Source organism: Streptomyces sp. NPDC006012 (assembly GCF_042871185.1).
In the GTDB taxonomy this organism is placed as follows: domain Bacteria; phylum Actinomycetota; class Actinomycetes; order Streptomycetales; family Streptomycetaceae; genus Streptomyces.
In genome coordinates this window covers 1-54,245 of sequence record NZ_JBIAIE010000006.1, presented here as the reverse complement: position 1 = coordinate 54,245, position 54,245 = coordinate 1, and the positions used below count along the sequence as shown (strand labels likewise).

Here is a 54,245-nt window from a genome sequence, read left to right as displayed (position 1 = left end):
AGCAGGTCGGCGACGGCCGCGTCCGCGATGCCGGTCAGTTCCCCGTGCAGCGCCCCGCCTTCGAGACGTACCCGCCGCACGGGAGCGCCCGGCGCGGTGTGCAGGGCGACCGCGAGCGCACCGGTCGTCGTCGCGGCCGCGCATGCGGCCAGCAGGTCGTCGGCGCCGCAGGCCAGCAGTGCTTCGGTGGCCACCACGGCACTGGTCAGGAAGGGCACGGGGGCGACGGCGCGGCCCAACTCCTCCAGGACGACGGCCGCTTCCCGGTGGGTGGCGCCCTGGCCGTCCAGTTCCCCGGGCACCAGCAGGCCCGCGATGCCCATTCCGCCCGCAAGGGACTTCCACAGCCTCACGTCGTGCGGGGTGTCCGACTCACTCCGGGCGATGACGCCCGCCACGTCGCAGTGGTCGGTGAGCAGATCGCGGACGGCGGCGCGCAACGCCTCTTCCTCCGGCGAGTGGAGCAGGTCGGGCTCGGTGTTCATCGGGCCAGGTCCTTCCAGGCGACGTCCTTGTCGGTGCGCGGCTCGACGGGCAGGCCGAGGACCCGCTCGGCGACGATGTTCAGCAGGATCTCGCTGGTCCCGCCCTCGATGCTGTTGCCCCTGGACCGCAGATAGCGGTAGCCGGCCTCGCGGCCCGTGAAGTCGACGAGTTCGGGCCGGCGCATGCTCCAGTAGTCGTACAACAGCCCCTCCTCACCGAGGAGTTCCACCTCAAGTCCGCTGATCTCCTGGTTGAGGCGGGCGAACGCCAGCTTCATGCCGGAGCCCTCGGGGCCGGGCTGGCCCGCGGCGAGCTGCTGGCGCAGGCGTTCGGCGGTCAGGCGGGCCACCTCGGACTCGACCCAGAGTCCGAGCAGGCGCTGATGCAGGTCGTGGGTGCGCAGTTCGGGACGTTCCCGCCAGGTCGCGGCGACCTTGCCGATCATGCCGCCCTCCCGGGGCAGCCGCATGCCGCCGATGGAGACGCGTTCGTTCATGAGCGTGGTCTGCGCGACCCGCCAGCCGTCGCCGGCCTCGCCGACGCGGCAGGAGTCGGGGATGCGCACGCCGGTGAGGAAGACCTCGTTGAACTCGGCCTCGCCGGTGATCTGGCGCAGCGGCCGTACCTCCACGCCGGGGTCGGTCATGTCGCAGACGAAGTAGGTGATGCCCTGGTGCTTGGGCACGTCCGGGTCGGTACGGGCGATGAGGATGGCCCAGCGCGCGAGGTGGGCGCTGGACGTCCACACCTTCTGCCCGTCGACCACCCAGGTGTCCCCCTCGCGGCGGGCCCGGGTGGCGAGCGCGGCCAGGTCGGAGCCGGCTCCGGGCTCGCTGAACAGCTGGCACCAGACCTCCTCGCCCGTCCACAGGGGGCGCAGATAGCGCCGCCGCTGCTCGTCGGTGCCGTGGCGCAGGATCGTGGGGGCCGCCATGCCGAGGCCGATGCCGATCCGTCGCGGGTCGTTGTCGGGGGCGCCCGCGGCAGCCAGTTCGGCGTCCACGACGGCCTGCAGGGAGCGCGGGGCGCCGAGGCCGCCGAGGTTCTCCGGGTAGTGCACCCAGGCCAGCCCCGCGTCGAAGCGGGCCCTGAGGAAGTCGAGGCGGGCGGTTTTCGCGGGTGGATGTGCGGCCAGCAGTTCGCGGGTGCGGCGGCGCAGTCGTGCGGCGTCGGTCATGCGGCGGCTCCGTTCCGCGGTGTCGGTACGACGGCGATCCGGCCGGTGGTCACCCCGTCGGCGACGCGCTGCACGGCCGCCGCGGCCTCCTCCTGCGGCACCCGCGCACTCACCAGCGGACGGATCACACCCCGCGCGGCCAGACCGGTGAGCTGTTCGTGGCAGTGCCGGACCAGCTCGGGGTTCTTGGTGTTGTACAGCCCCCAGTGCAGTCCGAGGACCGAGTAGTTCTTCACCAGGGCGTGGTTGAGCGCGGGACTCGGAACGGTGCCGCTCGCGAAACCGACCACGACGATACGGCCCTCGAAGGCGACGGTCTTGGCTGACTGGGTGTACGCGTCCCCGCCGACCGGGTCGTAGACCACGTCGGCACCCCGGCCGCCGGTGGCCTGCTTCACCGCGGCGACGACGTCCTCGGCGCGCCGGTCGACGACCACGTCGCAGCCCAGTTCCCGGGCGACGGCGGCCTTGTCGGCGCCGCCCACCACGCCGATGACCGTGGCCCCGGCCGCCTTGCCGAGTTGTACGGCGGCGCTGCCGACGCCGCCCGCGGCGGCGTGCACGAGCAGGGTCTCGCCGGCCTGGAGGCGGGCCCGGCGGTGCAGGCCGAACCAGCCGGTCTGGTAGCCGATGTGCAGCACGGCGGCCTCGGCGTCGTCCAGCGCGTCGGGCGCGGGCAGCAGAGCGGCGGCGTCGGCGAGGGCGTACTCGGCGAAGCCGCCGTACGGAAGCGCGGGGGTGGCGATCACCCGGCGGCCGTCCGCGGTCTCGCCACAGATCTCCACGCCCGGGGTGAACGGCAGCGGCGGTCGGATCTGGTACTGGCCGCGGCACAGCAGCGCGTCCGGGAAGTTGACGCCCGCGGCGCGCACCCGCAGCAGGACCTGGCCCGCGCCGGGCGTGGGCCGCTCCGTCTCCGTCAGCCGCATCGCCTCCCTCGGTTCACCGATCTCGTGCACCTGCCATGCCTGCATGCGGGCCTCCACGGGGCTGCGTCACCGGAACCGGGGTCGATCACATACTAAGCAGTCGCTTGCCCGGCTGGAAGCGGTCGCCGCAAGCCGCCCGGAACCAGCCGCCATCAGCACTGCGGGAAGCACAGCCCGGCAGCCGTACCGAGAGCACGCTCCGGCAGCCGTACGGGAAGCGCGTCGCCCGTCGCACGGCGCCTGCGCCGCGCCGCCCTGCGCGAGGCACGCCCCGTCAGCCGCCCTCGCCGCTCCGGGCCGACCGTGTCCGCACATGCATGCGCTCGCCCTGCGGTCCGAACAGGCTCAGGAACTCCACCGGCCCCTCCCCCGTCGACCCGAACCAGTGCGGGACCCGGGTGTCGAACTCTGCCGCCTCCCCCGGCCCGAGCACCACGTCGTGCCCGCCGAGCACCAGCCGCAGCCGCCCGGACAGCACGTACAGCCACTCGAAGCCCTCGTGGGTCCGCGGGTCAGGCTCCTGGCGGCGCTGCGGTTCGAGCACCTTGAACGCCTGCAGTCCGCCCGGCTGGCGGGTGAGCGGCCAGTGCGTGCGCCCGAACCGCACGATCGGCTTCGTGGCCCGCACCCGCGGATCGTCGATGGGCGGGGCGCCCACCAGCTCGTCCAGCGGCACCCGGTGCGCCCGCGCGATCGGCAGCAGCAGTTCCAGGGACGGTTTGCGCAGACCTGACTCCAGCCGGGAGAGCGTGCTCACCGAGATGCCGGTGGTCTCCGCGAGCCCGGCCAGCGTGGCGCCCCGCTCCTTGCGGATCCGCCGCAGCCGCGGGCCGACCTCGGCGAGCACCTCGCCGGTGTCACCGCGCACGTCCGCGTCGCCGTTCACGTCACCCTTTTGCTTCGCCTCACCCATACACCCATTGCAGTTTCGGCAAATCAATTTGTCAACGCGGCAGGATCCGGGCGACCGTCGCCGTGGAGGTGGTCACCATGACCGAGAAGGCCGGGGCGTACGAAGCGATCATCGTGGGAGGCGGGACGGCCGGGCTGTCCGCCGCACTGGTGCTGGGGCGTTCCCGGCGCCGGACGCTGGTCGTCGACGCGGGCGAGCCGCGCAACGCGCCCGCCGCACACATGCAGGGCTATCTGACCCGCGACGGCATGCCGCCCGCCGAGTTCCTCGCCGCCGGCCGGGCGGAGATCGAGCGGTACGGCGTGGAACTGGTCCGGGACCGCGCGGTGGACGTCACCCGCGCCGCGGGGTTCGCCGTCACGCTGGCCGGCGGACGGACGGTGCGCGCCCCGCACCTGGTGGTCGCGACCGGACTGCGCGACGACCTTCCGCCGGTCGACGGCCTCGCCGAACGCTTCGGCCGGGACGTGCTGCACTGCCCGTACTGCCACGGCTGGGAGGTGCGCGACCGGGCGTTCGGCGTGCTCGCCACCACCCCGATGAGTGTCCACCAGGCGCTGATGGTGACCCAGTGGTCCAAGGACGTGACCCTCTTCCTGCACCGGGTCGCCGAGGCCGAACTCGCGGACGACGATCTGCGCAGGCTGGCGGCGGGCGGGGTGCGGGTGGTCCCCGGCGAGGTGGCGGGACTGACGGTCACGGACGACCGGCTGACGGGGGTGCGGCTCGCCGCCTCCGCGGGCGGCACGGTCCACGAACGCGAGGTGCTGTTCGTGGCGCCGCGTGCGGTGCCGCAGACCGATCTGCTGGTGCGGCTCGGAGCCGAGATGCGCCAGACGCCCTTCGGCACCTTCCCGGTGACCGACGAGCGGGGCCTGACGAGCGTGCCGGGCCTGTGGGCTGCGGGCAACGCGAGCGGCTTCGCGGAGCAGGTGGTGAACGCGGCCAGCCGCGGCTACCGGGCGGGCGCGGCGATCAACGGGGACCTGGTCTTCGCGGCGCTCGACGCGGCCGTGGGGGTGTAGTCCCGCCACCCCCGGTGCACCATGGGCTGCATGCTGCTGGCCCGGCTCGCCGACGTGTCCCGGGACGTCGCCGCCACCGCGGCCCGGTCCCGGAAGACCGCCCTGCTCGCCGGGCTGTTCCGGGACGCGGAGCCGGACGACGTACCGATCGTCATCCCCTATCTGGCCGGACGGCTGCCGCAGGGCCGGCTCGGCGTCGGCTGGGCGGTGCTCGGCCGGCCCGTGCCCCCGGCCGCGGAACCCTCCCTCACCGTGCGCGAGGTGGATGCCCGGCTCACCGAGCTGGGCAAGCTCTCCGGTCCGGGCTCGCAGGCGCGGCGGGCCCGGCTGGTCGGTGCCCTGTTCGGCGCGGCCACCGAGGACGAGCAGCGCTTCCTGCTCGGACTGCTCACCGGCGAAGTGCGGCAGGGCGCCTTGGACGCCGTCGCCGTGGAGGGCCTGGCACAGGCGACCGGGGCGGACCCGGCCCGGGTCCGGCGGGCCGTGATGCTCGCCGGGTCGCTCCCGGCGGTCGCCGCGGCGCTGCTCGGGGACGGTCCCGGTGCACTGAACCGGTTCCGGCTCACCGTCGGCCGCCCGGTACAGCCGATGCTGGCCCGGACCGCCTCCTCGGTCGCGGACGCGGTCGCGCACCTGGGTGCCTGCGCGGTCGAGGAGAAACTGGACGGCATCCGCGTCCAGCTCCACCGGGACGGCGACTCGGTGCGCATCCACACCCGCACGCTGGACGACATCACCGACCGGCTGCCCGAAGTGACGGCCGCCGCCCTGGAGCTGACGGGCGAGCGGTTCATCCTGGACGGCGAGGTGATCTCGTTCGACGCGGCCGGCCGGCCGCGGTCGTTCCAGGAGACGGCCGGCCGGGTCGGCTCCCGGATGGACGTGGCGCGGGCGGCCCGGGAGGTCCCCGTCTCCCCGGTGTTCTTCGACGCCCTCATGGCCGGCGACCACGACCTGCTCGACCTGCCGTTCGCCGACCGGCACGCCGAGCTGGCCCGGCTGGTACCCGCGCCGATGCGGGTGCGCCGGACCCTGGTGTCCGGCCCCGGGGACATCGGGGAGGCGGAACGCTTCCTCGCCGAGACCCTGGCACGCGGCCACGAGGGTGTCGTGGTCAAGGCCCTGGACGCGCCCTACAGCGCGGGCCGGCGCGGGGCGTCCTGGCTGAAGGTCAAGCCCGTGCACACCCTGGACCTGGTGGTCCTGGCCGCCGAGTGGGGCCATGGCCGCCGCGCCGGCAAGCTCTCCAACCTCCATCTGGGCGCCCGCGACCCGGACGGCGGCTTCGCCATGCTCGGCAAGACCTTCAAGGGGATGACCGACGCGATGCTCGGCCGGCAGACCGAGCGGCTGCGCGCGCTGGCCGTCGAGGACGACGGCCGACTGGTCACCGTACGGCCCGAACTCGTCGTCGAGATCGCCTACGACGGCCTCCAGCGCTCCTCCCGCTATCCGGCCGGCATCACCCTGCGCTTCGCCCGGGTGGTCCGCTACCGCGAGGACAAGGGGCCGGAGCAGGCCGACACCGTCGAGTCGCTGCTCGCCGCGCATCCGGAGTTCCGGGCATGACCGGCCGAAGGAGCGCGGGACTGCTCCTGTTCCGGCACGCCGGGGCCGGCCTGGAGGTGCTGCTCGGCCACATGGGCGGCCCGTTCTTCGCCAAGAAGGACGCCGGCGCGTGGACCGTGCCGAAGGGCGAGTACGACGCGGACGAGAGCGCCTGGGACGCGGCCCGGCGCGAGTTCCGGGAGGAGCTGGGTCTGCCGCCGCCCGACGGGGAGGCCGTACCGCTCGGCGAGGTCAGACAGAACGGCGGCAAGGTCGTCACGGCGTGGGCGGTGGAGGCGGACCTGGATCCGGCGGCCGTCGTGCCCGGCACCTTCCGGATGGAGTGGCCGCCGCGGTCGGGCCGGATCCAGGACTTCCCGGAACTGGACCGGGTGGAGTGGTTCGGGCTCGACCGGGCCGGACAGCTGATCGTCCGGGCCCAGGCCGCGTTCCTCGACCGGCTGGCGGAACACACGACGAGCCGCTGAGCCCGGTCAGCGGCGCCCGGCAGGACCCCGCGCCACCGGACCGGCACCGCACGGCCGACCTGTGGCGCAGCGATCCGCGGCTGTCCGCGGTGACGCCGGCCGGACGGCGGGAGGGCGTGGCCGCCACCGGGCAGCGCCGTTGCGCGGTGCGCCGGCCCGGCGGCCGATACCGCTTGCGCCCCTCACACGTTGCGGACCCCAGCGCCGCGCGGGAAGGTCGAAACACAGCCCGCTCCGAGGGAGGTCGGCCATGCCCATCGCGACGGTGAACCCGGCGAACGGCGAGACGATCAAGACGTACGAGGCCATGGGCGAGGAGGAGATCGAGCGCCGGCTCCAGCTCGCCGCGGCCACCTTCCGCACCTACCGGTCGAGTCGGTTCACGGACCGCGGGCGCCTGCTGCTCCAAGCGGCCAACCTCCTGGACGAGGACCGGGAGGACATCGCGCGCACCATGACCACCGAGATGGGCAAGCCGGTCAAGCAGGCCCGCGCGGAGGCCGCGAAGTGCGCCAAGGCGATGCGCTGGTACGCCGAGCACGCCGAAAGCCTGCTGGCCGACGAGGTGCCCGCCGACGCCGATGTGCGGGACTCCGGCGCGTCACGGGTACGGGTGCGCTACCGGCCGCTCGGTCCGGTGCTCGCGGTCATGCCGTGGAACTTCCCGCTGTGGCAGGTGATGCGGTTCGCGGCCCCGGCCCTGATGGCGGGCAACGTCGGGCTGCTCAAGCACGCCTCCAGCGTCCCGCAGACCGCCCTCTACCTGGAGGACCTGTTCCACCGGGCCGGCTTCACCCCGGGCTGCTTCCAGACCCTGCTCATCGGGTCGGGGGCGGTCGAGGACGTGCTGCGCGACGAGCGGGTCAGGGCCGCGACACTGACCGGCAGCGAACCCGCGGGCCGGGCCGTCGCCTCCGCCGCCGGGAACATGGTCAAGAAGACGGTGCTGGAGCTGGGCGGCAGCGATCCCTACGTGGTCATGCCGTCGGCCGACCTGGACCGGGCCGCGCAGGTCGCGGTGACCGCCCGGGTGCAGAACAACGGGCAGTCGTGCATCGCCGCCAAACGGTTCATCGTGCACACGGACGTCTACGACGCCTTCGCCGAGCGGTTCGTCGCCGGGATGCGGGGGCTGACGGTCGGCGACCCGATGGCGGAGGCGACGGACGTCGGCCCGCTCTCCACCGAGCAGGGACGGGCCGATCTGGAGGAGCTGGTCGACGACGCCCGGCGCGGCGGGGCCGAGGTGCTGTGCGGCGGCCACCGGCCGGAGGGGCCCGGCTGGTACTACCTGCCGACGGTGCTCGCCGGGATCACCCGCGGGATGCGCATCCACCGCGAGGAGGCGTTCGGGCCGGTGGCCACGCTCTACCGGGCCGCCGACCTCGACGAGGCCGTGCTGATCGCGAACGACACACCGTTCGGACTGAGTTCGAACGTATGGACGCAAAATGAGGCCGAGATCGACCGGTTCGTACGGGATCTGGAGGCGGGCAGCGTGTACGTGAACGGGATGACCGCGTCCCACCCGGCGTTCCCGTTCGGCGGCGTGAAGCGATCCGGGTACGGGCGTGAGCTGTCCGGGCACGGGATCCGCGAGTTCTGCAACATCACCACGGTTTGGCAGGGTGCGTGACGCTTCCAGGGCTACGATCCGATCTGTGAACCGCGAAGTGACCCTGCCTCTGATCGTCGACGACCGCGGTAACTTGCAGGTGGCCGCGTCCGACGTCAGCAAGCTGCTCCGCACGGTGGGCGGACGGTGGCTGCGCCTCGTCGAAGCCGGACAGGAAGGGCTCGACGAGGACACGGTCGCCGCGCTGACGATCGAACTGGCGAAGCTGGCCGACCGCATCGACGTGGCGTGCATCGCGCACAGCAGCGGAGCGCCCTGAGCACGTGAGAAGCATGCGTCCAACCCCTGCGACACCGCCCCAAAGGGGGGGCGCGGGGAACCGCGCGACCGGCCACGACGCACCCGCACAGGGACGACACGGCCTCACGCCACCGAGCCGAGCAGCGCGGCCACACGCTGCCGTGGACCTCAACAGCCTGGCCGCAACGCGTAGTTGACATCAGTACGAGCGCGGCCCCACCGGCCACGACGAGCGACACTCACGACGAGCAGCACCGGCACGACGAGCGGGACGGGCACGATGCGCGGGACCAGCACACGACAGGTGCAACGGCAGCAAAGGCCGGGCAGCCGATTCACGGCATTCGGCTGCACGTTGGGCCAGATGCAGGAAGGCACGCCGTTCCGCGACGGCCACCCACCCCCGTTCCAGGGCCGGCAGGCCGACCGCACCCGGCTCCTCTCCCCCTCGGTGATCAACGTCGCGAGCGGATTCGCCCCGCGGGTCCGGGGCGGGCGGGCAGGCGCCGAGGCCAGCAATCCCTTGGCCGTCCGCCGCATCGCCTCCCCCGTCCGGGTGTTGGGAACCGAGGCCCGTTCTCCACCCGCCGTCCCCGATTCGGAGTAACCCAGAGAGAGATCGTCGCCCCGAAGGGTGAACCTGAATGCACCACCTTCTGATCGGTGGGCGAATGCCCCCGGACGGCGAAAGCAGGGACGGCTCATGGCGACTTTGTGCAGACCCTCGGTGTCCGTACCAGAGAACGTGATCACGATGGAGGAGACACTGGAGCTCGCGCGCGAGCGTCACGCGGACCATCCGCAGCTGCCGCTGGCCCTCCGGCTGATCGAGAACACGGGCGTACGCACCCGGCACATCGTGCAGCCCATCGAGGAGACCCTGAAGCACCCCGGCTTCGAGGACCGCAACAAGCTCTACGAGGCGGAGGCGAAGGCCCGGGTGCCCGCGGTGATCCAGCGGGCCCTCGACGACGCCGAGCTGCTGACCTCTGACATCGATGTCATCGTCTACGTGTCGTGCACGGGCTTCATGATGCCGTCGCTGACCGCATGGCTGATCAACGAGATGGACTTCCCGAGCACCACCCGGCAGCTGCCGATAGCGCAACTGGGCTGCGCGGCCGGCGGTGCGGCCATCAACCGGGCCCACGACTTCTGCACGGCCTACCCCGAGGCCAACGTGCTGATCGTGGCCTGCGAGTTCTGCTCGCTGTGCTACCAGCCCACCGACCTGGGCGTCGGCTCGCTGCTCTCCAACGGCCTGTTCGGCGACGGCATCGCCGCGGCCGTGGTGCGCGGGCAGGGCGGCACCGGTGTGCAGCTGGAGCGCAACGGCTCCTACCTGATCCCGAAGACCGAGGACTGGATCGCGTACGACATCCGGGCCACGGGCTTCCACTTCCTGCTGGACAAGAGGGTGCCCGCCACGATGGAGCCGCTCGCCCCGGCGCTCCACGACCTCGCGAACACCCACGGCTGGAACGCGTCCGACCTGGACTTCTACGTCATCCATGCGGGCGGGCCGCGGATCCTCGACGACCTCAGCAAGTACCTGAAGGTCGAGCCGCACGCGTTCCGGTTCAGCCGGGCCACGCTCACGGAGTACGGCAACATCGCCAGCGCCGTGGTGCTGGACGCGCTGCGCCGGCTGTTCGACGAGGGCGGCGCCGAGGACGGGGCCCGCGGGCTGCTCGCCGGCTTCGGTCCGGGTATCACCGCCGAGATGACGGTGGGCAGCTGGGTGCAGAGGGACTGAGGGACGACATGGCCGAAGAGACGCTCACCGACGCTCTGCCGACGGTCCGGAACTGGCCGGCGGCCGAGCTGACCGGAGTCGACTTCGATCCGGTCCTGCGCGAGTTGATGCAGGAGGGTCCGGTCGCCCGGATCCACCTGCCCAACGGCGAGGGCTGGGCCTGGCTGATCACCCGGTACGAGGACGTACGGGCGGTGGCCGGCGATCCCCGGTTCGGCCGTACGGCGGTCATGGACCAGCAGGTCACCCGGCTGGCCCCGCACTTCGTCCCGCCCCGTGGCGCGGTCGGTTTCCTGGATCCGCCCGACCACACCCGGCTGCGCCGCACGGTCGCGCCCGCGTTCACCGCGAAGGGCGTGGCACGGGTCCGCGACAAGGCCCGGGCCCTGCTGGACGAGCTGGTCGACGAGCTGCTGCGCGGTGACCGGCCGGCCGATCTGGCCGCGACGGTGCTCGGTCCCTTCCCGATCGCGGTGATCTGCGAGCTGATGGGCGTCCCCGTCGCGGACCGGCAGGACATGCACGCCTGGACACGGGCGATCCTGTCGGCCGCGCACGGCGAACAGGCCGGCGAGCAGGCCAAGGAGGAGATGAGCGCGTACTTCGCCGATCTCGTCGGAGTGCGCCTGGACAGCTCGGCCGAGGACGTCGCCTCACTGCTCGGTGCCGCCGTGGGCCGGGGCGAGGTGACGCTGGAGGAGGCGGTCGGTCTCGCCGTTCTCCTGCAGATCGGCGGCGAGGCGGTCACCAGCAACAGCGGGCAGATGTTCTACCTGCTGCTGACCCGCCCCGACCTCGTCGAACGGCTCCGCGCGGAGCCGGCGGCCAGACCCCGGGCCATCGACGAGCTGCTGCGCTACGTCCCGCACCGCAACGCGGTCGGACTGTCCCGGATCGCCCTGGCGGACGTGGAGGTCGGGGGCGTACGGATCCGTGCAGGCGACCCGGTCTACGTGTCGTATCTGGCCGCCAACCGCGATCCGGACGTCTTCCCCGACCCCGATGCGGTCGACTTCGACCGCAGTCCGAACCCCCATGTGGCGTTCGGTTCCGGCCCGCACTACTGCCCCGGCGGCCTGCTGGCCCGGCTGGAGTCGGAGCTGCTGGTGGACGTGCTGCTGGACCGGGTGCCGAGCCTGCGGCTCGCGGTGGAGCCGGACCGGGTTCCGTTCCGGAAAGGCGCGCTGATCCGTGGCCCCGAGGCACTGCCCGTGACCTGGTGAGGGTGCGATGACCGCGACGGAGGGGCTGCTGGTACCGCCGGGACAGGGACGTATCGTCCAGGCGCCGGCCCAGCGTGTGACGTTCAAGGTGACCGGCACGCACTCACGGACGGCCTCCACCTTCGAGGTGGAGGTCCCGCCCGGCTTCGATGTCGGCGCCCACGTGCACACGCGCAGCGAGGAGTTGTTCTACGTGCTGGAGGGCGAGTTGGACGTACTGGCCTTCGAACCGCGGGTCCGTACGCCCGACAACTGGCACCACTGGGAGTCGAGCTCGGGCAACAGGGTGGTGCGGGCGACGCCCGGCACCGTCATCGTCGTACCGCCCGGCTGCCCGCACGCCTTCGCCAATCCGACCGACAGCCCGGCCAAGATGTTCTTCCAGGCATCTCCGCCGCCCGATCACGAGCGGTACTTCGAGGAGTTGCTGGAGATCCTGGGCGGCGGGGGTCCGCCGGACCACGCCGCCATCGAGGCGCTGCGCAGGCGCTACGACATCGAGCAGCTGACGCCGCTGCGGCACAACTGACCACCGGTGTCGGCCCACGTCGGGCGCCCGCACCGGCTCCGCCACCCGTCGGGTGGCGGAGACGGTGCGGGCGCCCGACGCAGTGGGCCAAAAGGGGTGCTCAGCGGATCGGCAGGCCCGAGAGGGTGCGGGCGATCACCAGGCGCTGGATCTCACTTGTTCCTTCGAAAATGGTGTAAATAGCGCTGTCCCTGTGCATCCGCTCCACCGGGTACTCCCGGGTGTAACCGTTGCCGCCGAGGATCTGGATCGCCTGGGCGGTCACCTTCTTCGCGGTCTCGCTGGCGAACAGCTTGGACATCGAGCCCTCGGCCGCGGTGAACGGCTTGCCGTTGATCGCCATCCAGGAGGCCCGCCACACCAGCAGCCGCGCCGCGTCGATCTGGGTGCGCATGTCCGCGAGCTGGAAGGCGACGCCCTGGTTGTCGATGATCGGCCGGCCGAACTGCTCACGGGTCCTGGCGTAGTCGAGGGCGACCTCGTACGCGGCCCGGGCGGTGCCCACGGCCATCGCGCCGACCGCCGGCCTGGACGCCTCGAACGTGGCCATCGCCGCGTTCTTCATCCGCTCGCCGCCGCTGCGGGCCCGCTCCCGGGCCCGGGCCAGCCGCTGGTCCAGCTTCTCCTTGCCGCCGAGCAGGCACGAGCCGGGCACCCGGACGCCGTCCAGGACGACCTCGGCGGTGTGCGAGGCGCGGATGCCGTGCTTCTTGAACTTCTGGCCCTGGGTGAGCCCCCGGGTCCCCGGCGGGACGATGAACGAGGCGTGCCCCTTGGAGCCCAGCTCCGGGTCGACCTGCGCGACGACGACATGGACGCTCGCGATGCCGCCGTTGGTCGCCCAGGTCTTCGTGCCGTTGATCACCCACTCGTCCTTGGCCTCGTCGTACCCGGCGCGCGTGCGCAGGGAGGCCACGTCGGAGCCGGCATCGGGCTCGGAGGAACAGAAGGCCGCGACCTTGACGTCCGTCGCGTCGCCGTACATCTGCGGGATCCAGGTGCCGATCTGCTCCTCGGTGCCGTTGGCGAGGACGCCCACGGCGGCGAGACCGGTGCCGACGATGGACAGGGCGATGCCCGCGTCGCCCCAGAACAGCTCCTCCATGGCCATCGGAATGCCGAGCCCGGTGGGGTCGAAGTACTGCTGCGCGTAGAAGTCGAGGGAGTAGATGCCGACCTTGGCGGCCTCCTGGATGACCGGCCAGGGAGTCTCCTCACGCTCGTCCCATTCGGCGGCCGCGGGACGGATCACATCGGCGGCGAAGCCGTGCAGCCACTCCTTGACCTCCTTCTGTTCGTCGTTGAGCTCCATGGTGAACTCGGCCATGTCCCCTCCAGCTGCGGCACGTGCGTGTTACTTGCGGTAACCCGAGTGTGTTACCGACCGGTAGGAGAAGTCAACTCCCGATGCCCCGTCGCCCTCCCGTTCGATGTCAGGGGCACCGACAGTGTTAGTTTGCGCAGGCGTCACCGGAACACCACGGGTGGGGAGATCACATGGACACCACACAGCGGACCGAGCAGCAGCGGTCCGCCGACCGCCGACGGCGCGAGCTGCTGGAGGCCGCGGACCGGGTGGTGCTGCGTGACGGGCCGCAGGCATCGATGAACGCCATCGCCGCGGAGGCGGGCATCACCAAGCCGATCCTGTACCGGCACTTCGGCGACAAGGGCGGCCTCTACGCGGCCCTGGCCAAGCGGCACACGGATGCACTCCTCGATTCGCTGCGGGCCGCGCTGGACGCCCCGGCGGAGCGGCGCCGGCGGGTCGAGGCCACCCTGGACACCTATCTCGCCGCGATCGAGGCCCGCCCTCAGGTGTACCGCTTCCTCATGCATCCGGCGGAGGGTTCCCAGAGCGATGCGGGCTTCGACGTCGGCAAGCACAGCGCTCCCCTGCTGCGGCGGATGGGCGAGGAACTGGCCCAGGTCATCGAGGAGCGGCTGGACCTGGGCCCGAGCAGCCAGCAGCTGGCCCGGGTGTGGGGCCACGGAATCGTCGGCATGATGCACGCGGCAGGCGACTGGTGGCTCGGCGAGCGGCCCTGTTCCCGTGCGGAACTGGTGAAGAGTCTCGCCGATCTGCTGTGGGGCCGGCTGGCCGGCGCCGGGGACCGGGCGGGCGGTCCGGGGTTCTGACCTCCGTACGAGGGGCGTCCCTGGTGAACGGTCTCCGGACTCCGGACGCCCGCCCCTGCGGCGGGCCGCCGTACCGGCGCCGTGGGCCTCGGCACACCGGCGCCACCACGTTCGGCTCACCGATGCCAGGGGGCCCGGTTCATCTGCCGGAGCAGACGCGTGCGACGCCAGCCCTTGACCCGGTCCGCGTAGACCTTGCCCGCCACGTGGTCCCACTCGTGCTGCAAACACCGGGCGAAGAATCCGGTGCCGTGCACGGTCACCGGCTCACCGGTCAGCGAGAAGCCCTCGACGACCGCGTGGTCGTACCGCTCGGTCGCCGCCTCCAGGCCCGGCAGCGACAGACAGCCCTCCGGACCCCGCACCACCACACCGCCCGACTCCACCAGCCGCGGGTTGACCACATGTCCCAGGTGGCGTACGTCCTCGTCGTCAGGACAGTCGTAGACGAACACGCTGAGCGGCGCGCCGACCTGGTTCGCGGTCAGCCCCACTCCCTCTGCCGCGTACATCGTGGCGAACAGGTCCTCCACCAGTTCCGCCAGTCCGGCGCCGAAGTCGGTCACCTCAGCGCAGGGGGTGTGCAACGCCGGGGCGCCGTGCAGAGTGAGAGGGCGGACCCGGCCGCGGGCACCCCGAATGGAACCGTTTCGCATGGCCGCAAGGGTACGGTTCCCTGGGCCCACACCCCGCCGCGCAGGCGTGGGCCGGGATTCGGGTGTGCGAACGGATCTCGATAGGCTGACGTCCACCACGTTGCCGGACGGCTCAAGCACGGCGCGTACGCAAGGAGGATCGAGAACTGATGGCAGGCAACTCGGACCCGCTCACGCCGCGGGCCAAGCTGGCCGTGACCGCGGGCAAGGCGGTCGCTGCGGCGTCGCGCGCCGCCGGGCGCGGCAGCGGATCGGTGATCGGTGGCCGGGTCGCGCTGAAACTCGACCCCGACCTCCTCGCCCGGCTCGCCCAGAACCTGGACGTCATCCTGGTGTCCGCCACCAACGGCAAAACCACCACCACCCGGCTCATCGCCGAAGCGCTGCGCGCCGCGGGCCCGGTCGTCTCCAACGCGCTCGGCGCCAACATGCCGGCCGGCATCACGTCGGCCCTCGCGGGCCGTTCGGACGCGCGCTTCGGCGTGATCGAGGTCGACGAGAAGTACCTGGCGGGCGTGGCCCGGGACACCGACCCCAGGTGCATCGCGCTGCTCAACCTCTCCCGCGACCAGCTCGACCGCGCCGCCGAGACCCGCATGCTCGCCGAGAACTGGCGCGAGGGCCTGTCCGGCGCCAAGGCCGTCGTCGTCGCCAACTGCGACGACCCGCTGGTGGTGTGGGCCGCTTCCTCCTCGCCCAATGTGATCTGGGTCGCGGCCGGCCAGATGTGGAAGGACGACGCCTGGTCCTGCCCGTCCTGCGGTGGCGTGATGCAGCGCCCCGGCGACGACTGGTACTGCGGCCAGTGCGGATTCCGCCGTCCGGCGCCGAGCTGGACGCTGCACGGCGACCATGTCCTCGACCCGCACGGCTCGGCCTGGCCGATCCACCTCCAGCTGCCGGGCCGCGCCAACAAGGCCAACGCCGCCAGCTCCGCGGCCGTCGCCGCGGTCTTCGGCGTGCCGCCGCAGGTCGCCCTGGAGCGCATGTACCAGGTGCAGGCGGTGGCCGGACGCTACGACGTGGTCCAGTTCCTCGAACGCGACCTGCGTCTGCTGCTGGCGAAGAACCCGGCGGGCTGGCTGGAGACCTTCTCCCTGATCGACCCGCCGCCCACCCCGGTGATCCTCTCCGTGAACGCGCGCGGCGCCGACGGCACCGACACCTCCTGGCTCTGGGACGTCGACTACACGCGTCTGACCGGCCACCCGATCTTCGTCATCGGCGACCGGAAACTCGACCTCGCGGTGCGTCTGGAGGTGGCGGGCCAGCAGTTCCAGGTCTGCGAGAACGTCGACCAGGCCGTCCAGCAGGCACCGCCGGGCCGTATCGAGGTCATCGCGAACTACACCGCGTTCCAGGACCTGCGCCGCCGGGTCGGGAACTGACGGCACACCTGACACGAAGGACGATCACTTCATGAGCGACAACAGCCTGCGTCTGGTGTGGATCTACCCGGACCTGCTGAGCACCTACGGCGACCAGGGCAACGCGCTCGTCGTGGAGCGGCGGGCCCGGCAGCGCCGCCTCGATGTGGCCCGGCTCGACGTGCGCAGCGACCAGCCGATCCCGACCTCCGGCGACATCTACCTGATCGGCGGCGGCGAGGACCGGCCGCAGCGGCTCGCGGCGGAGCGACTGCGCCGTGACGGGGGCCTGCACAAGGCGGTGGAGAACGGCGCGATCGTCTTCTCGGTGTGCGCGGGCTACCAGATCCTCGGCCACGAGTTCATCAACGACCTCGGCCAGCGCGAGCCCGGCCTCGGGCTGCTCGACGTGGTCTCGGTGCGCGGCGAGGGCGAGCGGTGCGTCGGTGATGTCCTCGGGGACATCGACCCGCGTCTGGGACTGCCGCCGCTGACCGGCTTCGAGAACCACCAGGGCGTCACCCACCTCGGCCCCGCGGCCCGCCCCCTCGCCCAGGTCCGGCTGGGCCGCGGCAACGGCACCGGGGACGGCACGGAGGGCGCGTACAACGACACCGTCTTCGGTACGTACATGCACGGGCCCGTCCTCGCCCGCAACCCGCTGATCGCGGATCTGCTGCTGAAGCTGGCGCTGGACGTGAACGCGCTGCCGCCGGTCGACGACCGGTGGTACGAGGCGCTGCGCGACGAGCGGATCAGCGCTGCGCAACAACCTTCGTAGCGCTCCGCCGGGGCGCTCCGCTGGGTTTGGCGGATGTGCCGGGGGCGTAATGGGGGGGTGGCGGTTGAGCCGGGGGCTACGGGGATAGGCGGCTGCGGGTGCGTTGTGGCTGGTCGCGCAGTTCCCCGCGCCCCTCAAAGGGGGTTTGCGCTCAGCGGTTGCTGCAAAAGAAGGTGGCATCACGAGGGCAGGGGGCAACTGCGGGTGCGTTGTGGCTGGTCGCGCAGTTCCCCGCGCCCCTCAAAGGCGGTTTGCGTCCGGTGGTGATCCTGCTGGTTTGTTCGGGATCACGTGGCGCGGGGCGAGGGCCCAGAAGTCGTAGCAGGTGCAGGTGCCCTCGGGTCCTCGGGCGATCCGGTCCGAGTTCCAGCAGTGGAGCATCGGGCCGACGTCCGTCCAGCACGCCGTCGCGGGTCGGCAGGATCGCCGACCCGCGATGGATGGCGGCATCACGGAGGGTGGTGGGATTCCTACTTGCGGGGGATGCTGTCCGACTGTTCCGTCCGGGGCGGTGTCGAGGCGTGGGTGTCCTCTGCGGCCTCCGTGGTGAGGTAGTCGGGTACGGGTGTCGGGTCGATGAGGCGGTTGAGGCGGCTCGGGACGTTGAAGCCGATCAGCAGGATCACCACGAGGGTCAGCGCGAAGGTGAGCACGGCAAGTGACTGTCCCAGGGACATGTTCAAGGCCAGCCGGGCACCGAGCACGGGTGCCACGGCACCGCCCAGCGCCCCCACGTTGTAGGTGAAGCCAAGGGACGCCGCTCGGGTCTCGGTCGGGAAGTGTCCCGCGATGAACTTGGGCAGCAGGCCGGAGATCCCCTGCATGCAGGCGAGCATGAAGAAGAGGAGCACCCCGAGGCCGACGAGGCTGCCGCGGACCGCGAAGACCGGGAAGACGAAGGCGATCCCGACCAGCAGGGTGAAGCTGTACGCCTTGCGGGTGCCGAACCGGTCACCGAGGAAGCCGGCGATGATGCAGCCCGCCATGGTGCCGAACCCGGCCCAGTAGAGCGCGTCGCTGACCTGCGCCGGGGTGTAGCCCAGCTCGGTCTTGAGGTAGGTGGGCAGCAGGGCCTGCACCGGCCAGCTGTACAGGAACGCGCAGAACACGGTCACGCACAGCGCGACGAACAGGAGCCAGCGCTTGCGGCCGCCGAGCTGGACGGCGAAGGCGATCAGACAGGCCGCGGCCAGGACGGACAGGACGGGCACGGCGCCCGCGCCGACCGGCGTGAACACCGCGAACAGCGATCCCGTGGCGAGGACCACCAGGACGGAGTTGGCCCAGGCCCTGCGCCGGTCCGCGAACAGCGGCCGGAAGGGGTTCGGCGCCGCGCCGGCCGACCCCACCCGCTTCTCCCAGTCACCGGCCTCCGGCAGCGCGCGGCGCACCCACAGCGCGACGACCACGGGCAGCAGCCCGATGTAGAACAGCCAGCGCCAGCCGTACGCCGGCACCACGCGCGCGTACACCTCGGCCGCGGCGACACCGCCCAGCGAGAAGCCGGAGATCAGGAACCCCGAGGCGCGATTGCGCAGCCGCGCCGGCCAGCTCTCCAGGACGTAGGTGGCGCTGGCGCTGTACTCGCCCGCCATGCCCATGCCGACCAGCAGACGGGCGGTGAACAGACTCGTGTAGCCCCAGGCGAAGCCGCAGGCGAGGGTGCCGACCGAGTACAGCAGGATGCTGACGATCATCGCGGACCTGCGGCCGAAGCGGTCGCCGAACGCGCCGAGCACGGCTCCGCCGAGCCACCGCGTGATGAAGGCGCCCGAGACCAGGCTCGCGGACTCGACGGTCGACAGGCCGAACTCGTCGGCGATCTCGGTCAGTACGAGGGTGATCAGTACGAAGTCGAAGCCGTCCAGGGCGTAGCCGATCCAGGCGGCGAAGAAGGACTTCCACTTCTCCCGGTCGAGTTCCCGGTACCAGGGCAGGGGCGTCGGGGCGGACTGTACGGATGACATGACGGATCCAATGCGGGTGGAGGAGATGCGCGTCAGGCTGGGTGGGGGGACGGGCGGACCGCGGCGGGGCTACAGCAGTCCGGCCGTGACGAGGTGGGCGCGGACGCGGGCCACCGCTTCGGCGCCGAGCGGAATCTGCGGCGCGACGGTGGCCGCACAGTCGATGAGGCCGCGCAGCCGGGCCGCGGCCTTGAAGCCGCCGAGCGCGGAGGAGCTGCCGCCCATCTCGGCCGGGTCGCCCACGTCGGTGAGGTCGAACAGCGCGGCCAGCCGGTCCTGTTCGGCCCGGGCGGCGGCCCAGTCCCCGGCCCGCGCGGCCGCGTAGAGGCGTACGTAACCTTCCACGTCGACGTTGCCGAGTCCGGGAACGACTCCGTCGACGCCCATCAGCAGTGCGCCGTCGACGGTGAGTTCGGAGCCGGTCAGAACGCTGAAATCGGCAGTCCGGGCCCGTAGTCGGACCAGCAGGCGGCGCAGTGAGCCCTCGTCGCCGCTGGAGTCCTTCAGCCCGGCCAGCGTGCCGTCGGCGGCCAGGTCGAGGACGACGGTGCGGGGCAGCTTGGTGTGCACGGCGACCGGGATGTCGTACGCGAACAGCGGCAGGTCGGCACCGGTGCGGATCCGCCGGAAGTGGTCGGCGATCTCGGCGGGATGCGTGCGGGTGTAGAACGGCGCGGTGGCCACGAGGACGTCGGCGCCCGCCTTGGCGGCGTCAGCGGCCCGGTCGAGGACCCGGGGCGTGGTGGTGTCGATGATTCCGGCCAGTACCGGCACCCGGCCGGCCGTGGTGTCCACGGCCGTCTCCACCACCGTCCGGCGCTGGGCGTCCGTGAGGTAGGCGGCCTCACCGCTCGATCCGAGGACGAACAGGCCGTGCACCCCTGCTGCGACCAGATGCTCGGTGAGCCGGCGCAGTGAGGGGACGTCCACCTCTCCTTCCGGGGTGAGAGGTGTGATGACGGGCGGGACGACGCCGCGCAGGGGGGTGGGGAATGGCATGCTCGTGCTCCAGGTCGTGCTGTCGCCGGTCACGGGACTGCGGGCCGGCCGGGCGCGCCCACCTCCATGGCAGGAGGTAGGACGTTGGACGTAGGATGTCCTGCGACAGACGAAAGTCAGCCACGGTGAAATCCGAAAGTCAAGGGTCGAGAAAGGACAGACGATGCGATCGGTCGCCTCCGACGCAGCGGACCGGATCAAGGAACTGATCGTGGAACGCGGGCTGCGCCCCGGGGATCCGCTGCCCACCGAGACCGAGCTGATGAAGGTCTTCGGTGTGAGCAGGAACTCCCTGCGAGAGGCGCTCAAGTCGCTCCAGGCCGTGCACATCGTCGAGATCCGGCGCGGCTACGGCACCTATGTCGGGGCGATGTCGCTCGACCCGCTGATCGAGGCCCTGGCCTTCCGCACCGTGGTCCGGCACAGCCTCGGCACGGACAGCCTGCTCGAACTGCTGCAACTGCGCGAGGCCCTGGAGGTGGGCCTCATGCACCAGGTCGCGGGCCGGCTGCCCGACGAGGACCTGCGCACGCTGGACGAACTGGTCGACCGTATGCACACCGAGGTCCGGGAGTCGGGTGCGATAGCCGCCGAAACCGACCGCGCGTTCCACCGCACCCTTTACCGCTCGCTCGACAACGTGCTGCTCAGCGAGCTCCTCGACGCGTTCTGGTCCGCCTTCCACCGGGTGCGCGCGCAGAGTATCGGCGCGGCCGCGGACGGCGAGGAACTGGCCCGGATGCACGGCCGGATCCTCACGGCCGTGCGCGCGGCCGACTCGACGGCCGCGGAGACGGCGATGCACCGGCATTTCGACGACATCCGGGGCCGCCTGGCGCACCAGTGAGCCGTGCCCTCCGGTTTTCCGCACCTGACCGACCCGTTGCGGACCCGTTCCGAACCCGCTCCGAACCCGTCCCGCGGCTCCGCCGAGGTTTTCCAAAAGCCCTCTTGACGGCAGCCCCGCTCACATGTGCGGGCACGTCCAGCAGGCGGACGGACGCTTCGGGACGACCCCCTCCCGCCGGTAGGGTGAGGCAGGGCGCGTTTCGACACACGCCCAGGATCGAGCCGGACAACGCGGTCCGGCCCCAGGCCCACATCAAGAAGGTAATCCGGGCTATGCGCATTGGTGTCCTCACGTCCGGCGGCGACTGCCCCGGCCTGAATGCCGTCATCCGGTCCGTCGTGCACCGTGCGGTCGTCGACCACGGCGACGAGGTCATCGGTTTCCGGGACGGCTGGAAGGGCCTCCTGGAGTGCGACTACCTCAAGCTCGATCTCGACGCCGTCGGCGGCATCCTGGCCCGCGGCGGCACCATTCTCGGCTCCTCCCGGGTACAGCCCTCCCACCTGCGGGACGGCGTGGAGCTGGCCCGCGGCCACGTCACCGAACTCGGCCTCGACGCGATCATCCCGATCGGCGGCGAGGGCACGCTGAAGGCGGCCCGGCTGCTCTCCGACAACGGCCTGCCCATCGTGGGCGTACCGAAGACCATCGACAACGACATCGCCGTCACGGACGTCACCTTCGGCTTCGACACGGCCGTGGGCGTCGCGACCGACGCCCTCGACCGGCTCAAGACCACCGCCGAGTCCCATCAGCGCGTCCTCGTCGTCGAGGTCATGGGCCGGCACACCGGCTGGATCGCGCTGCACTCCGGCATGGCGGCCGGCGCCCACGCCATCGTCGTACCGGAACGCCCCTTCGACATCGACGAGTTGGCCCGGCGGGTCGGCGAACGCTTCGCGGCGGGCAAGCGGTTCGCGATCGTGGTCGCCGCGGAGGGCGCCAAGCCCAGGGCGGGCACCATGGACTTCGACGAGGGCGGCACGGACGTCTACGGTCATGAGCGGTTCGCCGGGATCGCCCGGCAACTCTCCATCGAACTGGAGCAGCGGCTCGGCAAGGAGGCCCGTCCGGTCATCCTCGGGCATGTGCAGCGGGGCGGGACGCCCACGGCGTACGACCGGGTGCTGGCGACGCGGTTCGGGTGGCACGCGGTGGAGGCCGTGCACCGCGGGGAGTTCGGGGTGATGACGGCGCTGCGCGGCACCGACATCCTGACCGTGCCGCTGGCGGAGGCCGTGGAGACGCTGAAGACGGTGCCCGTGGAGCGGTACGAGGAAGCGGAGTGCGTTCTCTGACGAGAGTTCCCTGACAGGAGATCCCAGGCAGGTGTTCCCTGACGGGCGTTTCCTCGCGAGTGTTCCCTGGCGGGAGTCTCCTGACGGAACGCGCCCTGGGGTGTCGTCCATGGCCGGGTTCGGGTGCGAGTGCGGGTTCGGGTGCGGTGTGGCCCGTCTCACAGTTCTGTGTGTTCCCCGGGGAGCACGTGGCCCTGCCCCCCGGTCTCAGGGGCCGTCGGGGGCCGCTCTAGTCTGTGTGCGGACAGACAGGCACAACCCCCACGAATCAGGAGCCGGCGGATGGAGCACAGCGGGCACGGCATGACGATGGATCTGCCGCCGTTCACGCTGGGGCGGGGACTCCAGTGGTCCACCGACCCGTTCTTCCTCGTCGCCTGCCTGCTGGGAGTGGCCCTCTATGCCTGGGGGGTGGTGCGGCTGCGGCGGCGCGGTGACGCCTGGCCGGTGGGGCGGGCCCTCTCGTTCGTCGTCGGTGTGCTGACCATCGCGCTGATGATGTGCACCAGGCTGAACGACTACGGCATGGTCATGTTCAGCGTGCACATGGTGCAGCACATGGTGATCAGCATGCTGTCGCCGATCCTCATCCTGCTGGGAGCGCCGGTCACCCTGGCGCTGCGCGCGCTGCCGGTCGCACGCCGCGGCCACAAGGGTCCGCGCGAACTGCTGCTGGCTCTGCTGCACAGCCGCTACATGCGGATCATCACGCACCCCGCGTTCACCATCCCGCTGTTCATCGCGAGCCTGTACGGGCTGTACTTCACCCCGCTGTTCGACTTCCTGATGGGGTCGAAGACCGGGCACACCGTGATGATGGTGCACTTCCTCGCGGTGGGCGTGGTGTTCTTCTGGCCCATCATCGGCGTCGACCCCGGCCCGCACCGGCCCGGGTACCTGATGCGGATGCTGGAACTGTTCGCGGGGATGCCCTTCCACGCGTTCTTCGGCATCGCGCTGATGATGGCGTCCTCGCCGATGATCGGCACCTTCAGCCATCCGCCCGCCTCGCTCGGGATCGACGCGCTCTCCGACCAGACCGCCGCGGGCGGCATCGCCTGGGCATTCAGCGAGATCCCGTCGGTGCTGGTACTGGTCGCCCTGCTGTTCCAGTGGTACGGGTCCGAGCAGCGGCAGGCACGGCGCACGGACCGGGCCGCCGACCGGGACGGTGACAAGGAGCTGGCGGCGTACAACGCCTACCTGGCCTCTCTGCACGCACGCAAGAGCTGAGGCCGCGGAGCCGTCGTGGTCCGCTTCCGGCCGGTCCCGGACGGACGGATTCGTTCCGGTGCCGAACGGGGCACCATGGAGGGAACGGACCATGAGGAGGGTGTCACGATGCCCGTTTCCAGGCACGGTTCCACGAAGACGATGGGGGTGCTCACCATCGGCGGACTCGTCGTGGTGACGGCCTACTCGGTGGTGCTCGGCAGCAACGGATGGCTGTGGTTCGGCTGGGTCGTCCTGGGTCTGCTCACCCTGGCGATGATCGTCACTCAGAGCGGCTGAGCGGCTGAGCGGCCGGCCACCCGGGTGTCCGGGCGAGCCGGCCGCCCCCTTCCGGGCCGGGTGGCGGGTTCACACCCCGGTGGCGGGCCGGGCCGCCGAGTGCACCCCCGGCCAGTACTTCGGCACCCTGGCCGTGATCTTCATGCCGGCCCCGACCGCGGTCTCCATGACGAGGCCGTGGTCGTCGCCGTAGACCTGGCGGAGCCTGTCGTCGACGTTGGACAGCCCGATGCCGCCGGAGGGTCCGATCTCGCCGGCGAGGATCCGGTGCAGTTCGCGGGGGTCCATGCCCACGCCGTCGTCCTCGATGACGACCAGCGCCTCGGCGCCCGCGTCCTGGGCGGTGATCTGGATGTGGCAGGCGTCCGCCTTGCCCTCAAGACCGTGTTTGACGGCGTTCTCGACCAGGGGCTGCAGGCACAGGAACGGCAGGGCGACCGGCAGCACCTCGGGCGCGATCTGCAGGGTGACCGAGAGCCGGTCGCCGAACCGGGCCCGGACCAGCGCCAGGTACTGGTCGATCGCGTGCAGTTCGTCGGCGAGGGTGGTGAAGTCGCCGTGCCTGCGGAACGAGTACCGGGTGAAGTCGGCGAACTCCAGCAGCAGTTCCCGGGCCCGCTCGGGGTCGGTGCGCACGAACGAGGCGATCACCGCCAGCGAGTTGAAGATGAAGTGCGGGGAGATCTGGGCGCGCAGGACCTTGATCTCGGCCTCGATGAGCCGGGTGCGGGACCGGTCGAGGTCGGCCAGCTCCAGTTGGACGCTGACCCAGCGGGCCACCTCGCCCGCGGCCCTGACCAGCACGGCCGACTCCCGCGGGGCGCAGGCGACCAGCGCGCCGTGCACCCGGTCGTCGACGGTGAGCGGGGTCACCACGGCCCAGCGGACCGGGCAGTCGGGGCTCTCGCAGGACAGCCGGAACGCCTCGCCGCGTCCGGTCTCCAGCGGTCCGGCCAGCCGTTCCATGATCTCCCCGCGATGGTGGCCGCCCACGCCGTCCCAGACCAGGACCTGCTGCGGGTCGGTCAGGCACAGGGCGTCGGTGCCGAGCAGGGTGCGCAGCCTGCGGGCCGACTTGCGCGCGGTCTCCTCCGTGAGGCCGGCGCGCAGCGGGGGCGCCGCGAGCGACGCGGTGTGCAGGGTCTGGAAGGTGGCGTGCTCGACCGGGGTGCCGAGTCCGCCCTGCCGGTCCGGCCGTGCGGTGCGCCGCCCCAGCCAGAAACCGGCCGCGAGCAGCGGCAGGACGGCGACGCACAGGCCCGCCAGGAAACCGGTCATCGCCGCACCCCCGGGCGCGGCGAGGTGACGGCCGTGCGCCGCCGGCCTGGCGGGGCGGCACCCGCACGGGGCACGGAAGACGGCGCTGCCGTCGCATGCGGGTCCTCCCGGTACGGGCGAGGGCAGGCACCCGGGGACGTCCGGCGGCACCTCACGGCCCCTCCAGCGGAGCGCCCAGTTCCTCCGGCAGGTGGAACCTCGCCAGGACGGCCGGCGTACCGGGCGGCACCCGGGCCGCGGTGGCCAGGGACACCAGCACCATGGTGAGGAAGCCGAGCGGTACCGACCACAGTGCCGGCCAGGTGAGCAGGGCGTGCACGGTGCCGGTGCCGGGCAGGCCCGCCATGGTCACGGCCACCGCGGCGAACGCGCAGCCGCCGCCCGCCAGCATGCCCGCGGCGGCCCCCGGCGGGGTCAGCCGCCGCCACCAGATGCCGAGGACGAGCAGCGGGCAGAAGGACGAGGCCGAGACCGCGAAGGCCAGCCCCACCGCATCGGCCACCGGCAGCCCGCCCACCAGTGCGCTCGCCGCCAGCGGCACCGCCATGGCGAGCACCGTGCCGAGCCTGAAGTGCCGTACCCCGCGGGACGGCAGCACGTCCTGGGTCAGCACGCCCGCCACGGCCATGGTCAGCCCCGAGGTGGTGGACAGGAACGCGGCGAAGGCCCCGCCGGCCACCAGCGCGCCGAACAGGTCGCCGCCCGGCCCGCCGATCATCCGGCCCGGCAGCAGCAGGACGGCGGCGTCGGCGTCACCGGTGATGCTGAGTTCCGGGGCGTACAGCCGGCCCAGTGCGCCGTACACGGGTGGCAGCAGGTAGAAGACGCCGATCAGGGCGAGGACGGCGACGGTGGTGCGGCGGGCGGCGATGCCGTGCGGGCTGGTGTAGAAGCGGACGACGACGTGCGGCAGGCCCATGGTGCCGAGGAAGGTGGCGAGGATGAGCCCGTACGTGGCGTACAGCGGACGGTCCTCGCGGCCCGTGGCGAGCGAGGCGGACATGCCGTCGCCCGCGCCCCGGACGGCGACCGGCACCGCGTCGCCGGGCCCGAAGTCCAGCCGGGTGCCCTGTTCGAGGCGGTGGGTGCCGGCCGGCAGGCCGGTCCGCGCGCCGTCGAGCCGGCGGCCGTCGACCGTGCCGGTCACGGTGACCGTCAGCGGTGTGTCGAGCCGCAGGTCGACGGTGTCCTGGACGCGCACGGAACGCTGCTCGCGGAAGGTGGCCGGTTCGTCGAAGGCGTGCCGGGGGGCTCCGTCGCCCTGCCAGGCGAGGACCAGGAACAGGGCGGGGACGAAAAGGGCGGTGAGTTTCAGCCAGTACTGGAACGCCTGGACGAAGGTGACGCTGCGCATGCCGCCCGTCGCGACCGTCGCCACCACGACCACCGCCACGATGATCCCGCCGAGCGGTTCGGGCGCACCGGTGAGCACCGTCAGAGTGAGCCCGGCGCCCTGCAACTGCGGCAGCAGATACAGCCAGCCGACCCCGACGACGAAGGCCCCGGCCAGCCGGCGTACGGCGTGCGAGGCGAGCCGGGCCTCGGCGAAGTCGGGCAGGGTGTAGGCGCCGGAACGGCGCAGCGGGGCGGCGACGAACAGGAGCAGCACCAGATAGCCCGCCGTGTAGCCCACCGGGTACCAGAGCATGTCCGGGCCCTGCAGCAGGACCAGGCCCGCGATGCCGAGGAAGGAGGCGGCGGACAGGTATTCGCCGCTGATGGCGGCGGCGTTGAGGTGCGGTCCGACGGTGCGCGAGGCGACGTAGAAGTCGGAGGTGGTGCGCGAGACGCGCAGGCCGAAGGCGCCGACCAGGACGGTGGCCACGACGACGAGGGCGACGGCGGCGACGGCGTAGCTGGAGTTCACGGCGGCCTTGCGATCCTCGTCTCAGCGGTCCTCGACCAGACGCACCAGGTCGCGCTCGTTGCGCTCGGCGCGGCGCACGTACCAGCGGGCGAGCAGGACGAACGGAGCGTACAGGCCGAAGCCGAGCACCAGCCATTCGAGGCGCCGGGTCTGCGGGGCCGCCGCGAAAACCAGGGGCAGCGGGCCGACCAGCAGCACGAGGACGGCGAACACGGCGAGGGCGGCGCGCAGTTGGGTGCGCATCAGCGTGCGCACGTAGGTGTGGCCCAGGGTGGTCTGCTCGTCGATCTCGGTGCGCGGCCGGTGGTGACCGGAGGTCCGCCGGGTGCGGCGGGGCGGTCCGGTGACGACGACGCGTCGCTCGGCGGGTTCCATGGTGGCCTTCCCTATCCGGTGGTCCGGCGCATCAGCAGATCCCGCAACTCGCGCGTGTGGCGCCGGCTGACCTGGAGTTCCTCGTCGCCGATCAGGACGCTCACGGTGCCCGCGCCCAGTCGGAGTTCGCCGATGTGGCGCAGCGCGACGAGGTGGCGGCGGTGGATGCGGACGAAGCCGCGGGAGCGCCAGCGGTCCTCCAGGGTGGACAGCGGGATGCGGACGAGGTGGCTGCCGCGGTCGGTGTGCAGCCGGGCGTAGTCCCCCTGGGCCTCGACGTGGGTGATGTCGTCGACGGCGACGAACCGGGTCACGCCGCCGCGTTCGACGGGCATGTGGTCCGGGTCGGGTTCGTGCACCGGGATCCGGGGGGCGGCGGCGCTGCCGCGCAGTTCCGCGACCCGGCGCACGGCCTCCGCCAGCCGTTCCTTGCGGACCGGTTTGAGTACGTAGTCGACGGCCTTGAGGTCGAAGGCGCGCACCGCGAAGTCCTCGTGCGCGGTGACGAACACGACCAGCGGCGGATGCGCGAACCCGGTCAGCAGCCGGGCCGTCTCCAGGCCGTCGAGGCCGGGCATCTGGATGTCGAGGAAGACGACGTCGACGGCGTCGGGTCCCTCCGGGCCCGATTCCAGTGCGCGGGTGATGCGGCGCAGTGCCCCGGTGGCGTCTCCAGCGCCCTCGACGCTGCCGATGCGCGGATCGGCCTGCAGCAGGTAGAGGAGTTCCTCCAGCGAGGGGCGTTCGTCGTCGACGGCGAGGGCTCGCAGCATGAACGTGGAGTGTAGGTGGAATCCGAACGGGTGGACATGTCCCGGGCGTGGACGTTCCCGCTGGATACAGTGCCGACATGAACAGCAGGACCGCTCCGTTCGACGAACTCGACCGGAAGATCGTCACCGCGCTCATGGCGAACGCCAGGAGCAGCTTCGCCGAGATCGGCTCGGCGGTCGGACTGTCGGCCACCGCGGTCAAGCGGCGCGTGGACCGGCTGCGTGAGACGGACGTGATCACCGGGTTCACGGCCACGGTGAAGCCGTCGGCGCTGGGCTGGCGCACGGAGGCGTACGTCGAGGTGTACTGCGAGGGTGCCGCCCCGCCGCGGCGGCTGGCCGAGGTGGTGCGCGACCATCCGGAGATCACGGCCGCGATGACGGTGACGGGCGGCGCGGACGCGTTGCTGCACGTGCGGGCGCGGGACGTCGGGCACTTCGAGGAGGTGCTGGAGCGGATCCGGGTGGAGCCGTTCATCCGGAAGACGATCAGTGTGATGGTGCTGTCCCATCTGCTGCCGGAAAGTCCGGAGGCCGCCGCGACGCAGGCAGCACCGGAGTAAACCTCGACACACGCAGCACTGCTGCGTTGTGGCCGCCCATAACGCACCATTCCTGCGCACACGCGCAGCTCTCGTTTCTTGTCCACCATCTCCGTCACTTCCTACCTTGGTGCCACCGTCAGTCGACACCGCAGGAAAGCGGAGGAACACCTCTGTGCCCGACAGCCGTGTGCCGCGCCCCCGGCGCTTCCTCGTCTGTGAACCCAGACACTTCGCCGTGCAGTACGCGATCAACCCCTGGATGCATCCCGACACCCGGGTCGACGTCGACCTGGCCCGGGAGCAGTGGCAGTCGTTGATCAGCGCCTATCTCGCCCACGGGCACACGGTCGAGACCGTGGCCCCCGTCCCCGGTCTGCCCGACATGGTGTTCGCCGCGAACGCCGCGGTCGTCGTCGGCGGACGGGTCTTCGGTTCCCTCTTCCTCGCCCCGCAGCGCCGTCCCGAGTCGACCCACTACGACCTGTGGTTCAAGACGGCGGGCCACGACGTGCACCACCCGCGGTCGGTGTGCGAGGGCGAGGGCGACCTGGTCCCGGCCGGCTCCCACGTGCTCGCCGGCACCGGCTTCCGCACGACCCGTGACGCGCACCAGGAGGCGCAGGAGTTCTTCGGCGTGCCGGTGATCAGCCTGACGCTGGTGGACCCGTACCTGTACCACCTGGACACGGCGCTGTTCGTCCTGGACGACCACACCATCGCCTACTTTCCGGAGGCGTTCTCCCCCGGCAGCCGCGAGGTGCTCGCGCGGCTGTACCCGGACGCGGTGCTCGCCACCCGCGAGGACGCGATGGCCTTCGGCCTGAACTCCGTCTCCGACGGGCGCCACGTCTTCATCGCGCCGCGGGCCGAGGCCCTCGCCGCGCGCCTCGCCGACCGCGGCTATGTCCCCGTCCCCGTCGACCTGTCGGAGTTCCACAAGGCCGGCGGCGGCATCAAGTGCTGCACCCAGGAGATCCGCTCATGACCGCACCCGCACGTACGCGTACCTCCGCCGACCTGATCCGGGCGGAGGAGCCGGTCCTCGCGCACAACTACCATCCGCTGCCCGTGGTCGTCGCCCGTGCCGAGGGCACCTGGGTGGAGGACGTCGAGGGCCGCCGGTATCTCGACATGCTGGCCGGCTACTCGGCCCTCAACTTCGGCCACCGCCATCCCGAGCTGATCGAGACCGCGCACCGCCAGCTGGACCGGCTGACCCTCACCTCGCGCGCCTTCCACCACGACCTGCTCGCCGAATTCGCCGAGCGGCTGGCCCGGTTGACCGGGCTCGACATGGTGCTGCCGATGAACACCGGCGCCGAAGCGGTGGAGAGCGCCATCAAGGTCGCGCGGAAATGGGCGTACGAGGTCAAGGGCGTACCTGCCGACCGGGCCACGATCGTGGTCGCGGCGGAGAACTTCCACGGCCGGACCACCACGATCGTCGGCTTCTCCACGGACGAGTCGGCGCGGGCCGGCTTCGGCCCCTTCACCCCCGGCTTCCGGATCGTCCCGTACAACGATCTCGCGGCGCTGGAGGCGGCGATCGACGAGACGACGGCGGCGGTGCTGATCGAGCCGATCCAGGGGGAGGCCGGGGTCGTCGTCCCGGACGACGGCTATCTCGCCGGGGTGCGTGCGCTGACCCGGCGTGCGGGCTGCCTCTTCATCGCGGACGAGATCCAGTCGGGCCTGGGCCGCACCGGCCGTACCCTCGCCGTCGAGCACGAGTCCGTCGAGCCCGACGTGGTCCTCCTCGGCAAGGCGCTGGGCGGCGGCATCGTGCCGGTCTCCGCGGTGGTGGCCCGGCGTGCCGTGCTGGGTGTGCTGCGGCCGGGCGAGCACGGTTCCACGTTCGGCGGGAATCCGCTGGCGGCGGCGGTCGGCACGGCGGTGGTCGGGCTGCTGGAGACGGGCGAGTTCCAGCGCCGGGCGACGGAGCTGGGCGTGGTCCTGCGGGACGGGCTGACCGCCCTGGTCGGCCGGGGCGTGGTCGGTTTCCGTGCGCGCGGGCTGTGGGCGGGCGTGGACATCGACCCAGCCATCGGCACCGGCCGTGATATCGGCGAGCGGCTGCTGCGGGAAGGGGTCCTGGTCAAGGACACCCACGGGTCCACGATCCGGCTGGCGCCCCCGCTGACGATCACCGCGGAGGAACTGCGCTCCGCGCTGGCGGCGGTGGAGAGGGTACTGGTCTGAGGCGCGTCCGCCCCCTCCCGGCGGCATCCGGCCGGGAGGGGGCGGCCTGCGGTCAGCTCTGGCCGAGCAGCTTCCGCATCTCCCCGATCTCGGCGTTCTGGGCGCTCACGACGGAACCGGCCAGGCTCTTGGCCGGACCGTAGGCGCCCTTGTCCTGCTCGGTCGTGGCCATTTCGACGGCGCCCCTGTGGTGTTCGACCATCATGGTCAGGAACTTCGTGTCGAAGTCCTTCCCGGTGGCCTTCTCCAGCGCGGTCATGTCCTTGTCGTCCATCATCCCGGTCATGCCCGGGTTCCCGCTCATGCCCGAGTCCCCGTGGTCCATGCCCGCCATGGGCACGTCCTCACCCCAGGTCCTGAGCCAGCCGGTCATCGTGGTGATCTCCGGGCCCTGTGCCTTCTCGATGCGGGTGGCGAGGTCCTTGACCTGCGCCGAGGCGGCACGGCCGGCGGCGAGCCGGGCCATCTCGACGGCCTGCTGGTGGTGCGGGATCATGCCCTGCGCGAAAGCGACGTCCTGGGCGTTGTGGGTGCCGGCGGTGTCGGCCGCGCTCGTGGACGACGGTGTGCCGCCGTGCCCCGCGTGGCCGCTGCCGCCGTCGCCGTCGCTGCTGCCGCAGGCGGCGAGGACGAGCGCGGCGCCGGCCGTGGCCAGGACGAGGGCGGCACGCCGCACCGGGGTACGGACGGCCCCGCGGGACCCGGTGGCGGTGCGGACGGTCGTGGCCGGCTCGGAGGTACCGGGCCTGGTCGTGGTGCTGCGGATGGTCATGCGTGAACTCCTGCTGTACGAAATGATCCGTGATGGCCATGGGCATGCTGAACACCGCGCGGCCGGAAGGGTCCGGGTGCGGTGGTCGCGGCCTCTAGATCCGCAGGAGTTGGAGTTCCGCCAGGGACGGTGGGGCGCGGGCGCCGTCGGGCGCCGTGGCCGGGCACGAGCCGGGCCGGTCGGCGCGCACGGCGGCGGCCACCGGTCGCGCGACGAGCCCGGGCAGAACCGGCCCCCAGCTCACGGCGCCGGAGGCGCAGGTCGGGTCGGCGTGCTGCACGTGCTGTCCGCCGCAGTGCCCCTCGCCGGGGCAGTCGGGGCCGACGGCGACCACCGCCGTCCGGTGCGGGACGGAGCCGTGCTCCGGGCCGCCCATGGCACCGCCGGGCCCCAGCGCGTGCATGCCGAACAGCCCGGCCAGCAGCCCGAGCACGAGCAACGCCCGCCACCGCCGTGGAGGCGGGGACGGGTGCCGGTCGGTTCGGGTCATCGGGTCCATCGTAGGGGCTGCGCGGTCACGGACCACCGGCGGTACGCCTTCCGGCCGTGTCCCTCCGCGTCCCTCCGCGTCCTTCCGTGTCCTTCCGTGTCCTTCCGTGTCCTTCCGTGTCCTTCCGTGTCCCGCTCGGCACGCGGAGCAGCGTCCACCGGCCCGACCCGGGGTCCACACGCGCCGATTTCCTTGACCGTGCCGTCGACCTGGGAAAGGCTCGCTCTTGAAGCGGACCTGGCAAAGTTAAGGGGCAAGCCGTGTTCTACTACCTGCTCAAGTACGTGCTGCTGGGGCCGCTGCTCAGGCTGGTCTTCCGGCCCCGCACGGAAGGGCTGGAGCATGTGCCGGCGTCCGGGGCCGCCATCGTCGCGGGCAATCACCTCTCCTTCTCCGACCACTTCCTGATGCCCGCGATCCTCAAGCGGCGCATCACCTTCCTCGCCAAGGCGGAGTACTTCACCGGTCCCGGCATCAAGGGCCGGCTGACCGCGTTCTTCTTCCGCAACGCCGGTCAGATCCCGGTCGACCGCTCCGGCAAGGACGCCGGTCAGGCGGCGATCCGCGAGGGCCTCGGCGTGCTGGGCAAGGGCGAACTGCTCGGCATCTATCCGGAGGGCACCCGCTCGCACGACGGCCGCCTGTACAAGGGCAAGGTCGGTGTCGCCGTGATGGCGCTGAAGGCGGGCGTCCCGGTCGTCCCGTGCGCGATGATCGGCACCTTCGAGGCCCAGCCGCCGGGCAAGGTCATCCCGAACGTCCATCCCGTCGTCATCCGCTTCGGCAAGCCCCTCGACTTCTCCCGGTACGCCGGCCTGGAGGACGAGAAGACCGTCCTGCGCGCCGTCACCGACGAGATCATGTACGCGATCCTGACGCTGTCCGAGCAGGAGTACGTCGACCGGTACGCCGCCGCCGTCAAGGCGGAGGAGGCGGCGGCGCAGGGGGTGAAGGAGCGGAGGTTCCCGCGGGCGCCGCTGAGCTGACGCGGGCGTTCCGGAGCCGGCCCGTGCCGGGCTCCGCCGACGGTGGAACGGGCGGTGTCCGGCGGGGACGGGCCCGTGGCGTCGCCCCATGGGACGTGCTGTGGTGATCGGGGCGACGGAGCCGAAGGCGCCCCGGTGCTCGCGCGCGCAGCCCGACCCGTTCGACTACGCGGCCGAAAAGGCCTGGCTGCGCGAGCGGCGCGGCAAGGGCGGCCGGGAGGACGTCTCCCGGCCGCCCCTCACTTCGTTCCGTACGCCGTTACGGCTTCGGCGTGGCGTGCGGGGCGCAGGTCACGTCCGCATCGTCCAGCTCGCCGGTGAGCAGGTAGCTGTCGACCCGGCTGTTGATGCACGGGTTGACCAGCCCGGTCACGCCGTGCGAACCGGCGTCCCGCTCGGTGATCAGGCGGGAGCCCCTGAACCGCTTGTGCAGTTCGACGGCGCCCGCGTAGGGGGTGGCGGCGTCCCGGGTGGACTGCACGATGAGCACCGGGGGCAGGCCCCTGCCGGTCCGCACGTCGACGGGGGTCCGCTGCTTGGCCGGCCAGGTGGCGCAGGGCAGGTTCATCCAGGCGTTGGACCAGGTCAGGAACGGGTAGTCCTGGTGCAGCCGGGTGTTGTCCCGGTCCCACCGCCGCCAGCTGGTGGGCCACTTCGCGTCGGTGCACTCGACGGCCGTGTAGACCGCGTTGCCGTTCTCCGAGGCGATGTTCCCGGCGGTGTCGGACAGGTCCGGGGCGGCCGCGTCCACCAGCGCCTGGGTGTCGCCTGCGACGTACTTGCTGAACACCGTGGCGACCGGCACCCACGAGGAGTCGTAGTACGGGGCGCTCTGGAAGAAGGAGATCAGTTCGGCCGGGCCGACGACCCCGCCGATGGGGTGTTCCTTGGCGGTGGCGCGCAGGCTGAGCCACTTGGCCTGGACGGCGTCGCGGGTGGTGCCGAGGTGGAAGGCGGCGTCGTTCGCGGCGACCCAGTCCTGCCAGTCCTTCCAGCGGCCCTCGAAGGCGACGTCCTGGTTGAGGTTGGCCTCGTACCAGATGTTGTCCCGGTCCGGGTCGACCACGCTGTCGACGACCATGCGCCGGACGTGCCCGGGGAACAGCGTGCCGTAGACGGCGCCCAGGTAGGTGCCGTAGGAGACACCGAGGTAGTTGATCTTCTTCTCGCCGAGCGCGGCCCGGATGACGTCCAGGTCGCGGGCGGTGTTCGGCGTGGTCATGTGCGACAGCATGGTGCCGCTGCGTTCGTGGCAGCCGTCCGCGTACTCGCGGGCCAGCTTGCGCTGGGCGAACTTGTCGGCCTCGGAGTCCGGCACCGGGTCGGCCTTGGGCGCCTTGACGAACTCCTGCGGGTCGATGCAGGAGATGGGCGTGGAGTGGCCGACACCGCGCGGGTCGAAGCCCACGAAGTCGTACGCCTTGGCCGTGTTCGCCCACACGGGGTTCTTGTTGGTGACCCGGGTCGGGAAGCGCAGCCCGGAGCCGCCGGGACCGCCGGGGTTGTAGACGAGCGCGCCCTGGCGCTCCTGTGCGGTGCCCGTGTTGCCGATGCGGTCGACGGCGAGCTTGATCTGCTTGCCGTCGGGCTTCGCGTAGTCGAGCGGCACGGTGACCCAGCCGCACTGGATGGGCTTGGCGAGCCCCCAGTCGGCCGGGCAGTCCTGCCAGTCGACGCCGGCCCTCGCCGCCCGTTCGGCGGCTGTCGCGGCGCCCTGGGCCTCGCGGCTCTGGCCATGCCCGGAAGTGGCGCTGGCGGCGGGCGCCGAGACGGCGCCGGCTATCAGGGTCGCGGTGACGAGTGCGGTGGCCGAACCGAGTGCGAGTACCCGGTTCTTCCGTCTGTTGTCCCTCAAGTGGGCCCTCCCCCTGCATAGTTGTGAACGTCAGGGGGATCCTCGTGCCTGTGCCGAGGCTGAGAACAGGGGTGGTTGACCTTCTTTGCCAATCCGATAACCGGATGATCATGTCCCGGTAGGCGGATCCCGGTCGAGCAGCGCCAGCGCCTCGTCCAGCGTCCGCCGCAGCCGCAGTCCGTCGGCGGCCACGGCGCTCACCAGGACGGCGGGCCCGGCGAGCGGAGTGATGGCCGCGCACTCCCCCAGCATCCGGGCGGCCGGCCTTTGGCCTGTGAACTCGGGTCGTACCAGGACGAGTTGACCCACGGCCCGGTGGCCGGCGAGCACGGCGGGACCGTCCCAGCCGCCCGCCGCGCCGGGCCCGCAGGCCAGCTCCTGGTCGAGCACGGGGCGCCCGGCGATCCGCACCGTCAGCCGGCTGCCGAGCCGGCCGGGTTCCTCGCCCGCCCGGCCGAGCACCTGCTCCTCGCGCAGCACGAGCCGGGCTCCGGCGTCGAGGTCGACCCGGGTGGTGACCGACAGCTCGCTGCCGGCGGCGGAGATCAACGGCTCCGGCAGCCAGCACAGTTCGCCCCCGGCGGCGACGGTGAGCCGTACGTCGTAGCGTGCCTCGCCCTTCGCCTGGCCGGGCAGCGCGATGGTCGCTGCGGCCGACCCGACGTGCAGCCGGGCCCCGGCCGCCACCCGCGCCTCGACGGCGAAGCGGTCGCCGCCGAGCGGCCCGCCCATCGCTCCGACGAGCACGACCCGGGCCTGAGCGCCGCTCGCCCGGGTGCGCCGCGGCGCCAAGGGGCCCTCGCCCGACAGCACGGGCAGCGCCGTACCGCCCCGGCCGTCCGGCCGCGCGACGATCCGCGCGACCGCCCGCACCCCGGTCGCGGTCACGCCGTCCACGCGGCGAGCCGTTCGCGCACCCAGGCGGCCACCTCCGACACGCCCGTCCCACCACGCAGCGACTGGAAGACGACGGGCAGCCCGGCCCGCTGCGCCTTCGCGTCGGCGGCCATCCGCGCGAGGTCGGAGCCGACGTACGGCGCGAGGTCGGTCTTGTTGACCACGAGCAGGTCGGCGGTGGTGACGCCGGGGCCGCCCTTGCGCGGGATGTCGTCCCCGCCGGCCACGTCGATGACGAAGACCTGCGCGTCGACGAGGCCCTTGGAGAAGGTCGCGGTGAGGTTGTCCCCGCCCGACTCGACGAGGACCAGGTCCAGCGGCCCGACTTTCTCCTCCAGGTCCTCGACCGCTTCGAGGTTGGCGGAGATGTCGTCCCTGATCGCGGTGTGCGGACAGGCCCCCGTCTCCACGGCCGTGATCCGCTCGGGCGGCAGCACGGCCTCGCGCAGCAGGAACTCGGCGTCCTCCCGCGTGTAGATGTCGTTGGTGACGACGGCGAGCGACAGTTCCTCCCGCAGCGTCCGGCACAGGGCGGCGACCGTGGCGGTCTTGCCCGACCCGACGGGACCGCCGAGCCCGATCCGCAGCGCCCGCCGCGATCCGTCCGCGCGCCGGGCGTCGGCGCTGACGGCCGCGGGGCCGTGGTGAGCGTGGTCGAGATGCATGGCGGCTCTCCTTCAAGGCACTCTTCACGAGGGCGGTTTCGGCGGTTCTGTTTACTTGGCCGGTTCTTCTGGCGAGTTCTTTTCATTCGGTTCGTCCGGGTCGTTCGAGGGGGTGCCGCGGGTCGGTCAGGAAGCGAACAGCCGGACGGCCCGGGCGGCGTGCGCCTGGGCGCCGATCTCCAGCAGCGGCGCCGAGGCCGCGGGCAGCGCGTCCACCCCCTCGTCGAGGGCACGCCCTGCCGCCGCCACCGCACGTCCCACGACGCCGTCCAGCTCCGGCGCCAGCCGGGCCAGCACCCCGGTCGCGTCGAACGGATCCAGACTCAGCAGCCGTACGGTGGCCGTCGCCGGCCCGCTCACGCTCTCGTACGCCGCGCAGTGTGCCGCGTCCGCGGCCTCCAGACCGGCCGCCCGCGCCACCAGGCCCAGCACCACGGGCTGATGCGCACCTTTCGGGAACTCCCGCCCGAGGGCATCCAGTTCGGGACACGGCCAGGTCGCCCGGCCGGCCCGCAGCAACTGCCGGCCGAGTCTGCGCGCGGCGTCGCGCAGCGCGGGCGAGGGGGTGCGGGCGTCCGCCGCCTCGTCCAGCACGGCGGGGCCGATGCCGAGCACGGCCGCCGCGGCGAGCGAGGCCGACACCAGACCTGCCGTGTGCAGCCGCCCCCGGCAGAAGTCCGCCAGGTCCGCGGCACCGGTGATCCGCCCGGCCGTGACGGCGGCCTCCGCCCCGCCGGAGTGCGCATGGCCTCCGGCGGGAAAGCGGCCGTCGGCCAGGACGAGGAGTGCTGCCCGGGACATCAGAACAGGAAGTAGCGCTGGGCCATGGGCAGTTCGGCGGCCGGGGTGGCCTCGACCAGTTCACCGTCGATGTGCACGGTGAAGCTGTCGGGGTCGATCCGGACCTCGGGGCGCGCGTCGTTCTCCGCCATGTCCGCCTTGGTCACGCCGCGCGTCGACTCGATGGCGACGAAGCGCTTGCCCAGCCGCAGCCGTTCGGGCAGCCCGTCCTCGACGGCCGCCGGGGCGACGAAGTTGACCGAGTTCGCGGCGGGCGCCCGGCCGATCGCCCCGTACATGGGGCGCGGGAGGATCGGCTGCGGGGTGGGGATGGAGGCGTTTGAATCGCCCATCTGTGCGTACGCGATCTGGCCGCCCTTGATGACCAGCAGCGGTTTCACGCCGAAGAACGCGGGCTCCCAGAGCACCAGGTCGGCGAGCTTGCCGCCGGCCACGGATCCCACGTCCCGGGCGAGGCCCTGCGCGAGTGCCGGGTTGATCGTGTACTTGGCGACATAGCGCCGTACCCGCCGGTTGTCGGCGCGGCCGTCGCCGGGCAGCGCGCCCCGGCGCCGCTTCATCACGTGGGCCGTCTGCCAGGTCCGCAGGACGACCTCCCCGATCCGGCCCATTGCCTGGGAGTCCGAGGAGATGATCGAGATGGCGCCCAGGTCGTGCAGGATGTCCTCGGCACCGATCGTCGACGGCCTGATCCGGGACTCGGCGAACGCCAGGTCCTCAGGGACCGCGGGGTTGAGGTGGTGGCACACCATCAGCATGTCGAGGTGTTCCTCGGCGGTGTTGACGGTGAACGGCCGGGTCGGATTGGTCGAGCTGGGCAGCACGTGCGGCTCGGACACCACGGTCATGATGTCCGGCGCGTGCCCGCCGCCGGCCCCCTCGGTGTGGTACGCGTGGATGCCGCGCCCGCCGATCGCGGCGAGCGTGTCGCCGACGAAGCCGGCCTCATTGAGGGTGTCCGTGTGGATGGCGACCTGGATGCCGGTCAGGTCGGCGACGGTCAGCGAGGCGTCGATGACGGCCGGGGTGGCTCCCCAGTCCTCGTGCAGCTTCAGGCCCAGCGCACCGCCGCGGATCTGCGAGAGCATCGCCTCGTGCGAGACGGTGTTGCCCTTGCCGAGGAAACCCACGTTGACCGGGTAGTGCTCCATCGCCTCGAACATCCGGGCGAGGTGCCAGGGGCCCGGCGTCACCGTGGTCGCCTTGGAGCCCTCGGCCGGTCCGGTGCCGCCGCCGACCAGCGTGGTGATGCCGGCGGCCAGTGCCTCGTCCGCCTGCTGCGGACTGATGAAGTGCACGTGCGCGTCGATCGCGCCGGCGGTCAGGATCCGCCCGTTGCCCGCGATCACCTCGGTCTCCGGGCCGATGACCAGTTCGGGGTGCACCCCGTCCATCGTGTCGGGGTTGCCGGCCTTGCCGATCCCGGTGATCCGGCCGTCCCTGATACCGATGTCGGCCTTGACGATCCCCCAGTGGTCGACGACGACCGCACCGGTGATCACAGTGTCGGGGGTGCCGTCCGCGCGCGTGGCCCGCGACTGGCCCATGGATTCGCGGATGACCTTGCCGCCGCCGAAGACCGCCTCGTCGCCGGCGCGGCCGGGGCCGCCCGAGCGGTCCTCCTCGATCTCGATCAGCAGGTCGGTGTCGGCGAGCCGGATCCGGTCGCCGGTGGTCGGGCCGAACAGGTCGGCGTAGGCGGCGCGGGAGATCTCAGGCATCGAGGGCGCCTCCTGTCTCCCCGCGCAGACCCGGCACGATGCGGGCGCCGGCGATCGGGACGAGTTCGACCTCGACGGGGAGGCCGGGTTCGAAGCGCACAGCGGTGCCGGCGGCGACGTTCAGCCGCCTGCCGTGTGCGGCGGCGCGGTCGAACTCCAGGCCGGGGTTGGCCTCGGCGAAGTGGTAGTGGGAGCCGACCTGGACGGGCCGGTCGGCGGCGTTGAGCACGGTGAGCCGGGTGACCTCGCGGCCCTCGTTGCAGACGACAGGGTCCTCGGCGAACAGGATCTCTCCGGGAATCACAGCCGCCCCCGTCAGACGATCGGCTCGTGGACGGTGACGAGCTTGGTGCCGTCCGGGAAGGTGGCCTCGACCTGGACGTCGTGGATCATCTCGGGGACGCCCGTCATGACGTCGTCCCTGGTGAGGAGCGTGCGGCCGGAGGCCATGAGTTCGGCGACGGTACGTCCGTCCCGCGCGCCTTCGAGGATGTGCGACGTGATGATCGCGACCGCCTCGGGGTGATTGAGCTTCAAACCCCGGGCCCGCCGCTTCTCGGCGACGTCGGCCGCCACATGGATCAGCAGCCGCTCTTGCTCGTGCGGGGTCAGTTGCATGTCCCACCTCACAGTCCTCGCTCCGGACCGTGCGGGGTCCGAGTGCCGCAGCCGCCACGGCAGGGACAGATGTAACACATGATCAAATGGGGAGATCTCGCTCAATCAGCGCACGGAAACCTGTGGTGGCGTGGATCTGCAGGGTCAGTTCGCCGGAGTTTCAGCGGCGTTGGCCAGACCTTGATCACTTCATGACCGTTTCCTGGGCTCCGCCATACCGTGAGCGCGCCCACCGGGCCGCCGGAGCCCCTGGGCCACCCTTCGCCGCTCACCGCCGGCGGAGTACGGCGCCGCGGCCGAACACGGTCACCGCCCGGCCCGGATGCGGACGCCGTCCGTCGACGGCGGTGCCGGCGTCACCGGACGGCCGCATTGCGCGCGTCGCCGGACGGCCGTGGTGTGCGCGCCGCCGACCCGCATGCGGATCATGAGTCGTGGGACCCGCGGTGCTCGGCCGCGATGCCGAAGCGCCGCCGTTCACGGGGTGCACCTTCGGCTTCGCGGACGCTGGAGACGGAGCTGACCACCTGCTCGTCGGCGGGCTCGGGGAGTTCTTCGAGCCGCTCCAGGTCGGCGGCGGAGACGAGGGCGACGAGGGGCTTGCCGTGGCGCGTGACGACGACGCGTTCACCGCCGTAGACGACCCGGTTGATCAGGTCGGCGAGTTCAGCCCTGGCTTGCGTCACCGGAATCTCGTAGGCCATGCCCCCAGTTTACGGGGCTCCCCCGGGCATCTTCCTGGGCCGCGCACGCCTGCGTGCGCGGCGTTCCCACCCGCCCACTCCGTACGTCCTGTACATTTTTTACAGAGAGTCTTCGCCGGAAGCGGCCACGCCGCGAGGAGGGGTACGTCATGATCCGACCGTCCGCCCGCCACGTCCTGCCCGAGTTCACCGAGCGCACCGGAAACGGCCTGCGCACGCTCGATCCGTACTCGAAACTCCTCCAGGAACGGATCGTCCTGCTGGGCACGCCGATCGACGACGCCGCGGCGAACGACGTGACGGCGCAGCTCATGCACCTCGAACACGACGCGCCGGACCGGGACATCTCGCTGTACGTCAATTCCCCCGGCGGCTCGTTCAGCGCGATGACGGCGATCTACGACACCATGCAGTACCTCACCTGCGACGTGGAGACCGTCTGCCTGGGGCAGGCCGGCGCCTCGGCGGCCGTGCTGCTCGCGGCCGGCGCACCCGGCAAGCGGCTCGCCCTGCCGGGCGCGCGGCTGCTGCTCCAGCAGCCGTCGCTGCCCCAGCCGGCGCACGGGCAGCCCAGCGACCTCCTCATCGAGGCCGGGGAACTGACCCGCGTCCGCGCCCTCCAGGAGCAGCTGCTGACCCGCCACACCGGACGCACCCCGGAGCAGGTCCACGCGGACCTGGAACGGGATCTGGTCCTGGACGCCCGAGGCGCGGTGCAGTACGGACTGGTGGACCGCATCGTCCACAGCCGCGGGGCCGCGCGCACGCCGGACGCCGGGTGAGCCGCGGGTGCTGCCGCCGGAGCTGCCGCCGCTGCCCTCCCTGACCCGCGCCGAGGGCGAACTGATCGACCGTTACCTCCGAGCGGTCGACCTGCTGGGCCGGATCAACCCGGCGCACGGCGCGGACACCTACCCCGCGCTGCGGGCCGCCCAGGCGCTGGCGCGCACGGCGGTCGAACTGCGGGACGCGCTGGCCCTGATGCACCGGCGGGGCGAGACCGAGCTGCACGCGGCCACGCTGGCGCGGGCGCTGCGGGTGCTGGACGGCGAGCGCCGCAGCGCCCGGGTGGTCCTGCCGCCGGACGACAGGAGGTGATCCGGGGCTCCCCGGGCCCCCGTGGTCAGCCGAGCCGGCGAAACGCCTGGGGCCCGGATGAAACGGCCCAACCGGCTTACCCCTGTTCGGTGTAGAGGGGTGCCTCTTTTCGGGACCGGGACGGTTGCACGGGGCGCGAGGCAGACAGCGCCGCCGAAGCGCTCCCGTGCTGGTCCGAGGGCTCGTCGGCGTTTCGGCCACGGACGAAATGGACCACCGTCCGCCCAAACGGGTGAGTGATGAGCAAAGACACACGTCGCCGATTCCATTGGGATTTTCCGACAGTTGTGAGTGAAGATCCCTGTCTGACGACAAGCCCCCGCCACCGCGGCGGGGCGGTCCGGGCGGACGCCGAGTCCTGCCGCCGCCCGGATGCCCGGTCGACAGGAGTGGATCGGCAGGAGTGGAGGACCCAGGCAAGACGGGTCGCCGGAGCGGACGCGGGTCCGTTCCGAGCAGCCCTTGGGGTGAAGCCGTGGCGACACGGCCGGGCAACTTCGCCAGCCCGAATCCGACAGGTCATCCTTCACAGGCGGCTGACGAAGGGTTGCGCATGACTGCGCTCAATCGTGTCCCATCGCTGATGGCGCGGGCCGGTACGGCCTCGGCGCTCACCCTCGCCGCCGTGGGCGGCTCGATCGTGGCCCCTGGCCTGGCACCCGAGGCAGAGGCCGCCGCCATGGGAGCCAGAGCCCTCAAGGTCGCGGCATCCAAGAAGGGTGCCCCGTACAAGTGGGGAGCCACCGGCCCGCGCAGGTTCGACTGCTCCGGGCTCACGCTGTACTCGTTCAAGAAGGCGGGCAAGGCCCTGCCGCGTACGGCGGCCCAGCAGTACAACAAGACGCGCCACATCTCGGTCAAGAACCGCAAGGCCGGAGACCTCGTGTTCTTCCATTCGGGTTTCGGCGTCTACCACGTCGGCATCTACGCCGGCAAAGGGAAGATCTGGCACGCTCCGAAGACCGGGGACGTGGTCCGGCTGGAGAAGATCTGGACCAGGAGGGTCTGGTATGGACGGGTGAACTGACCGGCCGGAGGGGATGCCGGGCCCTGATGTGCCGTCATCTCTGCGGCGCCCGCTTACGTCTGACCGGGCATCACGGCAGCAGGCGCTCCGAGGGCAGGGCCGCGCCGAGAGTCGTCAGGGCCGGCCCTGCGCCCACGGCGCGGGCCCGCGCGACCCGGGGTTCGCGCCGCGGTGGCTCGGCACGCTCCCGGCGGCCGAAAACGTCTGCCGCCCCGGTGCTCGCCGCGTTCCGCCGGCTCCGTCTTGGCGTGAAGCCCCTGCCCGCCACAGGCGTGAACGCTACGGTTCCTGCTGCCCCACCGCCGTCACCGGCTGGGCCGGCACGGTACAGGGCAACTCGACGGAGATGGTCTTGCCGCCCTCGCGGGTGGGGCGGACGTGCAGCTTGCCGCCGCATTCGGCGGTGAGCCAGCGGATGATGACCATGCCGCGGCCGTTGTCCTGCTGAACGGCCGCGGGAAGTCTCTTCGGGAAACGCGGATGGCTGTCGGTGACACCGATGCGCAGGCGTCGGTCCCGGTCGAACACCAGGTCCACCGTGAAGGTGGGCGACTGGCCGAAAGTGTGCTGTACGGCGTTGGTGGCGAGTTCGGAGACGATGAGCCGGACCGTGTCGCCGATGTCCGTGTCCGGCGCCATGCCCCACTCCGCGAGGGTGCCCATCACATGGGAGCGGGCGGCGGAGACCGAGGCGGGGTCGCTCGGCAGAGTGACGGATGCTTCCAGATGGTCTGCCATGGCGATCTCGCCCCTTTCCCACGGGACCGCAGTCCGACATGGAGCGGATGGTTCGAGTACGGTCCCGGACTGGTGCTTCGTCGCCAGACTGCCATTATTGCGCCGGTCACGAGGGGCGATCCACCAAGATATGCATATATCTGTCGCTCGAAGCGGTGAACTCTGCGACGGCAGACCGTATTTGGGCGGCTCGGAAGGAGTAAGGAGTAGCCCATGCAGAACGGTCCCGCGGTGCGCCGCAGGAAACTGGGCGCCGAACTGCGCGCCCTGCGCACCGGCACGGGTCTCACGAGCGGTGAGGCGGCCCGACTGGTGGGCTGGCACCAGTCGAAGGTGAGTCGCGTCGAGACGGGCGCCAGCGGCGTGAAGCCGACCGACGTGCGCTTATTGCTCGATGCCTACGGCGTGACGGACATCCAGTTGCGCGAGTTGCTCCTGATTCTGGCGGGATCCGAGGACGCCGGCGGCCGGCACCACTGGTGGCATGCCTACCGCGGGGTACTGCCGCCCACCTACCGGGACTTCATCAGCCTGGAGTCGCAGGCCAGCCGGATGCGCACGCTGGAGACGGCGGTGGTCCCGGGGTTGCTGCAGACGCCCGAGTACGCCCGTGCGGTGACCCGGGCCGCGGTGGAGGGCCTCGCCGAGGACCGGCTGGACACGCTGGTGGAGGTGCGGCTCGCCCGGCAGGACGTGCTGCGCTCGCAGCCGCCACTGGAGCTGAGCGCCGTCCTGGACGAGGCAGTGCTGCGCCGCGAGGTCGGCGGTCCGGACGTCATGGCCCGGCAGTTGGAACGGCTCATGGAGGCGGCACGCCTGCCCCAGGTCAGGCTTCAGGTGCTGCCGCTCGCCGCCGGAGCACACATCGGCATCACCGGCCCTTTCGTTATCTTCTCATTTCCGAACACATCTGATCTGGATGTTGTTGTTCTCGACCATTTGACGAGTAGCCTCTACCTCGAACGGAAAGAAGACCTCCAGGCATACACAGAGGCCTTCAACACCCTTCAGTTCCACGCTCTTTCACCCGAGGACTCGTTGGATTACATCGCCGGGATAGGTGACGGCGCGTAAGGAGGCACCATGACCGCACTGCCTCGGAACGTACCTTCCGCTTCCGAACTCTCCGCTGTGCACTGGCTGCGCAGCAGCTACAGCACGGGAGCCAACAACTGCGTGGAGACGGCCCGGCCGTGCTCCGGTCCCTGGACCGGGCTGCTCGCCGTGCGCGACTCCAAGGACCCGACCGGACCCGCGCTGCTCTTCTCCCCCGGGAGCTGGGCTGGTTTCGTCGCCGCGCTGCGTTGATCCCCGCACCCCACTGTCCGATCAGTTCCTGACCGCTTCCGATCGTTTCCGCCCTGGCGGAGCACGGCCGTGTCACGCCGACTCATGGTCGCGCCTCGCCGATCACCCGGACAGCGCATGCGATCTCCGCCCCGGAGAGGTCCGCACGAGCGGTCAGCCTGAGCCGTGAAACGCCGTCGGGCACGGAAGGAGGACGGAAACAGCCCACGGCCAGGCCCGCCGCACGGCAGTCCGCCGCCCAGCGGACGGCGCCCTCCGGGGACGGCGCACGCACGGAGACGACCGCGGCGTCCGGGCGTACTGCCGCAAGACCCGTCGCGGTCAGCCGTGCGTACAGCTCGGCGGCGACCGCACGCGCGCGTGCGGCCCGTGCGGGTTCGCGCCGCAGCAGGCGCAGGGCCGCGAGTGCCGCGCCCGCCGCCGCGGGCGCGAGGCCCGTGTCGAAGATGAACGTACGGGCCGCGTTGACCAGATGGTCGATCACCCGCGCGGGACCGAGCACGGCGCCGCCCTGGCTGCCCAGTGACTTGGACAGCGTGATCGTGGCGACGACGTCGTCGGCGCCTGAGAGACCGGCAGCGTCCGGGGCTCCCCGGCCGCCCTCCCCCAGCACGCCGAAGCCGTGGGCGTCGTCCATGAGCAGCCCCGCGCCGCCCTCCCGGCACACCTCGGCGAGGTCGGCGAGCGGCGCGGCGTCCCCGTCGACCGAGAAGACCGTGTCGGAGACGACGAGCGCGGGCCCCGTGTGCGTGTCCAGCGCCTTGCGCACCCCGTCCGGGTCGGCGTGTGCGACGACCTGGGTGACACCGCGCGCCAGCCGGCAGCCGTCGATGAGGGAGGCGTGGTTGCCCGCGTCGGAGACGATCAGGGAGCCGTGCGGCGCCAGCGCGGTGACCGCGGCGAGGTTGGCGGCGTATCCGGAGGAGAAGACCAGGGCCGCCTCGAAACCGCAGAAGGCGGCCAGCTCACGCTCCAGTTCGGTATGCAGCTCCGTGGTGCCGGTGACCAGCCGGGAGCCGGTGGCGCCGCCGCCCCAGGCCTGCGCCGCGGCGGCGGCGCCCGCGACGACCTCCGGGTGGCGGGCAAGGCCCAGGTAGTCGTTGCCCGCGAGGTCGAGGAGAGACGAGTCGGCGGGGCGGGGCCGCAGGGTGCGGACCAGTCCGGCACGGCGGCGCAGTTCCGCCTGCTCGTCGATCCAGCCGAACGTCATGGCTCCTCCGGTGATTTTGTAGGCAGTGGACAGACACTAGCCGGACGATCAGTCACCCAGTGTGTGGCAATACCCATACATCGAATGGCCTCCGTTGTATGAACCCTCCTTGGCCCGGGGTGCCGCCACAGGGCAGGATCGGGTCTCATGGACCTCCTGAACACGCTGGTGGACAAGGGCCTGCGGCGCGAGCCGCCGACCCGCGAAGAGGCGCTCGCCGTGCTCGCCACCACCGACGACGACCTGCTCGACGTGGTGGCCGCGGCCGGCAAGGTGCGCCGGCACTGGTTCGGCCGGCGCGTCAAACTCAACTACCTGGTCAACCTCAAGTCGGGGCTGTGTCCCGAGGACTGCTCGTACTGCTCGCAGCGGCTGGGCTCGACGGCCGGCATCCTGAAGTACACCTGGCTGGGGGCCGACGAGGCGTCCGAGGCCGCCGCCGCGGGTCTGGCCGGCGGCGCCAAACGGGTCTGCCTGGTGGCCAGCGGCCGGGGCCCCACGGACCGGGACGTGGACCGGGTCTCCGAGACGATCAGGACGATCAAGGAACGGAACGAGGGCGTCGAGGTCTGCGCCTGCCTGGGCCTGCTCTCCGACGGCCAGGCCGAGCGGCTGCGCGCGGCCGGCGCCGACGCCTACAACCACAACCTCAACACCTCCGAGGAAACGTACGCGGACATCACGACGACGCACACGTACGCCGATCGGGTGGACACGGTGCGCAGGGCACACGCCGCGGGACTGTCCCCGTGCTCCGGTCTGATCGCGGGCATGGGCGAGAGCGACGCGGACCTGGTCGACGTGGTGTTCGCGCTGCGCGCGCTGGACCCGGACTCGGTGCCGGTGAACTTCCTGATCCCGTTCGAGGGCACCCCGCTCGCCAAGGAGTGGAACCTGACACCGCAGCACTGTCTGCGCGTCCTCGCGATGGTCCGGTTCGTCTGCCCGGACGTCGAGGTCCGGGTCTCGGGCGGACGCGAGGTGCACCTGCGCACCCTTCAGCCGCTCGCGCTGCATCTGGCCAACTCCCTCTTCCTGGGCGACTACCTCACCAGTGAGGGCCAGGCGGGCAAGGCCGATCTGGAGATGATCGCGGACGCCGGGTTCGTGGTGGAGAGCGCCGGGGAGGTGACGCTGCCCGAGCACCGGGCGGCGCGCGCGGAAGCGGGCCGCGGTGCCGAGGGGGGCGGTGGCGGCTGCGGGACGCAGGACGACGGAACCTGCGGGGCACATGACGACCGTGGAGCGTGCGGGACGCACGAGGGCGGTGCAGCCTGCGGGACGCACGAGGACGGCGGAGTCTGCGGTTCCGCCGCCGCGCCCGCGCCACGGGGGCACGAACCCCGTACCGACCTGGTGGCGGTCCGCCGCCGGGGCGCCGGAACGGACCTGGCACCCAATGCCTGACCTCGGCCTCCCGGAACTGCTGGAGCTGGACCGGCGGCACGTCTGGCATCCGTACGGCCCGATGCCCGGGCGTGGCCGGCCGCTCGTCGTGGAGTCGGCGAGCGGGGTGCGACTGCGTCTGGCCGACGGCTCGGGCGAGTTGGTCGACGGCATGTCGTCCTGGTGGTCGGCGATCCACGGCTACAACCACCCGGTGCTCAACGAGGCCGCGCGGAGCCAGCTGGACCGGATGAGCCACGTGATGTTCGGCGGGCTCACCCACGAGCCGGCCGTCCGGCTCGCAAAGCTCCTTGTCGACATGTCCCCTGACTCTCTGGAGCATGTCTTCCTCGCCGACTCCGGCTCGGTGTCCGTCGAGGTCGCGGTCAAGATGTGCCTGCAGTACTGGCGCTCGACCGGCCGTCCGCGCAAGCAGCGGCTGCTGACCTGGCGGGGCGGCTACCACGGCGACACCTGGCAGCCGATGTCCGTGTGCGACCCCGAGGGCGGGATGCACGGACTGTGGAGCGGGGTGCTGCCCATCCAGGTCTTCGCGGACCCGCCGCCGGCCGAGTACGAGGAGGCGTACGCCGAGCAGTTGCGTGAGCTGATCGGGCGGCACGCGGACGAGCTGGCCGCCGTGATCGTGGAACCGGTCGTGCAGGGCGCGGGCGGGATGCGGTTCCACTCCCCCCGGTACCTGCGGGTGCTGCGCGAGGCGTGCGACGCGCACGACGTGCTGCTGGTGTTCGACGAGATCGCGACCGGATTCGGCCGGACGGGCGCGCTGTTCGCCGCGGAGCACGCCGCGGTGACACCGGATGTCATGTGCGTGGGCAAGGCGCTGACCGGCGGGTATCTGACGATGTCGGCAACGCTGTGCACCTCCCGGGTGGCCGACGGGATCTCCCGCGGTGAGGTCCCGGTGCTCGCCCACGGGCCCACGTTCATGGGCAATCCGCTGGCCGCGGCCGTGGCCTGTGCGTCGATCGAGCTGCTGCTCGGACAGGACTGGCGCGCGGAGGTGCAGCGGATCGAGACGGGCCTGCGGGCCGGACTCGCGCCGGCCGCGGGGCTGCCCGGGGTACGTGACGTACGGGTCCTGGGCGCCATCGGGGTGGTCCAGCTGGACCACGAGGTGGACTTGGCCGCGGCGACCGACGCGGCCGTGCGCGCGGGTGTGTGGCTGCGGCCGTTCCGTGACCTGGTCTACACGATGCCGCCGTACGTCACCGGTGACGCGGACGTGGCCCGGATCGGACGCGCGGTGTGCGCGGCGGCGCGGGAAGGATGACATGCAGATACTGGTGATCACGGGCACGGGCACCGAGGTCGGCAAGACGGTCACGACCGCGGCGGTGGCCGCCGCCGCGGTCGCGGCCGGCCGTTCGGTGGCCGTTCTCAAGGCCGCGCAGACGGGGGTGGGTCCGGGCGAGCGCGGCGACGCGGACGAGGTGGCCCGGCTCGCGGGTGCGGTGACCACCGCCGAACTGGCCCGCTATCCGGAGCCGTTGGCGCCGGGCACGGCGGCCCGGCGGGCGCAGCTGCCCCCCGTGCATCCGCACGAGGTCGCCGAGGCCGCCGCCAAGCTGGCCACCGGGCACGATCTGGTGCTGGTCGAGGGGGCGGGCGGACTGCTCGTGCGATTCGACCCGGCGGGCGGCACCCTGGCGGACGCGGCCGAGCTGCTGGACGCGCCGGTGCTGGTAATCGCCCCGGCCGGTCTCGGCACCCTCAACAGCACCGAGCTGACGGCACGTGAGCTGCGCCGCCGCGGGGTCGAGTTGCTGGGTGTGGTGATCGGCAGCTGGCCCCGGGCCGCCGATCTCGCCTCGCGGTGCAACCTCGCCGACCTGCCGGAGGTCGCCGACACGCCGCTGCTCGGCGCCCTGCCCGCGGGAGCCGGCGCGCTGCCGCCGGCCGGGTTCCGCTTGGCGGCGCCGACCTGGCTGGCCCCGCGCCTGGGCGGCACCTGGGACGCGGAGGCGTTCCGCACCCGGGAGGCACCCCCGGGGCCCGGTGTGCCAGGTGACCTCACGTGACCTGGTCGGAACGCCCGCGGAAGCGGAAAGTGCCGTTCCCGTCCGCCTGGAACAAGAAGTACAGCGAGGCGGTCGGCTCCAGAGAGGTGCCGGTGGTGAACCTGAGCGGTTTCGCGACGCCCTGGTAGGCGCCGTCGAAGAGGCGCTCGGTCACGGCGCCCGGTTCGACGGCGCCCGCCGCGCCCAGCTTCTCCAGCGCGCGGGCGATGAGTCCCACCGCGTCGTACGCCTCCGGGGACCAGCGCCCCGGGGCCGTGCCGTACGTGTCGCGGTAGGCGGTCCTGAAAGTGCCGGACACCCGGGCGGGATCGGTGAAGGGGGTGGCGAACACCCAGTCACGGCCGGCGGTTGCGGCCTGCTCAAGGAAGTCCGGGGTCATGATGTGCCAGGTGCCCAGGCGCGGTCCGGTGAAGCCCGCCGCCGCCAGTGCGCGGGCGCAGCGTGCGGCGCGTTCCGGCGAGGTACCGCTGAAGACGACGGCCTGCGCCTTGGCCGCGAGCGCTGCGCGGACGGCGGGAGCGAAGTCGTCGCGGCCGGCCGCCACGGAGTGGACCTCGGTCGTGCCGCCGTTCGGCGGGGCCTGTACCAGCAGGTCGGTGAGCGGCTGCCCGGCTTCGCCCGCGGCCCGGTCGTCGATGACGGCGGTGCGGTCGACCGGACGCACGCCGGTCAGATACGCGGCCAGCGGCAGCGCCAGAAAGTGCTCGGGCCCCCGGGTGACCCGCAGCGTCGGCAGCTTCGTCGCCGACAGCCGGTCGTCGTCGACGGAGATCAGCACCATGGCCGTACGGGACTGCTGGTAGAGCGGGCCCGCGGCGAGCGCCGCGGCGGGCGTGCCGGGACCGAGGACCGCACTCGCCTTCTTCTCGACGAACCGCCGGGCCGCCCGCACGGCGGGGGCCGCCTGGCCCCGGTCGTCGACGCTGTCGAGGGCGAGTTCGAAGGTGATGCCCGCGCGCTTGTTGTGTTCCTCGACGGCGAGCCGCGCGCCGCGCTCCTGCGCCCGGCCGGCCGGGCCGCTGAGGTCGGCCTGGAAGCCGAGGGTGTGCACGGGAAGCGCGCCGCCCGGCCGCCCTCGCCAGGGCGCCACATAGGCCGTGATCCCGCCGCCGACGGCGACCGCGGAGGCCGCCGCGCCGCCGATCAGCAGGAACCGCCGGCGGTTCGGCAGGCGGACGTCCGGTGGGCCGGCCGGCGTCGGATCGGCGGCCGGCCCGTCGTCCGCCGGCTGCCGCGCGGGGCGCTCGGGGGTGGGCACGTCCAGCGCTCGCGCGGAGCGTTCGGCAACCACCCGCAGGAGCGCGGGCGGCAGCCAGTGCTCCGTCCGTTCCTCGGGCATCGCCCGCGCGAGCGGGATCCGCGGATCGCGCAGCGCAGCGCCGACCTGCGCGGCCGTCGGCCGCCCGGCCGGGTCCTTGGCCAGGCACGACCCGATCAGCGGCCGCAGCTCACCGGGGACGTCCGCCAGGTCGGGTTCCTCGTGCACGGTGCGGAAGAGGACACCCGCCGGGTTGCCCGTGCCGAACGGGCGGCGGCCCGAGGCGGTGTACGCGAGGACGCAGCCCAGCGAGAAGACGTCGCTGGGCGGGCCGACCTCGTCGGCGCGGGCCTGGGCCTGCTCCGGAGCGAGGAAGCCGGGCGTGCCGACGACGGCGTCGGGCGCGGTGAGCGCGGTGGCACCCCCGGCCTGCGCGATGCCGAAGTCGATGAGGCGGGGTCCGTCGAGGGCGAGCAGGACGTTGGCCGGCTTCACGTCGCGGTGCACGACTCCCGCCGCGTGGACGGCGGTGAGCGCGTCGGCCAGCCGGGAGCCCAGGATCCGCACGGCGGCGACGGGCAGCGCCCCGTGCCCGTCGACCGCCTCGACCAGCGACGGTCCGGGCACGAACTCGGTGGCCAGCCACGGCTCCCGGGCCTGGGTGTCGGCGGCCACGACCGGCACCAGCCAGGGTCCGGCCAGACCGCGGACCGCCGTCACCTCGCGCCGGAAGCGGGCACGGAAGGCCGGGTCCGCGGCGTACTCGGCGCGGATCGACTTGATCGCGACGAGCGCACCGCCCGGCGTACGGGCGAGGTGGACGACTCCCATGCCGCCCGAGCCGAGCCGGGCCAGCAGCCGGTGCCCGCCGATGTCCTCGGGGTCGTCGGCCGTCAGCGGCCGCATCAGAAGTCGACCTTGCCCAGGTAGGAGTACCGGCCGCCCTTCACCTCGTAGCGGAAGCTGGCGTACCCCTTGAGCCACCGGTATGTCCCGTCGAACGCGTACGTCCGGACGAGTCCCTGGTAGGTGCGCTTCACCAGCAGGTCGTAGAGCGTGTTCCGGGAGGGACGGCCGCCCGCCTCGGTGAGCCGGGTGATGACCATGCGGGCTACGTCGTACGCCTCGGCCGCCCAGTACGGGGGCGCGGAGCCGTAGCGCCTGCGATATGCGGTGGCGAAGCCGCGGACGGGCGCCGCCGACGGGGCGATGTACGGGGCGAAGGTCTGCCAGCCGTCGGCGGCGGGGCCCGCGCCGGCAAGGAACCGCGGGCCGGCGGCCGGGTAGCCGAGCACCCGCAGGCCCTTGAAACCGGTCTGTACGAGGGCGCGTGCGACGGCCGCGGCGCGGTCGGGGGTGCCGGTGTAGACGAGGGCGTCCGGACCCTGCGCGACCATCTCGGTGACCACCGGGGCGAGTTCCTCGGCCAGCCTCGGCACGACGCGCGGCCGGCCGGCGATCTTGAAGACGCCGAGGTTCTGGAACATCGTGTGGCCGAGTTGGAAGGCGGGGACACCGCCGTCGCGGTCGACCAGCACGCTGACGCGCCGGGCGCCCTGGGCGTGCAGGGAGTAGACGGCCGAGCCAGGCAGGGACTCGTAGCTGGGGACGGCCTGGAGGAAGTGCCGGGGCTGCGCGGTGCCGTACCCGCTCTGCGCGGAGGAGGCGGTGAGCTGGGGGACGAGCTGGGCGTCATAGCTGCCGAGGCTCGCGCCGGTGGTCTCGTCGCCGGTCGAGCCGATGACGGCGAGCAGGTCGCGGTCGGCGGCGAGAGCGCGGGCCACCTGGACGGCGCGGGCCGCGTCGCCCCGGTCGTCGGCGGTCTTCAGGGTGAGCGTGAAGGCTTTGTCCTGCCGGGCGTTGAACTGCTCGACGGCCAGCCGTACCGCACGTTCCTGAGCCTGTCCGACGGTCCTCTGCGGGCCGGTCAGGTCGGCCTGCACGCCGAGGATCCAGCGGCGGGCGCCGGTCGAGCCCCCGGACGCGGTGCCGTCGTCGCGCCGGGCGGCCCAGAGGGCACCGCCGCCCCCGGCGGCCGCCAGCAGGGCCGCGCCGCCGAGCAGGAGGAATCGGCGGCGGCCGGCGGGAGACGGCGGCGTGGGCGTGCCGCCGGGAACCTCCGTCGGCTGCCCGTCCCCCGTGTCGAGGGTGGTCGCCTCGATGTCCGGCAGGGCGAGCAGCGCGGCACAGCGGTCCGCGATCAGGCGTACGACGGCGTCGGGCAGCCAGTCGGCGGTGTCCTTGGGTGTCTCCTCGGCGAGCGTCTCGTCCACCGCACGGGCGGTGGGCCGGGCGGCCGGGTCCTTGGCAAGGCAGCGCTGCAGGAGTGCGCGGGTGTCGTCGGGAACACCGTCGAGGTCGGGCTCGTCGTGCACGGTGCGGTACAGAAGGGCGTCCACGGCACCGGTGCCGAAGGGCGGCCGGCCGGTGGCGGCGTAGGACAGGAGACAGCCCAGGGCGAAGACGTCGCTGGCGGGCGAGGCGGGCTGCGTCTGGGCCTGCTCCGGAGCGAGGAAGCCCGGCGTGCCGACGACCATGTCGGCAGAGGTGAGCGCCGTCTCCTCGGTGGCCCGGGCGATGCCGAAGTCGATGAGGCGGGGGCCGTCGACGGCGAGCAGGACGTTGCCGGGCTTGACGTCGCGGTGGACGAGCCCCGCGGCGTGCACGGCGGTCAGGGCGCGGGCCAGCATCCGCCCGAGGACGCGCACCCCGCGCGGGGGCAGCGGGCCGCAGGCGGCGACGGCCTCGGCGAGCGAGGGGCCGGGTACGAAGGCGGTGGCGAGCCACGGCGCGGGCGCGTCCGGATCGGCGCCGGTGACCGGTACGGCCCAGGGGCTGTCCACGCGCCGGGCGGCGGCGACCTCGCGGCGGAAACGCGCCCGGAACTCGGACTGGTCGGCGTACTCGGGCAGGATCACCTTGACGGCGGCCAGTTCCCCCGATTCGGCCCGGCCGAGATAGACGACGCCCATGCCGCCCGCGCCGAGCCGGGCGAGCAGCCGGTGCCCGCCGATGCGGGCCGGGTCGGCGGGAGTGAGCTTCTCGGTCATCGGCTGCCGTCCTTCGCACCGGCGCGGGGCCGTGCCGTGTCGCCTTCGAGCGCGGCCTTGAGCTTGGTGCGCATCCAGGAGTGCGGATCCCGCAGCCGGTCGAACAGATCGGCCTTGGACCAGCCCTTGGCGCCCTTGGCGGAGACGGCGAGGGTGACCTGTCCGATGCGGGTCTGCTCCCAGAGATACGGGAAGGGGCCGCCGGACTCGGCGTTCGTGTACTCGCCCGTCTCGGTGAGGACGTCGTCGGCGTATTCGTTGCCGAAGTCGCCGTAGGCGTCGGGGACGTCCGTCAGGGAGGTGAGTATCTCGTCGGAGCGCGGTTTCTGCGAGGGGCAGCGCATCATCTCCTCAAGGACTTCGGAGTTCTCCCAGTCGGCCTGCTCGGGGGTGCGGTGCACCGTGACGACGGCGCTCAGCAGGAGCCGCCCCCTCGTGCCGCTCGCCGGTATCGCGTAGGAGCGGGTTGAGGTGGCGAGGACGCCCTTCGGGAGCGCCCGCTGCTGCCAGACGCAGTCCTCCCCGAGGACCGCCCAGCGCCGGGGGTCGCTCTCGTACGGGGTGCGGCGGACGGCGCCGCTGCCGAAGGCGTCGGGGGCCGGGATGACGTCCCCGATCAGCGCGACGGCCTGGGCCTTCGTCGTCGGCACCCGGACAGGGTCCACGACGGCCGTCCTGGACGGGCCGGGTGTCGTTGCGGCACCCCTCTTCTTCGTGGGCGACGCCCCCGTCTGATCGCCGCTTTCGGATGTACAGCCGACAACCGTCAGACCGCACACCGCGACGGCGCAGCCGAGGCGCACCGCATGCCTGATCACGACCACGAACCCCCTTGGAACAACCGGTCACCGAGCGTGCGCCGTGATGCTAAGCGTTGACGTGCTCCCTGGCCTGAAGTCCAGGGATTCCGGCCTGGGTCGTTGGACCCTTCCGGGGGCTTCCTGCTTCAACGCGCTGTGCGGGCACGGGTGCCCGTCTGTTGAGTCGGCACGGAGCGCGGTGCTGGTGTTACCACCGGTCCGTTTCTCCATGCCGCTCGCCGAACCCGGCGTGCGAGTCTCCC

At 72.2% G+C, this 54,245-nt stretch carries 55 protein-coding genes and 1 riboswitch (1 of these 56 running past the window's edge); of the genes, 28 read left to right on the top strand and 27 right to left on the bottom strand.

Annotated features, from left to right (window positions below; genetic code table 11):
• From ACFYPJ_RS13715 to ACFYPJ_RS13700, 4 genes are all read right to left on the bottom strand, one after another.
• Nucleotides 1-485: the 5' portion of an acyl-CoA dehydrogenase family protein gene (locus tag ACFYPJ_RS13715; RefSeq protein WP_389015258.1), read on the bottom strand. Its footprint begins 601 nt before the window's first position; 485 of the gene's 1,086 nt are visible here — the first part of the coding sequence; its start codon is at nt 483-485; its stop codon lies beyond the left edge, outside the window.
• Entirely contained in the window at nt 482-1,663 is a 1,182-nt protein-coding gene (locus ACFYPJ_RS13710; RefSeq protein WP_389015256.1) for an acyl-CoA dehydrogenase family protein, read from the bottom strand. Before ACFYPJ_RS13710 ends, ACFYPJ_RS13715 begins: the two co-directional genes overlap by 4 nt.
• Nucleotides 1,660-2,637, bottom strand: coding sequence for an NADPH:quinone oxidoreductase family protein (locus ACFYPJ_RS13705; protein WP_389015253.1), 978 nt, complete (start codon nt 2,635-2,637; stop codon nt 1,660-1,662). The genes ACFYPJ_RS13710 and ACFYPJ_RS13705 overlap by 4 nt, the downstream gene beginning before the upstream one ends.
• Nucleotides 2,638-2,866: 229 nt before the next feature.
• Nucleotides 2,867-3,505, bottom strand: a complete 639-nt coding sequence (locus ACFYPJ_RS13700) for a helix-turn-helix domain-containing protein (protein ID WP_389015250.1) — start codon at nt 3,503-3,505, stop codon at nt 2,867-2,869.
• A gap of 77 nt (nt 3,506-3,582) precedes the next feature.
• Here ACFYPJ_RS13700 and ACFYPJ_RS13695 point away from each other — a divergent pair, with 77 nt between their 5' ends.
• From ACFYPJ_RS13695 to ACFYPJ_RS13655, 9 genes are all read left to right on the top strand, one after another.
• Nucleotides 3,583-4,530: an NAD(P)/FAD-dependent oxidoreductase gene (locus tag ACFYPJ_RS13695; RefSeq protein ID WP_389015247.1), complete on the top strand. Its 948-nt coding sequence runs from the start codon at nt 3,583-3,585 to the stop codon at nt 4,528-4,530.
• A gap of 30 nt (nt 4,531-4,560) precedes the next feature.
• Nucleotides 4,561-6,099: an ATP-dependent DNA ligase gene (locus tag ACFYPJ_RS13690; protein ID WP_389015244.1), complete on the top strand. Its 1,539-nt coding sequence runs from the start codon at nt 4,561-4,563 to the stop codon at nt 6,097-6,099.
• Nucleotides 6,096-6,566 (top strand): NUDIX domain-containing protein, encoded by a 471-nt coding sequence (locus ACFYPJ_RS13685; RefSeq protein ID WP_389015241.1) that lies wholly within the window; start codon nt 6,096-6,098, stop codon nt 6,564-6,566. Before ACFYPJ_RS13690 ends, ACFYPJ_RS13685 begins: the two co-directional genes overlap by 4 nt.
• Nucleotides 6,567-6,816: 250 nt before the next feature.
• Entirely contained in the window at nt 6,817-8,202 is a 1,386-nt protein-coding gene (locus tag ACFYPJ_RS13680) for an NADP-dependent succinic semialdehyde dehydrogenase (protein WP_389015238.1), read from the top strand.
• Nucleotides 8,203-8,227: 25 nt separating this feature from the next.
• Nucleotides 8,228-8,461, top strand: a complete 234-nt coding sequence (locus tag ACFYPJ_RS13675) for a DUF6213 family protein (protein WP_389015235.1) — start codon at nt 8,228-8,230, stop codon at nt 8,459-8,461.
• Between the two features lie 345 nt (nt 8,462-8,806).
• A complete protein-coding gene (locus tag ACFYPJ_RS13670; protein WP_389015232.1) occupies nt 8,807-9,049 on the top strand; it encodes a hypothetical protein in 243 nt (80 codons plus the stop codon).
• Between the two features lie 96 nt (nt 9,050-9,145).
• Complete coding sequence (locus tag ACFYPJ_RS13665; RefSeq protein ID WP_389015229.1) at nt 9,146-10,198, top strand: type III polyketide synthase; 1,053 nt, start codon at nt 9,146-9,148, stop codon at nt 10,196-10,198.
• 8 nt (nt 10,199-10,206) lie between these two features.
• Complete coding sequence (locus ACFYPJ_RS13660) at nt 10,207-11,421, top strand: cytochrome P450 (RefSeq protein ID WP_389015226.1); 1,215 nt, start codon at nt 10,207-10,209, stop codon at nt 11,419-11,421.
• Between the two features lie 7 nt (nt 11,422-11,428).
• On the top strand, nt 11,429-11,950 hold the full coding sequence (locus ACFYPJ_RS13655) for a cupin domain-containing protein (RefSeq protein WP_389015223.1): 522 nt from the start codon (nt 11,429-11,431) through the stop codon (nt 11,948-11,950).
• Nucleotides 11,951-12,050: 100 nt separating this feature from the next.
• On the opposite strand, the gene ACFYPJ_RS13650 is transcribed toward ACFYPJ_RS13655, so the two are convergent.
• Nucleotides 12,051-13,277: an acyl-CoA dehydrogenase family protein gene (locus tag ACFYPJ_RS13650; RefSeq protein ID WP_389015220.1), complete on the bottom strand. Its 1,227-nt coding sequence runs from the start codon at nt 13,275-13,277 to the stop codon at nt 12,051-12,053.
• 170 nt (nt 13,278-13,447) lie between these two features.
• On the opposite strand from ACFYPJ_RS13650, the gene ACFYPJ_RS13645 reads away from it, so the two are divergent.
• Nucleotides 13,448-14,089, top strand: a complete 642-nt coding sequence (locus ACFYPJ_RS13645; RefSeq protein ID WP_389015217.1) for a TetR family transcriptional regulator — start codon at nt 13,448-13,450, stop codon at nt 14,087-14,089.
• Nucleotides 14,090-14,205: 116 nt separating this feature from the next.
• On the opposite strand, the gene def is transcribed toward ACFYPJ_RS13645, so the two are convergent.
• A complete protein-coding gene (gene def, locus ACFYPJ_RS13640; RefSeq protein WP_389015214.1) occupies nt 14,206-14,745 on the bottom strand; it encodes a peptide deformylase in 540 nt (179 codons plus the stop codon).
• A gap of 149 nt (nt 14,746-14,894) precedes the next feature.
• Between def and ACFYPJ_RS13635 the strand changes: the two genes are divergently transcribed.
• Both ACFYPJ_RS13635 and ACFYPJ_RS13630 read left to right on the top strand, forming a co-directional pair.
• Nucleotides 14,895-16,133, top strand: coding sequence for a MurT ligase domain-containing protein (locus tag ACFYPJ_RS13635; protein ID WP_389015211.1), 1,239 nt, complete (start codon nt 14,895-14,897; stop codon nt 16,131-16,133).
• A 31-nt stretch (nt 16,134-16,164) separates the two neighbouring features.
• Complete coding sequence (locus tag ACFYPJ_RS13630; protein WP_389015208.1) at nt 16,165-16,893, top strand: type 1 glutamine amidotransferase; 729 nt, start codon at nt 16,165-16,167, stop codon at nt 16,891-16,893.
• A gap of 470 nt (nt 16,894-17,363) precedes the next feature.
• On the opposite strand, the gene ACFYPJ_RS13625 is transcribed toward ACFYPJ_RS13630, so the two are convergent.
• Together ACFYPJ_RS13625 and ACFYPJ_RS13620 are read right to left on the bottom strand one after the other, a co-directional pair.
• The gene (locus tag ACFYPJ_RS13625; RefSeq protein WP_389015206.1) at nt 17,364-18,860 is read right to left on the bottom strand and encodes a sialate:H+ symport family MFS transporter; all 1,497 of its coding nucleotides are present in this window, start codon (nt 18,858-18,860) and stop codon (nt 17,364-17,366) included.
• A gap of 69 nt (nt 18,861-18,929) precedes the next feature.
• Nucleotides 18,930-19,859: a dihydrodipicolinate synthase family protein gene (locus tag ACFYPJ_RS13620; protein ID WP_389015204.1), complete on the bottom strand. Its 930-nt coding sequence runs from the start codon at nt 19,857-19,859 to the stop codon at nt 18,930-18,932.
• A gap of 163 nt (nt 19,860-20,022) precedes the next feature.
• Between ACFYPJ_RS13620 and ACFYPJ_RS13615 the strand changes: the two genes are divergently transcribed.
• From ACFYPJ_RS13615 to ACFYPJ_RS13600, 4 genes are all read left to right on the top strand, one after another.
• The gene (locus ACFYPJ_RS13615; RefSeq protein ID WP_389015201.1) at nt 20,023-20,706 is read left to right on the top strand and encodes a FadR/GntR family transcriptional regulator; all 684 of its coding nucleotides are present in this window, start codon (nt 20,023-20,025) and stop codon (nt 20,704-20,706) included.
• Between the two features lie 275 nt (nt 20,707-20,981).
• Nucleotides 20,982-22,007: a 6-phosphofructokinase gene (locus tag ACFYPJ_RS13610; protein WP_389015199.1), complete on the top strand. Its 1,026-nt coding sequence runs from the start codon at nt 20,982-20,984 to the stop codon at nt 22,005-22,007.
• 282 nt (nt 22,008-22,289) lie between these two features.
• Nucleotides 22,290-23,240, top strand: coding sequence for a cytochrome c oxidase assembly protein (locus tag ACFYPJ_RS13605; protein ID WP_389015196.1), 951 nt, complete (start codon nt 22,290-22,292; stop codon nt 23,238-23,240).
• Between the two features lie 108 nt (nt 23,241-23,348).
• Nucleotides 23,349-23,519 (top strand): hypothetical protein, encoded by a 171-nt coding sequence (locus ACFYPJ_RS13600; RefSeq protein ID WP_389015193.1) that lies wholly within the window; start codon nt 23,349-23,351, stop codon nt 23,517-23,519.
• 69 nt (nt 23,520-23,588) lie between these two features.
• Here ACFYPJ_RS13600 and ACFYPJ_RS13595 read toward each other — a convergent pair whose 3' ends face one another.
• The 4 genes from ACFYPJ_RS13595 to ACFYPJ_RS13580 form a co-directional block, all read right to left on the bottom strand.
• A complete protein-coding gene (locus tag ACFYPJ_RS13595) occupies nt 23,589-24,797 on the bottom strand; it encodes a sensor histidine kinase (RefSeq protein WP_389015190.1) in 1,209 nt (402 codons plus the stop codon).
• A 151-nt stretch (nt 24,798-24,948) separates the two neighbouring features.
• On the bottom strand, nt 24,949-26,664 hold the full coding sequence (locus ACFYPJ_RS13590) for a cation acetate symporter (RefSeq protein WP_389015187.1): 1,716 nt from the start codon (nt 26,662-26,664) through the stop codon (nt 24,949-24,951).
• 21 nt (nt 26,665-26,685) lie between these two features.
• Nucleotides 26,686-27,039, bottom strand: coding sequence for a hypothetical protein (locus ACFYPJ_RS13585; protein ID WP_389015186.1), 354 nt, complete (start codon nt 27,037-27,039; stop codon nt 26,686-26,688).
• 11 nt (nt 27,040-27,050) lie between these two features.
• Complete coding sequence (locus ACFYPJ_RS13580) at nt 27,051-27,812, bottom strand: LytR/AlgR family response regulator transcription factor (protein WP_389015184.1); 762 nt, start codon at nt 27,810-27,812, stop codon at nt 27,051-27,053.
• Between the two features lie 77 nt (nt 27,813-27,889).
• Between ACFYPJ_RS13580 and ACFYPJ_RS13575 the strand changes: the two genes are divergently transcribed.
• The 3 genes from ACFYPJ_RS13575 (at nt 27,890) to rocD (ending at nt 30,556) form a co-directional block, all read left to right on the top strand.
• On the top strand, nt 27,890-28,375 hold the full coding sequence (locus ACFYPJ_RS13575; protein ID WP_389015181.1) for an Lrp/AsnC family transcriptional regulator: 486 nt from the start codon (nt 27,890-27,892) through the stop codon (nt 28,373-28,375).
• 154 nt (nt 28,376-28,529) lie between these two features.
• On the top strand, nt 28,530-29,342 hold the full coding sequence (ddaH, locus tag ACFYPJ_RS13570; protein ID WP_389015178.1) for a dimethylargininase: 813 nt from the start codon (nt 28,530-28,532) through the stop codon (nt 29,340-29,342).
• Nucleotides 29,339-30,556: an ornithine--oxo-acid transaminase gene (rocD, locus tag ACFYPJ_RS13565; protein WP_389015175.1), complete on the top strand. Its 1,218-nt coding sequence runs from the start codon at nt 29,339-29,341 to the stop codon at nt 30,554-30,556. Before ddaH ends, rocD begins: the two co-directional genes overlap by 4 nt.
• A 52-nt stretch (nt 30,557-30,608) precedes the next feature.
• Here the strand turns inward: rocD and ACFYPJ_RS13560 are convergent, their stop codons facing one another.
• Nucleotides 30,609-31,328: a DUF305 domain-containing protein gene (locus ACFYPJ_RS13560; protein WP_389015172.1), complete on the bottom strand. Its 720-nt coding sequence runs from the start codon at nt 31,326-31,328 to the stop codon at nt 30,609-30,611.
• Nucleotides 31,329-31,422: 94 nt separating this feature from the next.
• Nucleotides 31,423-31,818 carry a DUF6153 family protein gene (locus ACFYPJ_RS13555; RefSeq protein ID WP_389015169.1) on the bottom strand — a complete coding sequence of 132 codons (396 nt, stop codon included), beginning with the start codon at nt 31,816-31,818 and terminating at the stop codon, nt 31,423-31,425.
• A 260-nt stretch (nt 31,819-32,078) separates the two neighbouring features.
• Here ACFYPJ_RS13555 and ACFYPJ_RS13550 point away from each other — a divergent pair, with 260 nt between their 5' ends.
• On the top strand, nt 32,079-32,804 hold the full coding sequence (locus ACFYPJ_RS13550; protein ID WP_389015166.1) for a lysophospholipid acyltransferase family protein: 726 nt from the start codon (nt 32,079-32,081) through the stop codon (nt 32,802-32,804).
• Nucleotides 32,805-33,063: 259 nt separating this feature from the next.
• On the opposite strand, the gene ACFYPJ_RS13545 is transcribed toward ACFYPJ_RS13550, so the two are convergent.
• The 8 genes from ACFYPJ_RS13545 to ACFYPJ_RS13510 form a co-directional block, all read right to left on the bottom strand.
• Entirely contained in the window at nt 33,064-34,659 is a 1,596-nt protein-coding gene (locus ACFYPJ_RS13545) for an alpha/beta hydrolase (RefSeq protein WP_389015163.1), read from the bottom strand.
• Between the two features lie 108 nt (nt 34,660-34,767).
• The gene (locus ACFYPJ_RS13540) at nt 34,768-35,547 is read right to left on the bottom strand and encodes an urease accessory protein UreD (RefSeq protein WP_389016012.1); all 780 of its coding nucleotides are present in this window, start codon (nt 35,545-35,547) and stop codon (nt 34,768-34,770) included.
• Nucleotides 35,544-36,221, bottom strand: a complete 678-nt coding sequence (gene ureG, locus ACFYPJ_RS13535; protein ID WP_389015160.1) for an urease accessory protein UreG — start codon at nt 36,219-36,221, stop codon at nt 35,544-35,546. Before ureG ends, ACFYPJ_RS13540 begins: the two co-directional genes overlap by 4 nt.
• Nucleotides 36,222-36,347: 126 nt before the next feature.
• Complete coding sequence (locus tag ACFYPJ_RS13530; RefSeq protein WP_389015157.1) at nt 36,348-37,022, bottom strand: urease accessory protein UreF; 675 nt, start codon at nt 37,020-37,022, stop codon at nt 36,348-36,350.
• The gene (locus tag ACFYPJ_RS13525) at nt 37,022-38,743 is read right to left on the bottom strand and encodes an urease subunit alpha (protein ID WP_389015155.1); all 1,722 of its coding nucleotides are present in this window, start codon (nt 38,741-38,743) and stop codon (nt 37,022-37,024) included. Before ACFYPJ_RS13525 ends, ACFYPJ_RS13530 begins: the two co-directional genes overlap by 1 nt.
• A complete protein-coding gene (locus ACFYPJ_RS13520) occupies nt 38,736-39,047 on the bottom strand; it encodes an urease subunit beta (protein ID WP_389015152.1) in 312 nt (103 codons plus the stop codon). The genes ACFYPJ_RS13525 and ACFYPJ_RS13520 overlap by 8 nt, the downstream gene beginning before the upstream one ends.
• An 11-nt stretch (nt 39,048-39,058) precedes the next feature.
• Nucleotides 39,059-39,361, bottom strand: a complete 303-nt coding sequence (locus ACFYPJ_RS13515) for an urease subunit gamma (RefSeq protein ID WP_389015149.1) — start codon at nt 39,359-39,361, stop codon at nt 39,059-39,061.
• 425 nt (nt 39,362-39,786) lie between these two features.
• Nucleotides 39,787-40,065 (bottom strand): type II toxin-antitoxin system Phd/YefM family antitoxin, encoded by a 279-nt coding sequence (locus ACFYPJ_RS13510; RefSeq protein WP_389015147.1) that lies wholly within the window; start codon nt 40,063-40,065, stop codon nt 39,787-39,789.
• Between the two features lie 149 nt (nt 40,066-40,214).
• On the opposite strand from ACFYPJ_RS13510, the gene ACFYPJ_RS13505 reads away from it, so the two are divergent.
• The 3 genes from ACFYPJ_RS13505 (at nt 40,215) to ACFYPJ_RS13495 (ending at nt 42,190) form a co-directional block, all read left to right on the top strand.
• Nucleotides 40,215-40,847, top strand: coding sequence for an ATP-dependent Clp protease proteolytic subunit (locus ACFYPJ_RS13505; RefSeq protein ID WP_389015145.1), 633 nt, complete (start codon nt 40,215-40,217; stop codon nt 40,845-40,847).
• 7 nt (nt 40,848-40,854) lie between these two features.
• Entirely contained in the window at nt 40,855-41,163 is a 309-nt protein-coding gene (locus ACFYPJ_RS13500; RefSeq protein ID WP_389015142.1) for a hypothetical protein, read from the top strand.
• A gap of 339 nt (nt 41,164-41,502) precedes the next feature.
• Nucleotides 41,503-41,713: riboswitch (cyclic di-AMP (ydaO/yuaA leader) on the top strand.
• A gap of 3 nt (nt 41,714-41,716) precedes the next feature.
• On the top strand, nt 41,717-42,190 hold the full coding sequence (locus tag ACFYPJ_RS13495; protein ID WP_389015139.1) for a C40 family peptidase: 474 nt from the start codon (nt 41,717-41,719) through the stop codon (nt 42,188-42,190).
• 279 nt (nt 42,191-42,469) lie between these two features.
• On the opposite strand, the gene ACFYPJ_RS13490 is transcribed toward ACFYPJ_RS13495, so the two are convergent.
• Entirely contained in the window at nt 42,470-42,928 is a 459-nt protein-coding gene (locus ACFYPJ_RS13490) for an ATP-binding protein (protein WP_389015136.1), read from the bottom strand.
• 213 nt (nt 42,929-43,141) lie between these two features.
• Here ACFYPJ_RS13490 and ACFYPJ_RS13485 point away from each other — a divergent pair, with 213 nt between their 5' ends.
• Together ACFYPJ_RS13485 and ACFYPJ_RS13480 are read left to right on the top strand one after the other, a co-directional pair.
• Nucleotides 43,142-44,002: a helix-turn-helix domain-containing protein gene (locus ACFYPJ_RS13485; protein ID WP_389015133.1), complete on the top strand. Its 861-nt coding sequence runs from the start codon at nt 43,142-43,144 to the stop codon at nt 44,000-44,002.
• A gap of 9 nt (nt 44,003-44,011) precedes the next feature.
• Nucleotides 44,012-44,236 (top strand): DUF397 domain-containing protein, encoded by a 225-nt coding sequence (locus ACFYPJ_RS13480; protein WP_389015130.1) that lies wholly within the window; start codon nt 44,012-44,014, stop codon nt 44,234-44,236.
• An 82-nt stretch (nt 44,237-44,318) separates the two neighbouring features.
• Here ACFYPJ_RS13480 and ACFYPJ_RS13475 read toward each other — a convergent pair whose 3' ends face one another.
• Nucleotides 44,319-45,446 carry an 8-amino-7-oxononanoate synthase gene (locus tag ACFYPJ_RS13475; RefSeq protein ID WP_389015127.1) on the bottom strand — a complete coding sequence of 376 codons (1,128 nt, stop codon included), beginning with the start codon at nt 45,444-45,446 and terminating at the stop codon, nt 44,319-44,321.
• A 147-nt stretch (nt 45,447-45,593) separates the two neighbouring features.
• On the opposite strand from ACFYPJ_RS13475, the gene bioB reads away from it, so the two are divergent.
• The 3 genes from bioB to bioD are packed head-to-tail and all read left to right on the top strand — an operon-like array spanning nt 45,594 to nt 48,874.
• Nucleotides 45,594-46,853, top strand: coding sequence for a biotin synthase BioB (gene bioB, locus ACFYPJ_RS13470; RefSeq protein WP_389015124.1), 1,260 nt, complete (start codon nt 45,594-45,596; stop codon nt 46,851-46,853).
• Nucleotides 46,846-48,126 carry an adenosylmethionine--8-amino-7-oxononanoate transaminase gene (locus ACFYPJ_RS13465; RefSeq protein WP_389015121.1) on the top strand — a complete coding sequence of 427 codons (1,281 nt, stop codon included), beginning with the start codon at nt 46,846-46,848 and terminating at the stop codon, nt 48,124-48,126. Before bioB ends, ACFYPJ_RS13465 begins: the two co-directional genes overlap by 8 nt.
• Nucleotide 48,127: 1 nt before the next feature.
• Complete coding sequence (bioD, locus tag ACFYPJ_RS13460) at nt 48,128-48,874, top strand: dethiobiotin synthase (RefSeq protein WP_389015119.1); 747 nt, start codon at nt 48,128-48,130, stop codon at nt 48,872-48,874.
• Here bioD and ACFYPJ_RS13455 read toward each other — a convergent pair.
• The 3 genes from ACFYPJ_RS13455 to ACFYPJ_RS13445 are packed head-to-tail and all read right to left on the bottom strand — an operon-like array spanning nt 48,867 to nt 53,832.
• Complete coding sequence (locus tag ACFYPJ_RS13455; protein WP_389015116.1) at nt 48,867-51,038, bottom strand: bifunctional serine/threonine-protein kinase/ABC transporter substrate-binding protein; 2,172 nt, start codon at nt 51,036-51,038, stop codon at nt 48,867-48,869. The two genes, bioD and ACFYPJ_RS13455, sit on opposite strands and share 8 nt — an antisense overlap.
• Entirely contained in the window at nt 51,038-53,182 is a 2,145-nt protein-coding gene (locus tag ACFYPJ_RS13450; RefSeq protein ID WP_389015113.1) for a bifunctional serine/threonine-protein kinase/ABC transporter substrate-binding protein, read from the bottom strand. The genes ACFYPJ_RS13455 and ACFYPJ_RS13450 overlap by 1 nt, the downstream gene beginning before the upstream one ends.
• The gene (locus ACFYPJ_RS13445) at nt 53,179-53,832 is read right to left on the bottom strand and encodes a hypothetical protein (protein ID WP_389015110.1); all 654 of its coding nucleotides are present in this window, start codon (nt 53,830-53,832) and stop codon (nt 53,179-53,181) included. The genes ACFYPJ_RS13450 and ACFYPJ_RS13445 overlap by 4 nt, the downstream gene beginning before the upstream one ends.
• Between the last annotated feature and the right edge of the window lie 413 nt (nt 53,833-54,245).

Coding starts and splice junctions, on each gene's coding strand:
- ACFYPJ_RS13710 (WP_389015256.1), bottom strand. CDS start 1,663: ATGACCGACGCCGCACGACTGCGCCGCCGCACCCGCGAACTGCTGGCC.
- ACFYPJ_RS13705 (WP_389015253.1), bottom strand. CDS start 2,637: ATGCAGGCATGGCAGGTGCACGAGATCGGTGAACCGAGGGAGGCGATG.
- ACFYPJ_RS13700 (WP_389015250.1), bottom strand. CDS start 3,505: ATGGGTGAGGCGAAGCAAAAGGGTGACGTGAACGGCGACGCGGACGTG.
- ACFYPJ_RS13695 (WP_389015247.1), top strand. CDS start 3,583: ATGACCGAGAAGGCCGGGGCGTACGAAGCGATCATCGTGGGAGGCGGG.
- ACFYPJ_RS13690 (WP_389015244.1), top strand. CDS start 4,561: ATGCTGCTGGCCCGGCTCGCCGACGTGTCCCGGGACGTCGCCGCCACC.
- ACFYPJ_RS13685 (WP_389015241.1), top strand. CDS start 6,096: ATGACCGGCCGAAGGAGCGCGGGACTGCTCCTGTTCCGGCACGCCGGG.
- ACFYPJ_RS13680 (WP_389015238.1), top strand. CDS start 6,817: ATGCCCATCGCGACGGTGAACCCGGCGAACGGCGAGACGATCAAGACG.
- ACFYPJ_RS13670 (WP_389015232.1), top strand. CDS start 8,807: ATGCAGGAAGGCACGCCGTTCCGCGACGGCCACCCACCCCCGTTCCAG.
- ACFYPJ_RS13665 (WP_389015229.1), top strand. CDS start 9,146: ATGGCGACTTTGTGCAGACCCTCGGTGTCCGTACCAGAGAACGTGATC.
- ACFYPJ_RS13660 (WP_389015226.1), top strand. CDS start 10,207: ATGGCCGAAGAGACGCTCACCGACGCTCTGCCGACGGTCCGGAACTGG.
- ACFYPJ_RS13655 (WP_389015223.1), top strand. CDS start 11,429: ATGACCGCGACGGAGGGGCTGCTGGTACCGCCGGGACAGGGACGTATC.
- ACFYPJ_RS13650 (WP_389015220.1), bottom strand. CDS start 13,277: ATGGCCGAGTTCACCATGGAGCTCAACGACGAACAGAAGGAGGTCAAG.
- ACFYPJ_RS13645 (WP_389015217.1), top strand. CDS start 13,448: ATGGACACCACACAGCGGACCGAGCAGCAGCGGTCCGCCGACCGCCGA.
- def (WP_389015214.1), bottom strand. CDS start 14,745: ATGCGAAACGGTTCCATTCGGGGTGCCCGCGGCCGGGTCCGCCCTCTC.
- ACFYPJ_RS13635 (WP_389015211.1), top strand. CDS start 14,895: ATGGCAGGCAACTCGGACCCGCTCACGCCGCGGGCCAAGCTGGCCGTG.
- ACFYPJ_RS13630 (WP_389015208.1), top strand. CDS start 16,165: ATGAGCGACAACAGCCTGCGTCTGGTGTGGATCTACCCGGACCTGCTG.
- ACFYPJ_RS13625 (WP_389015206.1), bottom strand. CDS start 18,860: ATGTCATCCGTACAGTCCGCCCCGACGCCCCTGCCCTGGTACCGGGAA.
- ACFYPJ_RS13620 (WP_389015204.1), bottom strand. CDS start 19,859: ATGCCATTCCCCACCCCCCTGCGCGGCGTCGTCCCGCCCGTCATCACA.
- ACFYPJ_RS13615 (WP_389015201.1), top strand. CDS start 20,023: ATGCGATCGGTCGCCTCCGACGCAGCGGACCGGATCAAGGAACTGATC.
- ACFYPJ_RS13610 (WP_389015199.1), top strand. CDS start 20,982: ATGCGCATTGGTGTCCTCACGTCCGGCGGCGACTGCCCCGGCCTGAAT.
- ACFYPJ_RS13605 (WP_389015196.1), top strand. CDS start 22,290: ATGGAGCACAGCGGGCACGGCATGACGATGGATCTGCCGCCGTTCACG.
- ACFYPJ_RS13600 (WP_389015193.1), top strand. CDS start 23,349: ATGCCCGTTTCCAGGCACGGTTCCACGAAGACGATGGGGGTGCTCACC.
- ACFYPJ_RS13595 (WP_389015190.1), bottom strand. CDS start 24,797: ATGACCGGTTTCCTGGCGGGCCTGTGCGTCGCCGTCCTGCCGCTGCTC.
- ACFYPJ_RS13585 (WP_389015186.1), bottom strand. CDS start 27,039: ATGGAACCCGCCGAGCGACGCGTCGTCGTCACCGGACCGCCCCGCCGC.
- ACFYPJ_RS13580 (WP_389015184.1), bottom strand. CDS start 27,812: ATGCTGCGAGCCCTCGCCGTCGACGACGAACGCCCCTCGCTGGAGGAA.
- ACFYPJ_RS13575 (WP_389015181.1), top strand. CDS start 27,890: ATGAACAGCAGGACCGCTCCGTTCGACGAACTCGACCGGAAGATCGTC.
- rocD (WP_389015175.1), top strand. CDS start 29,339: ATGACCGCACCCGCACGTACGCGTACCTCCGCCGACCTGATCCGGGCG.
- ACFYPJ_RS13560 (WP_389015172.1), bottom strand. CDS start 31,328: ATGACCATCCGCAGCACCACGACCAGGCCCGGTACCTCCGAGCCGGCC.
- ACFYPJ_RS13555 (WP_389015169.1), bottom strand. CDS start 31,818: ATGACCCGAACCGACCGGCACCCGTCCCCGCCTCCACGGCGGTGGCGG.
- ureG (WP_389015160.1), bottom strand. CDS start 36,221: ATGCATCTCGACCACGCTCACCACGGCCCCGCGGCCGTCAGCGCCGAC.
- ACFYPJ_RS13530 (WP_389015157.1), bottom strand. CDS start 37,022: ATGTCCCGGGCAGCACTCCTCGTCCTGGCCGACGGCCGCTTTCCCGCC.
- ACFYPJ_RS13525 (WP_389015155.1), bottom strand. CDS start 38,743: ATGCCTGAGATCTCCCGCGCCGCCTACGCCGACCTGTTCGGCCCGACC.
- ACFYPJ_RS13515 (WP_389015149.1), bottom strand. CDS start 39,361: ATGCAACTGACCCCGCACGAGCAAGAGCGGCTGCTGATCCATGTGGCG.
- ACFYPJ_RS13510 (WP_389015147.1), bottom strand. CDS start 40,065: ATGGCCTACGAGATTCCGGTGACGCAAGCCAGGGCTGAACTCGCCGAC.
- ACFYPJ_RS13505 (WP_389015145.1), top strand. CDS start 40,215: ATGATCCGACCGTCCGCCCGCCACGTCCTGCCCGAGTTCACCGAGCGC.
- ACFYPJ_RS13495 (WP_389015139.1), top strand. CDS start 41,717: ATGACTGCGCTCAATCGTGTCCCATCGCTGATGGCGCGGGCCGGTACG.
- ACFYPJ_RS13490 (WP_389015136.1), bottom strand. CDS start 42,928: ATGGCAGACCATCTGGAAGCATCCGTCACTCTGCCGAGCGACCCCGCC.
- ACFYPJ_RS13485 (WP_389015133.1), top strand. CDS start 43,142: ATGCAGAACGGTCCCGCGGTGCGCCGCAGGAAACTGGGCGCCGAACTG.
- ACFYPJ_RS13480 (WP_389015130.1), top strand. CDS start 44,012: ATGACCGCACTGCCTCGGAACGTACCTTCCGCTTCCGAACTCTCCGCT.
- ACFYPJ_RS13475 (WP_389015127.1), bottom strand. CDS start 45,446: ATGACGTTCGGCTGGATCGACGAGCAGGCGGAACTGCGCCGCCGTGCC.
- bioB (WP_389015124.1), top strand. CDS start 45,594: ATGGACCTCCTGAACACGCTGGTGGACAAGGGCCTGCGGCGCGAGCCG.
- ACFYPJ_RS13465 (WP_389015121.1), top strand. CDS start 46,846: ATGCCTGACCTCGGCCTCCCGGAACTGCTGGAGCTGGACCGGCGGCAC.
- bioD (WP_389015119.1), top strand. CDS start 48,128: ATGCAGATACTGGTGATCACGGGCACGGGCACCGAGGTCGGCAAGACG.
- ACFYPJ_RS13455 (WP_389015116.1), bottom strand. CDS start 51,038: ATGCGGCCGCTGACGGCCGACGACCCCGAGGACATCGGCGGGCACCGG.
- ACFYPJ_RS13450 (WP_389015113.1), bottom strand. CDS start 53,182: ATGACCGAGAAGCTCACTCCCGCCGACCCGGCCCGCATCGGCGGGCAC.